Raw genomic sequence first — 56559 nt, 5'->3', positions numbered from 1 at the left:
CCTGGCTGGCCGAGGTCGAGACGGCAGCGCCCGCCATCCGCGCCGAACTGGACGCGGTCCTGGCTGAGCCCGCCCTGTTCGCCCCCTATGTCGAGGATCGCGCTAATCGACCGAAGAACGACCAGGCCGGGATGCTGGACAACGCCGCCTGGAGCGCGGTCTTCCTGTGGAAGGACGGGGCCGAGGTTCCCGAGGTCGCCGCCCGCTGTCCCGAGACGATGAAGGCGCTGGCGGCGGCGCCCCTTTGCCGCATCCCCGGCCGCTCGCCGTCCATCCTGTTCTCGAAGCTGCAGGCGGGCGCGAAGATCCCGCCGCATCACGGCCTGATCAATACGCGCCTGATCTGCCATCTGCCGTTGATCGCCCCGCCCGGATCGCATTTCCGTGTCGGCGGCGAGGAACGGGAATGGCGCGAGGGTCAGGCCTGGGCTTTCGACGACACCATCGAGCACGAGGCCTGGAACGCCAGCGGCCAGGACCGCACCATCCTGATCTTCGATGTGTGGAAGCCCGAGATCACCGCGGAGGAACAGGACCTGATCCGGGCCCTGTTCGCCGTCATCGACGCAAGCGGGGGCGGTGCGCCGAAGCTCGGGGTTTAGGCCGCGGCGTAGATGCTCTGGAACAGGGTGGCGCCGTCGGCGCTGCCGAGCTCGGCTTCGAAGGCGCGGTCGGGGTGGGGCATCATGCCCAGCACATTGCCGCGCGCGTTCTGGATGCCGGCGATGTCGGCGACCGAGCCGTTGGGGTTGTCGAAGTAGCGGAAGACCACCTGGCCCTCGCCCTCGAGACGGGCCAGGGTTTCGGCGTCGGCGAAGTAGTTACCGTCGCCATTGCCCTGGGTCATGACCACCTCGCGCTGGCCTTCATAACCGGCGGTGAAGCGGGTCTGGCCGTTGGCGACGGTCAGACTGATGGGCTTGCAGACGTATTTCAGACCCGCGTTCTTCAGCAGGGCGCCCGGCAGCATGCCGGCTTCGCACAGGACCTGGAACCCGTTGCAGATGCCCAGGACGGCGACGCCATCGTCGGCGGCCTTCTTGACGGCCTGCATGATCGGAGCCTGGGCCGCCATCGCGCCGCAGCGCAGATAGTCGCCGTAGGAGAAGCCGCCCGGCAGGACGATCAGATCGAGGCCTTTCGGCAGCTCGGTCTCGGCGTGCCAGACCATTTCGACCTGCTCGCCAGTGGAGCGTTCGATGGCGACCTTGCAGTCGCGATCACAGTTGGATCCGGGGAAGACGATGACGGCTGCGCTCATGGGCGGGCCTCCTAGCATCAATTGTTCAGGATGTCAGGCGTGGCTTTGACCCGTCTTGCCTCCGGTCAGCCAGGCGACGATCCAGACCGCAAAACCGCCCAGCGACAGGCCGACCCCGACCCAGCCGGTCGAGGTCCAGCCCCAGCCCGCCGCCACGGCCATGCCGCCCAGCAGGGGGCCGATGGCGTTGGCGGTGTTGAAGGCCGAATGGTTCAGGGCGGCGGCCAATGTCTGCGCGTCGCCGGCCACGTCCATCAGCCGGGTTTGCAGCACCGAGCCCAGACCCCCGCCGCCGCCGATCAGGAAGACCACGATCAGCATGGCCCACAGGTGCGGGGCCGCGAAGGGATAGAGGGCCAGAGCCGCGACGCTCCACAGCAGCAGTCCGCCCGCCGCCTTCATGCCGTAACGGTCGGCGGCCCAGGCCCCCAGCAGGTTGCCGCTCATCATGCCCAGACCGAACATGGCGAAGACCCAGGGCAGGACCTCGGGCCCGACGCCTGTCACGGCGGTCAGGGTCGAGGCCAGATAGGCATAGACCGAGAACATGCCGCCAAAGCCGACGGCCCCGACGCCCAGCGTCAGCCAGACCTGTCCGCGCTTCAGGGCGCCCAGCTCCCGCAGGGGGCTGGCGTCGGCATGGGCCGGGTCGCGCGGCGCGAACAGGGCGACCAGAGCCATGGCGACGACCGCCAGGACGCTGACGATGGCGAAGGTCCAGCGCCAGCCGAAACTGTGGCTGACGGCGGTGGCGACCGGCACGCCGATGACGGTGGCCACGGTCAGGCCCAGCAAGATGGTCGAGACGGCGCGGGTGCGCAGGCGCAGCGGCACCAGCGACGCCGCCACCAGGGCCGCCACGCCGAAATAGGCCCCGTGAGGAATGCCGCTGAGGAAGCGGAAGGCCAGCATCCACTCATAGTTGGGGGCGATGGCGCTCAGCGCATTGCCGACCGCGAACAGGGCCATGAAGCCGATCAGCAGCAGCCAGCGCGGCAGCCGCGCTCCCAGCACCGCCAGGATCGGCGCCCCGACCACCACGCCGGCGGCATAGGCGCTGATGACATGGCCGGCTGTGGGTTCATCGACGCCCAGACCCGCTGCGAAGTCGGGCAGGACGCTCATGGCCGCGAACTCGGTCACGCCGATGGCGAAGCCGCCCATGGCCAGGGCCAGCAGCACCAGAGCCACCTTGCCGGGGGCGACGAGCGTCTGCGTGGCGGACGACGGCGCGGGGATGCGGTCGTCGATACAGGCGGCGGCGTCGGTGGGGGCCATGAACGATCGCAATGCAACAAACTTTACTGCGTCGCAAAATAGGAGCCGGGGCCGGGGGCGCAACCGTGGCTGGACGATCGCGCGATCACGCTTTGTACGTGAGGGGGCTCAGGCTTCGACCAGTTGGGCCCGCACCTTGGGATGCGACACCGACACGCCCAGGGTCTGAGCGGCGTAGAGCTCCAGCAGCAGGCGATCGCGATCATCGGTCAGGGGCAGCCAGCGCGCCTCGATCGGCTTGCGATGACCGGGGCGGGGCGCAGGCTCGCTGATGCTGACCCTGGGGACGCCGCCGCCGCCCGGCTCTTCCACACGGGCGGCCAGCGAAACCCGAAGCGAGGGGGCCAGCATCCGCCGCTCTTCCAGATAGGGCGGACTGCCGACATGAACCGGCTCGTCCTCCTGATAGAAGACATAGACCGCCCCTGCCGCGGGCAGGCGCGCCCGCGTCAGCGGACGCAGAGGTTGGGCCATCAGGCGGCGGTAGAGGTCAGGCACCGCCGCCAGTCTCTGGTCGTGATCCAGCGTCGCTGTCGTCACCCGCCGGTGTTCTCATAGACGGCCGTGATCGAGGCCTTGGCCAGGGTGTGGAAATGCAGGTTGAAGCCGAAGACGGCGCCCGAGTTGTCCGGCGTCACGTCCAGTCGGTCCGTATCCACGGCGAAGACGGTGAAGATGTAGCGGTGCGGGCCGTGGCCGGGGGGCGGGGCGGCGCCGCCGAAGCCCGGCGCGCCGAAGTCGGTGCGTCCCTCGACCGCGCCGGGCGGCAGGGCGCCGCCGGCCGCCAGCTCGGTCACGTCGGCGGGGATGTTGGCCACCGTCCAGTGCCAGAAGCCCGAGCCGGTCGGGGCGTCGGGGTCATAGCAGGTGATGGCGAAGCTCTTCGTGCCCTCGGGCGCGCCGGTCCAGGACAACTGCGGCGCGGTGTTGCCCTTCGCATAGACCTGAGCGTCGGGCAGGGCGTCCCCGTCGCGAAAATCGGCGGAGGTCAGGGTAAAGGTCATGGCGGCGCTCCCTTTGCTTCATTTGGCCGTGAACGGAACGGTCAGGGTTTGACACCGTTGCGCTGCGACAGTCTGTTCCTAGCCAAGCTTGGTCGTCGTTCAAAGCGCGGAGAGCCGGATGCTGCAATCCCTTCTCGACCGGACCTTCGTGACGCGGGCCGTTCGGGTGCGTCTGCCGGACGGGCGTGAACTGACGGCGGGGCCGGGCGCCCCGGAACTGACGGTGGTGATCGAAGACACGAAGACGGCTCTGGCCATCGCCGCCAACCCTGACCTGGCCTTGGGCGAGGCATTCATGGACGGGCGTTTCCGCGTCGAGGGCGGCGACATCTACGCCTTCCTGCAATTGACCACGTCGCAACTGGCGATCCGTCCACGCGGCGGAAAACTGACCCTGCTGCAACGCATCCGGCGCAGCGCCGAGCAGGCCAACGACCGGCTGCACGCCCGCAGCAACGTCCACCACCACTATGACCTGACGGTCGACTTCTATCGCCTCTTCCTCGACGAGGACCTGCAATATTCCTGCGCCTTCTTCGAAACGCCGGACGCCACCCTGGATCAGGCCCAGGCCGCCAAGAAGCGGCGACTGATCGACAAGCTGCTGCTGACGCCGGGGCAGAGCGCGCTGGACATCGGCTGCGGCTGGGGCGGACTTGGCCTGTCGATGGCCGAGCGCGGCGCGCGCGTCACCGGCGTCACCCTGTCGACGGAACAGCACCGCACCGCCAACGAACGCGCGGCGGCGCGGGGCCTGGCCGACCGGGCCGAGTTCCGGCTGCAAGACTATCGCGACCTGAACCAGACCTTCGACCGCATCATCTCGGTGGGGATGTTCGAACACGTCGGGGCCCCGAACTATCAGGAATATTTCGACGGCGTGGCGCGTCTGCTGGCGGACGACGGGGTGGCGGTGATCCATTCCATCGGGCGCAAGACCCCGCCCAGCCGCACCCAGCCCTTCATCCGCAAATACATCTTCCCCGGCGGCTATATCCCGGCCCTGTCCGAGGTCATGCCGGCCATCGAGCGCGCGGGCCTGTGGGTCACGGACATGGAGGTTCTGCGCCTGCACTACGCCGAGACGCTGAGGATCTGGCGGACGCGGTTCCTGGCTCGGCGTGAGGAAGCCCTGACCCTTTACGACGAGCGCTTCTGCCGGATGTGGGAATTCTACCTCGCCGCCAGCGAGGTCGCCTTCCGCGAACTGGGCCACATGGTCTTCCAGCTACAGCTGACCAAGCAGCAGACCGCCGTGCCGTTAAGTCGGGATTACCTGTGCGAGTAGCCCGTAGTCCTCCCCTGCGAAGCGGGGGAGGGGGACCATGCGGAGCATGGTGGAGGGGGCGAGTTGGGGCGCTACAGCATGAATTCTGACGTTGCTGGGCATGAGGCACTTGGCAGGGCCGCGCTTGCTTCCGCCCCCTCCACCGCTTCGCGGTTCCCCTCCCCCGTGAACGGGGGAGGATTGAAGAGGGATAGCCTCAGCCGAAGGCGGGGTGGTAGCGCACCTCGCCTGATCCCTCGATAGCCCCAAAGGCCAGGGCCATGAAATAGTCCGGCGGCGGGCCGGGATAGGTCAGGCGCGGGTCTTGGACAAAGCCGAAGCGACCATAATAGGCCGGCTCGCCCATGACGACGCAGCCGCGCGCGCCGCGTCGGCGCAGGTCGTCCAGTCCCGCTTCAATGAGTTGGCGGCCTATGCCCTGGTTCTGGCTGTCCGGCGCGACGGACACCGGGCCGAGGCCGAACCAGTCGCCTTGGCCGGGCCATTCAACGGGGGAAAAGGCGGCGTGGCCGACGACCTGTCCATCGACCTCGGCCACCAGCGACAAGGTCAGGGCGCCGGCGTCGCGCAGGGCCTCGATGATGCGCGGCTCAGAGCCGTCGCTGTGCGGATGGCCGTCAAAGGCCGCCGCCGTCAGAGCCTGGATTGCGGCCCGATCCGTTTCCGTTTCGGGCCGCAGGATCATGTCAGGCGACTTCGATCCGGTAGCTTTCGATGACCGTGTTGGCCAGCAGGGTGTCGCACATTCGCTTCACCTCGGCTTCCTTGTCGGACACGCTGTCGTCGAGATCGAACTCGATCATCTTGCCGACGCGGGCGTTGGCGACGCCGGCCCAGCCCAGACCCTGCAGGGCGCCTTCAACGGCCTTGCCCTGCACGTCCAGAACGCCGGGCTTGAGGAAGACGTGAACCTTCACCTTGGCCATTAGTGCAGTCCCCCTTGGATCACGGTCGGCATATCCTTCATGATGCCGAGGCGGCGGGCCACCTCGGTGTAGCTTTCGATCACATCGCCCATGTCGCGACGGAAGCGGTCCTTGTCCAGCTTCTCGCCGGTGGCGGTGTCCCACAGACGGCAGCTGTCCGGGCTGATCTCATCAGCCAGGATGACGCGGGCGAAGTCGTTTTCCCACACCCGGCCGAACTCGATCTTGAAGTCCACCAGGGTGATGCCGACGGCGCCGAACATGCCGCACAGGTAGTCGTTGACGCGGACCGTCATGGCCAGGATGTCGTCCAGCTCCTGGGTCGTGGCCCAGTTGAAGGCCGTGATGTGCTCTTCCGTCACCATCGGGTCGTTCAACTCATCCTTCTTGTAGTAGAATTCGATGATCGAACGGGGCAGGGCGGTGCCCTCTTCCTGGCCCAGGCGCGTCGCCAGGCTGCCGGCGACGATGTTGCGGCAGACGACTTCCAGCGGAATGATCTCGACTTCGCGGATCAGTTGCTCGCGCAGGTTCAGACGCTTGATGAAGTGGTTGGTCACGCCGATGCCGTTCAGGCGCGACATGATGAACTCGCTGATGCGGTTGTTGATCACGCCCTTGCCTTCCAGCGTCGCCTTTTTCTGGGCGTTGAAGGCGGTCGCGTCGTCCTTGAAATACTGGATCAGCGTGCCCGGCTCGGGACCCTCGTAAAGGATCTTGGCCTTGCCTTCGTAGATCTTCTTGCGCTTGGAATTCATGGTCGTGTCCCGAAAGGGAAGAAAACAGACTGTCTTAAAACGAAAAACGCGCGGCCCGGCGTCTGTGGGCGCGCGATCCTGAATCGACGACGGCTATATAAGATCGCACGCCCTTTAGCCGAAGGGCGTCTGTGACACAAATATCCTCCAGCAGGGCGGCGTTCGGAACCGCGACGGCGAGTCCAGTTGCGTTCGCAGGCGAGGGGGCTATAGACGGCGATGCGGACCCAAATTCTGTCCGCCACTGGAGTGACGACGCGCATGACGACCTTTGACGATCGGGAAAAGGGCTACGAGTCCAAATACGCCCTCGATCAGGAACAAGAGTTCAAGGCCATCGCGCGTCGCAACAAGATGCTGGGCCTGTGGGCGGCTGAGAAGATGGGCCTGTCGGCCGACAGCGCCGAGCAATACGCCGCCGCCGTGGTGCGCGCCGACTTCGAGCAACCGGGCGAAGAAGACGTCTTCCGCAAGGTCGCCGGCGACTTCAAGGGCTCGGGCCTGACCGTGTCCGAGGGCGAACTGCGCTCCAAGATGGATGAACTGGCCTCTATCGCCCGCGAACAGATCCGCGCCGGCGAATAGGTCTCGGTTCCAACCGACCGAATTCAGAAGGGCCGCTGCCGGCGACGGCAGCGGCCCTTCTTCTATTTCAGGCGATCGCCGTCGTTATTTCGGCATCAGCACCGTGTCGATGACGTGGACCACGCCGTTCGACTGGCCGACATCGGCCTGGGTGATGGTCGAGGTGCCGCCCTTGGCGTCGGTGATGGTCCACTTGCCGCCGCCAGCGTCCTTGACCATCAACTTCTCGCCCTGAACCGCGGTCAGGGTGGCGGTGCCGCCGCCCTTCTGGGCCTCGGCGGCGATGTCGGCGGCGGTCAGGCGGCCGGGCACGACATGATAGGTGAGGATCTTGGTCAGGGCGGCCTTTTCAGCCGGCTTCATCAGGCCTTCGCGCGTGGCGGCCGGAATCTTCTCGAAGGCGGCGTTGTCAGGGGCGAAGACGGTAAAGGGGCCGGGACCTTGCAGGGTGGCGGCCAGGCCAGCCGCCTGAACCGCGGCGACCAGGGTGGTCAGGTTCGGAGCCTTGGCGGCGTTGGTGACGATGTTGTCGGCCGGGTTCATGGCCACGCCGCCGACCATGGGCTCGGTGGTCGCGGGCGCCATGGCGGCCGGTTCGGCGGGCATGGCGTCAGCCGGCGCCTTCTCCACCTTGGTTTCATTGTTGCCGCAGGCGGCCAGCGTCAGCAGGGCGGCGGCGGATACGGTGGCGAAGCTGGCGGTACGGATCATCTTCATGTCGTCTCTCCATCGACGGCCGCTCGAAGGGGCGGCGGCATCGGGGAGAACTACGGGCGAGCAAGGCAAATGGTTCAAATTATCCGGCGCGGGGCGTGATCACGATTGGTCCTAGTCGGCGAAGACCACGGTCTTGCCGTCGTGCATCAGGATGCGGTCGTGCAGATGGTGCGACACCGCTCGCGCCAGGACGCGGCGTTCGATGTCCCGGCCCTTGCGGATCAGGTCGGCGGGGGTGTCGCGGTGGCTGATGCGCTCCACGTCCTGTTCGATGATGGGGCCTTCGTCCAGGTCGGCGGTGACATAGTGGGCCGTGGCGCCGATCACCTTCACCCCGCGCGCATGGGCCTGATGATAGGGCTTGGCCCCCTTGAAGCCTGGCAGGAAGGAGTGGTGGATGTTGATGCAGCGCCCCGCCAGCCGCGCCGTCAGGTCGTCCGACAGGATCTGCATATAGCGCGCCAGCACCACCAGCTCCGTGCCCGTCGCCTCGATCAGGGCCAGAAGCTGGGCCTCCTGCGCCGCCTTGTCGCCGCTCATGGGCAGGTGGTGGAAGGGCAGGTCGCCCAGATCGACGTGGCCGATCATGTCGCGCGCGTGGTTGGAGACGATGGCCGTCACCTGCATCGGCAGTTCGTCGATGCGCCAGCGATACAAGAGGTCCGCCAGACAGTGATCAAACCGCGAGGTCAGGATCATCACCTTGCGCGGCTCCGATCCGCGCAGGGTCCAGTCCATGTCGAACCGCTGGGCCAGCGGCGTGAAGGCGGCGCGGATGGCGGCCTCGGCGTCGCCTTCCAGCGGCTCGAACACCACGCGCATGAAGAAGTAGCCGCTCAGCGCGTCGCCGAACTGCTGGGCGTCGGAAATATTGGCGTCGCGTTCCAGCAGAAAGGCGGAGACGGCCGCCACGATGCCGTGGCGGTCGGGACAGGACAGGGTCAGAATCATCGAGCGGCCGACTTATTCGGGAAGAAAGTCGCTCAGTATGGCCCAGCTTTCCGCCTTTGCCGACAAGGATATTGCGTGCGCCGGGCTGGAGGACGGCAGGTCGATCAGGGCGATCCGGTCCGGATCAGGCAGATCGGCCAGAATGCGCCGCCCCAGCTTCGCCGCCAGCCCGCCGTTGAAGGCGACAGCGCGCAGTTCCGGGAGACTTGCCGCCAGACCCCGCAGGTCGGCGGCCTCGGGCGAGCGGATGGCGGCGTCCAGACTGCCCGAACGCTGCGCCGAGGCGATCACGTCCCATAGTCCGACGCCGCGCGCCTTCAGGCGATCCAGCCGCGCGTCATAGGCAAGGGCGGGCAGGTCCTCGCCCAGCAGGCCCCCGATCAGCGGCCAGAAGCCGTTGCGCGGATGGGCGTAATACTGGGCCGCCTTCAGCGAGGCGTCGCCCGGTAGGCTGCCCAGGATCAGGACGCGGGTGCGGGCGTCGACGACAGGGGCGAAACCGACGGACCGCCCAATCGCAGACAAGGAACTCAACCCTCGCCGAAAACCCGCTTGAACACCACGTCGACGTTCTTGGTGTGGTAGCCGAGGTCGAACAGGGCTTCCAACTGGTCGTGGGGCAGGGTGACGCGGGCGTCGGCCTTGAGGAAGTCGAGGAAGGCGCCTTCACCGCGCCAGACCTTCATGGCGTTCTCCTGAACCGCCGCATAGGCGTCTTCGCGCGACACGCCGGCCTGGGTCAGGGCCAGCATGACCCGTTGCGAGTGCACCAGGCCGCCCAGGCGGTCGATGTTCTTCTGCATGTTCTCAGGATAGACGTTCAGGCGCTCGATCACGCCCGCCAGACGGTGCAGGGCGAAGTCCAGGTGGACCGTCGCATCAGGGCCGATGCCGCGCTCGACCGAGGAGTGGCTGATGTCGCGCTCGTGCCACAGGGCGACGTTCTCCATCGCCGGCGTCACGGCCGAGCGGACCAGGCGGGCCAGGCCGGTCAGGTTCTCGGTCAGGATCGGGTTGCGCTTGTGCGGCATGGCCGACGAGCCCTTCTGGCCCTTGTCGAAGAACTCCTCGGCTTCGAGGACTTCGGTGCGCTGCAGGTGGCGGATTTCCACGGCCAGACGCTCGATCGACGAGGCGACCACGCCCAGGGCGGCGAAGTAGGCGGCGTGACGGTCGCGCGGGATGACCTGGGTCGAGACGGGTTCGACGGCCAGACCCATCTGGTCGGCGACGTATTGCTCAACCGCCGGATCGACGTTGGCGAAGGTGCCGACGGCGCCCGAGATGGCGCAGGTGGCGATCTCTTCACGGGCGGCGATCAGGCGGCGCTTGGCGCGTTGGAACTCGGCATGATAGCCGGCCAGCTTCAGGCCGAAGGTCACCGGCTCGGCGTGGATGCCGTGCGAGCGACCGACGGTCGGGGTGTATTTGTGTTCCTTGGCGCGGACTTCCAGCGCGGCCAGGACGCGGTCGACGCCGCCTAGCAGCAGGTCGGTCGAGCGCGCCAGTTGCACCGCGAAACAGGTGTCCAGCACGTCCGACGAGGTCATGCCCTGGTGCAGGAAGCGGGCTTCCTCGCCGACGATTTCCGACACATGGGTCAGGAAGGCGATGACGTCGTGCTTGGTGGTGCGCTCGATCTCGTCGATGCGGTCGGCATCGAAGGTCACGTCCTTGCCCTTGGCCCAGATGGCCTCGGCGGACTCCTTCGGAATCACGCCCAGTTCCGCCATCTTGGTGGCGGCGTGGGCCTCGATCTCGAACCAGATCTTGTACTTGGTCTCTTGCGACCAGATGGCGACGGCTTCGGGGCGGGTATAGCGCGTGATCATGGACCGGTCGTGTCGTGCGGGAAGGGCGGGGAGTCAAGGTTCGCCGGGCAAACTTGCGTCTTTCCTCCCTGTCGCGCAGCGATGGGGAGGTGGCGCGGCGCCGAAGGCGACGTGACGGAGGGGGCGACTCGACGGGCGACGTTTGCGCCGCCCCCTCCACCACTTCGTGGTCCCCCTCCCCATGGAATGGGGAGGAAAGAGCAGCCATTGACTTCGATCCCTCTTGTCCCAGATAGGGGCCTCAGAGGACGACCTCTCCCTTCACTGGGCATGACCGCCGGGACGACCCGGTTCGCCATGCAAGGGAGACTGTCATGGCCTGGATTCTTCTTCTTTTCGCCGGTCTGTTCGAGATCGTCTGGGCCTTCCTGATGAAGGCGTCGGACGGGTTTTCGAAGCCGTGGCAGACGGTCGGCGCCATCGTCTTCATGATCGTCAGCTTCGGCTTGTTGTCGATGGCGATGAAGACCCTGCCGCTGGGCACGGCCTATGTGATCTGGACCGGCATCGGCGCGGTCGGCGCCTTCGTCGTCGGCATCGCGGTGCTGGGCGAACCCATCACCCCCATGCGGATCGCGGGCGCGGTCCTGATCCTCGCGGGTCTAGTTGTGCTGAAGCTGTCCTCAAGCCATTGATGGTGAAAGCCTCTGGAGCCTCGCCATGGAACTGATCATCGGACCGCGTCTCTATTCCACCTGGTCGTTGAGGCCCGGGCTGGTGCTGAAACGGGCGGGGGCCGTGTTCACGACCCGCGAGGTCTCCTATCGCACCGAGGCGCAGCAGGCCGAGCTGCGCCGCCTCTCGCCCTCGGGCTTCGTGCCCCTGCTCAAGGTCGACGGCGAGACGATCTGGGACAGCCTGTCGATCAGCGAATGGGCGGCGGAGCGTTATCCCGAGGCGCATCTGTGGCCGGTCGATCCCGCCGCGCGGGCCCTGGCCCGTTCGGCGACGGCGGAGATGCACTCCGGCTTTCAGGCTTTGCGGACCCTGTGCGGGACCGGGCCGGATCATCCGATGGCGGGCGAGGCGCGGTCGCCAGCGCTGTCCGATCCGGCGCTGGATCGCGACCTGGCGCGGCTGGTCGATCTGTGGCGTCAGATGCGCGCCCGCTTCGGCGCGGGCGGCGCCTGGCTGTTCGGCGACTGGTCGATCGCTGACGCCTTCTTCAGCCCGGTCGCGGCGCGGGTGCGGCACTATCAGATCGATCTGGCGGCGCAGGGCGACACGGACGGCGTGGCGCGCGCCTATGTCGAGGCCCTGCTGAAACAACCTGATTTTCAGGAATGGGAGCGTCAGGCCCTGGCTAACGCCGCTTAACCTCAGCCGAAAACCGGCGATTAACGACTGATGTTACACTCTGCCCTCACGGCGTCGGGCCGTGGGGGACGGGCCATGAGGACGATCAGCCGGAACACCAACTGGGGTCGGACTGCGCGCGGCTATGTCCTGGCCGGCCTGGCCTTCGCCTTCGTCTGGGCCATGCTGCTGTCCAGCGTCGTCTGACGCGACTCTCGCTCTAGCGGGTTCCCGCGAGCGGGGCGGCCTCGGCCACCTGCATCGGCGCGACCGGCGGCGGGGCCACATAGTCCAGTCGGATCGGCACGGCCCTGGCGCCTGAGGCCACCGCGTCCAGCGTCTTCAACGGCGCGCCCAGCATCCGCTGATAGATCCAGTAGGCCGCCACGACCTTTTCCACGTATTCGCGGGCCTGCGGCACGTCGATGGTCTCGATCAGCAGCAGGGGATCGGCGTCCGGCCCCAGCTTGCGCACCGCCGCCAGCATCGGGCCCGGCCCGGCGTTGTAGGAGGCCACGGCCTTCAGCAGATCGCCCTGGAAGGACTCGATCTGGAACAGGCGGTTCACATAGTCCTGACCCAGCTTCAGATTGACGGCCGGAACGAATAGCCGCTCGGGGCTGCGCACATAGGACTGGTCGCCGGTCATATAGGCGGCGGTCGCCGGCATGACCTGCATCATGCCATAGGCGCCGGCCCCGGAACGGGCGTTGGCGTTGAAGTCGGTTTCCTTGCGCGCGATCGCATAGACCAGCGCCTTTTCGATAGTGAAGCCGCCCTCGGGCTCCAGAACCGGCATGGGATAGCGCGCGGCGTCGATACGGGCGGCGTCCGACTGGGCCGCGCGGTTCGGAGCCACGGTGCGATAGAGGCCGGCCCACAGGCGCCGCGCGCCGTCGTCGCCGGCTGAGCGCATGCCGGTGCGGGCGGCTTCCTCGGCTTCGTTGCGACGGCCGACCTCATAGAGGGCCACCGTGCGGCGCGCCGTCTCGTCCGAGCGGATGAAGGCGTTCAGTTCGCGGGCGTCCACGCCGGCCGGCTCGGGCGTAAAGCTGGCGCGTTGCAGCGTCGCCGCGCCATAGGCGCGCGGGCCCAGATTCTCGATCACCGGCTCCTCGCCCAGTTGGCGCAGGGCGACCTGGCCATAGAAGGTGGCGGGCCAGCGCGCGGCCAGGCGCAGGTTTTCGGCCACCTTGTCCTGACGGCCCGACTGGGCGGCGGCGCGGGCGGTCCAGAAGGCGGCGCCGGCGCGGACCCAGGGGTCTTCGGTCGGGTCCTGAGCCACGCGCTCGAAGGCGCGATAGGCGTTGGAGAATTCGTTCAGCCGCCAGGCGGCCAGGCCTGCGCTCCACCAGTCGCCGATCTCGGCCCCGGTGCGATAGGCGCCGGTCAGATCATCATTGTTCAGCGCTACGCGGGCGGCCTTGGCTGGATCGGTGACGCCGCCGTCGCTCGCGGTCGCGCCGGTGACGCTGGCCCAGGTGCGTTCCAGCAGATTGCCCGGTCGTTTCGGCTCCGGCGCGCCGTCGGGGATGCGGCGCATGGCCAGGGTATAGACGCGCGGCGCCATCGGCAGGTCGGAATAGGACTCCAGCCAGGCCGCCAACTCGTCATAGGCCGCAACATGGGTGGGGTGGAACAGGCGCTCGAACTCGACCTGACCCAGCAGGACGCGATCCTGGGCCTGACGCGCCGAGGCGCGGGCCAACTCCAGATCGCCGCGGCGCAGGGCGTCAAAGGCGGTGGTGTAGCTGAGCCGATCGGAACTGCTCAGGGCCGTGGGCGTTCGATCAGTGTCATTCGCGACATAGGCCGTCCCGCCTCCGCCTGCTGCGCCCTCGCCCGCCGCGTCAGCCGCCCGCGCGGCGGGCGCAAGCGTGGCGCAGAGCGCAGCGGCAAGGAGAGGCGCGAGAGCCGCGCGGCGGAAAAGGTACATACGCGGCGGCCCCCTTCGTCGGCGCGGTTCCCTTCTCGACGTCGGGATTGTCAGCGCTCTGTGGACTGGTCGTCAGCGGCCTAGCATGCCTGAATCAGGCGCGCGGCTCAACCTGGGCCGTATCCAGACGCGCCGCCAGCGTCAGCATGTCGGCCCAGGCGACCCGCTTGGCCTGCGGCTGACGCAGCAGGAAGGCAGGGTGGAGAGTGACAATCACAGGGGCCGCAGCCGCCCCGTCGTCCAGCCGCCAGTCGCGCCACTGACCCCGAATTTTCATCAGGCCTTCCTCGGTGTTCAGCACCGATTTCGCCGCCGCCGCCCCGACCAGGAGCACGGCCCTGGGCTGCATCAGCGCAAAGGCGCGTTCCAGGAAGGGGGCGCAGACGGCCTGCTCCTGCGGCGTCGGCAGGCGGTTGCCGGGCGGCTTCCAGAAGACGGTGTTGGTCATGAAGGCCTGATCGGCCAGACCCGCCGCCGCCAGCATCCGGTCCAGCAGTTGCCCCGCCTGGCCGACGAAGGGTTCGCCGCGCAGGTCCTCGGTCTCGCCAGGCGATTCGCCGATCAGCAGGATGGAGCCCTTGGGATTGCCGCGCGCGAACACGGCCTGTTTGGCCCCCATGGCCCGCAGCGGGCAGCCCTCGAATGCGGCCACGGCTGCGGCCAGGTCGTCCATGGTCGCGGCGGCGGCGGCCAGACGGCGCGCCTCGGCGACCGCGTCGGCGCCGGACATTCCACCATGCTGGCCGCCATGCAGGGCCGTGACCGTGGCCGAGGCCTTTTGCAGCATCTGGGGGGCGGGCGGGGCGACGAAGACGGTGCGGTCGACCGGCGCGTCCAGATAGCAGGCGTCCACCCCCGCATCACGCCAGAAGGCGAGCAGGGCTTCGGTTGCGGCGATATCAAGGGGCTGGGGCGTCATTCGGGAACAGGGATAAGCCTTGACCGCCGCTGCGTCACCTCACGATAAGACGGATAACCACGACGATAGCGAGGATTCAGGGGATCATGGGCGAGCAAGCGATCGAAGGCGGCGCAATCAATGCGTGGCAGGAAGCCGTCATCGACAAGCTGCCGCCGGCGGAAGCGCTGGAAGGCGTCGAACGCGAAGTCATGGAATATGACGTCGTCATCGTCGGCGGCGGCCCGGCCGGCCTGTCCGCCGCCATCCGCCTGAAACAGCGCGCCGAGAAGGACGGAAAAGAGATTTCCGTCGCCGTGCTGGAGAAATCCGCCGAGATCGGCGGCCATATCCTGTCGGGCGCCGTGATTGATCCCAAGGCGCTGAACGAGCTTTTCCCCGACTGGAAGGAACGCGGCGCCCCGCTGGAGACCCCGGTCACGACCGACAAGTTCCTGGTGCTGGGCCCGGCGGGGCAGGCTTCGCTGCCGATGTTCGCCCTGCCGCCCTTCATGCACAACCACGGCTGCTACATCGCCTCCCTGGGCAATGTGGCGCGCTGGCTGGGCGAGCAGGCCGAGGCCCTGGGCGTCGAGGTCTATCCCGGCATGGCCGCCAGCCATGTGGTCTGGGATGAACCGTCCGGCCGGGTGAAGGGCGTCGTAGCCGGCGTCTTCGGCATCGACCGCGAAGGCAAGCCGACCGGCGACTTCCAGCCCGGACTGGAATTGCACGGCAAGTATGTCTTCATCGCCGAGGGCGTGCGCGGCTCGCTGGCCAAGACCATCATGGCCCGCCACGATCTGACCGCCAACTCGGACCCGCAGAAGTTCGGCATCGGCCTGAAGGAGCTGTGGCAGATCCCGGCTGAAAAGCACCAGCCGGGCCTGGTCCAGCACACGACCGGCTGGCCGCTGGACGACAAGACCGGCGGCGGGTCCTTCCTGTATCACTTCGGCGACCGCTACGTGTCGGTCGGCTTCGTGGTGCACCTGAACTATCAGAACCCCTATCTGTCGCCGTTCGACGAGTTCCAGCAGTTCAAGCACCACCCGGCCATCGCCGAGCATCTGGAGGGCGGCACGCGCATCTCCTACGGCGCCCGCGCCATCACCGAGGGTGGTTTCCAGTCGGTGCCCAAGCTGGCCTTCCCCGGCGGCGCCCTGATCGGCTGCTCGGCGGGCTTCGTGAACGTGCCGCGCATCAAGGGCAGCCACAACGCCATGAAGACCGGCATGCTGGCCGCCGACGCCGCCTATGAGGCCGTCATCGCGGGCCGCGCGGGCGACGTGCTGGACGCCTATGAAGAGGCCTACAAGACCTCGTGGGTCTACAAGGAACTGAAGGTCGTCCGTAACGCCAAGCCCATGCTGTCCAAGCTGGGCACCATGATGGGCGGGGCGGTCAGCATGTTCGACATGTGGGTCAACCACCTGACCGGCGGCTTCTCGGTCTTTGGCACCTTGCGGCACACCAAGACGGACGCGGCCTCGACCGGTCTGGCCAAGGACTTCAAGCCGATCACCTATCCCAAGCCGGACGGCAAGCTGTCGTTCGACAAGCTGTCGTCGGTCTTCATTTCGAACACCAACCACGCCGAGGATCAGCCGGCCCACCTGAAGCTGCTGGATCCCAGCGTGCCGATCAACATCAACCTGCCCAAGTATGGCGAACCGGCGCGGCTCTACTGCCCGGCGGGCGTCTATGAGGTGCTGACCGACGAGCAGGGCCAGAACCCGCGCTTCCAGATCAACGCCCAGAACTGCGTCCACTGCAAAACCTGCGACATCAAGGACCCGTCGCAGAACATCGTCTGGACCACGCCCGAAGGCGGCGGCGGCCCCAACTATCCGAACATGTAAGGCCCAGAGGTTTCAGCCTCTTGCGGGCGGAAGGGAAAGCGTGAAGGGTCCGCCCATGCGCTTCGCCTTCCGCCGCTCCGCCCTGTTCGCCGCCGCCTCGCTGATCGCGTTGGGCCTGGCCGCGCCGTCCCTGGCGCAAGACGCCCCGCAGACGCCGCCCGTTCAGGATGCGCCTGTTCAAGCCGAGCCGGATGTTGAGCCGTCGTCCGAGCCGGACGCGGCGACCCCGATGGACGCTCAGGACCCCGAGGCCGTCGAGGTCGACGTTCCCGCCACGCCGGAAACGGCGCCCATTCCCGCCGTCTGGTCCCCGATCCCGACCGATGCCGAGGGCCGCAGCGCCTACGGCTACTATCTGGCGGGCCGCAACGCTCTGACCAGCGGCGAGAGCGAGGCGGGCGCCGACTATCTGGCGCGCGTCGAGGCCCTGACCCCCGAACAGCCCCGCGTGCGCGAACAGGCCTTCACCGCCTCGCTGCTGGCGGGCGATCTCGACATCGCCGCCCGCATCGCCCCGGAAGGCGAGGGCGTTTCGCCCGTCATCGTCCAGGCCGGTCGTCTGGTTGCGGCGGTGCAGACCTTTGTCCACGGCGACGCGCGCAAGGCCGACGCCATGCTCAAGGCCGCCCCGATCGGCGAGCCCCACGCCCGCGCCGGCCTCTATGTCCAGCCGTGGATCGCGGCGGCCGCCGGCGACTGGGATCGCGCCCTGGCTCTGCCGCCGACCGATCTGGACCCGATCAGCACCCTGGTGGCCCGCGCCAATCGCGCCCGTCTGCTGGAGCTGCGCCGCCGCTATGACGAGGCCGACGCCGAATGGCGCGACCTGACCAGCCACGCCCTGGCCTCGCGCCTGTTCCGCCTGCCCTACGGCGAGTTCCTGGAACGGCGCGGCAAGCGGGATCTGGCCCTGGCCCAGTATGACGCCGCCGTGGCCGCCGGCTCCACCGACCGCGCCACGATGACAGCCCGTGCTCGCGTCCTGGCCAAGGGCCGCCCGCCATCCGCGCCCAGCTATCGCAAGGGCGCGGCCCTGGCGCTGAAGACCGCTGCGGATCAGATCATCGCCCAGCGCGCGCTGGAGTTCGCCGTCGTCTATTTGCGCCTGGCCCTGAACCTTGAGCCCTCCGACGAGAACCGCTTCTTCATTGGCCAGACCCTGCAACAGGCGGAGTTGGAGCCGGCGGCCCGCGCGGTCTTCGCCCAGGTGGGTCGTCACGATGCCGAGCTTTACGCCGCCGCCCGCGTGCAGAGCGCGCTCAGCCTCGAAAAGGACGGCCAGGCCGACGCCGCTCTGGTCGAACTCCGCCGCGCCGCCGAAGCCCGCCCTGAAGAGGCCAGCATCGCCTATCTGCTGGCCGGGCAACTGGTGCAGATGAAGCGGTTCGACGAAGGGCTGGCCGTACTGAACGGCCCGCTGCTGGCCACCGCCGACCAGGGATTCGAGGTCAACTTCCTGCGCGGCGCCGCCTATGAGGCGCTAGGGCGCAAGGCGGAGGCCGAGGCCGAGCTTTGGGCCGCCCTGCAAAAGCAGCCGAACAATCCGACTGTGCTCAACTACCTCGGCTATCTGTGGGTCGACACCGGCACGCGGGTCGAGCAGGGGGCGGAAATGATCGCCCGCGCCTTCGCCGCCGATCCGTCGGACGGCAATATCCAGGACTCGCTCGGCTGGGCCCAGTATCGCCGAGGCTTGTTCGACCAGGCGGTCGAGAACCTGGAACAGGCCGTGGCCAAGGAGCCTGCCAACGCCGAGATCAACGACCATCTGGGCGACGCCTACTGGGCCGTGGGCCGCCAGCGCGAGGCGGGTTTCCAGTGGAACCGCGTCCTGACCCTGGAGGTCGAGCCCGAGCGCAAGGCCGAGGTGGAAGCCAAGCTGCGCGACAAGCTGGGCCAGGAACCGACCGACGACACCGGCGCGGGCGTCGCGGACTGATCTGGTGACGCTGCACGGCCTGGCCCCGGCCAAGATCAACCTCTTCCTGCACGTCGGGCCGGTGGCGGACGACGGCTATCACCCCCTGGCCAGTCTGGTGGCCTTCGCCGATGTGGGCGACGGGGTGAGCGTGACCCGCGCCGACGCCCTGTCCCTGACCGTCACCGGCCCGTTCGGGGGCGCTCTGGCGGGCGAGGGCGACAATCTGATCCTGCGCGGCCTGCGGGCGCTGGGCGAGGCCGCCGGGATCGGCGCGCCGTCGGTCGCCGTGACGCTGGACAAGCAACTGCCCATCGCCGCCGGTCTGGGCGGCGGATCGGCGGACGCGGGCACGGCCATCCGGTTGGCGGCGCAACTGCTGGACCTCGATCTGGACGAGGCGGCGCTGGAAGCGGTCGCGGGCGTGGTCGGCGCCGACGGCCCCATGTGCCTGCGCGCCCGCCCGGCCTGGGCGACGGGCAGGGGCGACGACCTGCGCGACGAGCCACGCCTGCCTGCGCTGCACGCCGTCCTGCTCAACCCCGGCCTGCCGTCGCCGACGGGGGCGGTCTATCGCGCCTATGACGAGGCGCCCGCCGGCGGATCCGACCGCCCGGAAGTCCCCGCCGACTGGTCGCCGGCCGCCGTGATCGACTGGCTGAAGGGCCAGCGCAATGATCTGGAAGCCCCCGCCCTGCGCGTCACGCCGGGCATAGGCGAGGCCTTGGCAGCCATGAACGAAGCGCCCGGCTGCCGCCTGACGCGCATGTCGGGCTCGGGCGCGACGGTCTTCGGTCTGTTCGAAGATGCAGCGGCGGCTCAGGCGGCGGCGGTGGCCCTGCAACGCCCGGGCTGGTGGGTGCGGCCCTGCGTGCTGGCCGGAGCCCGCTAACCTCTGCCGTCATCCCGGAAGGCGCGAAGCGCTTAGCCGGGACCCAGGCGTCTGATCCAAGCTGTCCGACCATCCGTCTGGACTCCCCGTCTGGGTCCCGCGTTCGGCGGCGCCGCCCCGGGATGACGGAAAGGAAGACGGGCCGCCTCCGGTTGAGTTTCCGGCTCGCGCGCCCTAGGGTCCGCGCTCAAATTTTGCGCTGCGAAAACGAGCCGACGTGACCACCGAACCTCTCGCCTTCCAGGACCTGATCCTGACCCTGCACAAATACTGGGGCGACCAGGGCTGCGCTATTCTGCAGCCCTACGACATCGAGGTCGGCGCCGGCACCCTTCACCCCGCCACGGTGCTGCGCGCGCTCGGTCCCAAGCCGTGGAAGGCCGCCTATGTTCAGCCCTCGCGCCGTCCCGGCGACGGCCGCTACGGCGAGAATCCCAACCGGCTGCAGCACTATTACCAGTATCAGGTCATCCTGAAGCCGAACCCGGACAACCTGCAGGAGCTCTATCTCGGCTCGCTGGCCGCCATCGGCATCGACCCCAAGCTGCACGACATCCGCTTCGTCGAGGACGACTGGGAAAACCCGACCGTCGGCGCCTGGGGCCTGGGCTGGGAGGTCTGGTGCGACGGCATGGAGGTGACGCAGTTCACCTATTTCCAGGGCGTCGGCGGCATCGAGGTCGATGTGGTTTCGGGCGAGCTGACCTACGGGCTGGAGCGTCTGGCCATGTATGTTCAGGGCGTCGACAACGTCTATGACCTGAAGTTCAACAAGGAAGGCCTGACCTACGGCGAGGTCTTCCTCGAGAACGAGCGCCAGCAGTCTGAAGCCAACTTCCACGGCTATGACGTCGCCGCGCTGAAGCGCCGTTTCGAGGACATGGAGCGCGAGGCCGCTCACTTCCTGACCATGAAGGGGCCGCAGGGCCAGCCTCTGGTCCTGCCCGCCTATGACCAGGTGCTGAAGGCCTCGCACCTGTTCAACCTGATGGACGCCCGCGGCGCCATCGCCGTCGCCGAACGCCAGAGCTACATCGGCCGCATCCGCGACCTGTGCAAAGCCTGCGCGCTCGCACAAGTCGAACATGAGAAGGCGTCGTCGTGAGCAGCATCTCTGGAATTCTCTCCTTCGATCTGGCCGACACCAATCTGGAGCAGACGCTTGGCGAGCCGATCTCGCTGTTTTCCAGCGGTCGCGTGGAAATCGAAGGCCAGGAATCGTGGGCCGAGGTCCGCATCCTCCGCCACGCCAATGACCAGGGCAGCCACCTGACGTCGCAACCCGGCGGCTGGCGCGGCGTGGTCGTGGTCGGCGAAGAGTGGTTCGGCATCTTGCAGACCGCCTTCCTGGCCCCCCAGTCCTTCCTGCTGAACATCGCCTTCAGCGCCGAGCCCGGCGCGGCTGACGCGCCGCTGACCCTGCGCGACGTCGCCCTCACCCTGATGCGGTCTGCCGCCACGACCGAAGAGTCCGCCGCCTGATGCCCCAGCTTCTTCTCGAAATCTTCTCCGAAGAAATCCCCGCCCGCATGCAGCAGGGCGCCGCGCGCGACCTGGAACGCATGGTCTCCGAGCGTCTGAAGGCGGCGGGCCTGACCTGGGAGGCGCTGAACGTCTTCGCCGGTCCGCGTCGCCTGACCCTGGTGATCGACGGCCTGCCGACCGCAGCCGAAGACCGCAACGAAGAGGTCAAGGGTCCCAAGACCTCGGCCCCGGCTCAGGCGCTGGAGGGCTTCCTGCGCAAGACCGGCCTGACCCAGGACCAACTGGTCGAGCGCGACGGCGTCTGGTTCGCCGAGATCAGCAGCAAGGGCCGTCAGACGACCGAGGTCTTCGCCGAGGCCGTCGATCAGATCGTCCGCAGCTTCCCCTGGCCCAAGTCGATGCGCTGGGGCACGGGAACCCTGCGCTGGGTGCGCCCGATCAAGCGCATCATCGCCCTGTTCGACGGGGCGGTGGTGCCGTTCGAGATCGACGGCGTCCACTCAGGCGACGTGACCGAGGGCCATCGTTTCATGGGCTCGGGCAAGCCGTTCGCGGTCAAGGACTTCGCTGACTACCGCGCCAAGCTGGAACGCGACTTCGTCCTGATCGACGTGGCCGACCGCAAGCTGCGTATTCTGGACGGGGCCAAGGCCGCCTGCGCCGCGCGCGGTCTGGCTCTGGTCGATGACGACGGCCTGCTGGACGAGGTCGCCGGTCTGGCCGAATGGCCGACGCCGATCCTGGGCGACATGGACCCGCAGTTCCTGTCCCTGCCGCCCGAAGTGGTCCGCCTGTCGATGAAGGTGCACCAGAAGTATTTCGCCGTGCGCGATCCCTCCAAGGATGGTCTTGCCCCCAACTTCCTCGTCGTCGCCAACGTCGAGGCGACGGACGGCGGCAAGGCTCTGGCCGCCGGCAACAGCCGCGTCCTGTCGGCCCGCCTGAACGACGCCCGCTTCTTCTGGGACGAGGATCAGAAGGTCGGCTTCGACGCCTGGAACGACAAGCTGAAGGGCGTCACCTTCCACGCCAAGCTGGGCACCCTGGCCGAGCGCGTCGATCGCATCGCGGCGCTTGCCCGTGAAATCGCCCCTCTGGTGGGCGCCGACGCCGATCAGGCCGAACAGGCGGCGCGCCTGTCCAAGGCCGATCTGGCCTCGGGCATGGTCAGCGAGTTCCCGGAACTGCAGGGGATCATGGGCGGCTATTACGCCCGTCTGGCGGGCTACCCCGACGCCGTCGCCGACGCCGTGCGCGACCACTACAAGCCGCAAGGTCCGGGCGACAGCGTCCCGACCGCCCCGGTCACAGTCGCCGTCGCCATCGCCGAGAAGCTGGACACCCTGGTCGGCTTCTTCGCCATCGACGAAAAGCCCACCGGCTCACGCGACCCCTACGCCCTGCGCCGCGCCGCTCTGGGCGTGATCCGGCTGGTGCTGGAGAATGGGGTGCGCGCACCGCTGAGCAAGGTCATTCACCCGGCGGGCGTGATGATTGTCGCTGGTCAGAAGCTCTCAGGGGAAACCCAGTATACGGCAGACCTGCTGACCTTCTTCGCCGACCGCCTGACGGTCCTGCTGCGCGACCAAGGCCAGCGTCACGACCTCGTGGCCGCCGTCTTCGCTCTGGGCGACGACGATCTGGTGCGGATCGTGCGTCGGGTGGAGGCGCTGGCCGCCTTCCTCGCCACGGACGACGGGGCCAACCTGCTGGCCGGCTACAAGCGGGCGTCCAACATCCTCAAGGCCGAGGAAAAGAAAAGCCCGCTGCCCGAGGGCGCCGTCGCCACCGGACTGGCCAACCAGCCGGCGGAAGAAACCGCCCTGGCCTTCGCCGCCGCCGCCGCCGCGACCGCCGTGGACGCGGCGCTGGAGACGGAAGACTTCGCCGCCGCCATGACGGCCCTGGCGCGCTTGCGCGGTCCGGTGGACGCCTTCTTCACCGGCGTCATGGTCAACTCCGAGGTGCCTGCGGAGCGTGAAAACCGCCTGAAGCTGCTGGGCCAGGTGCGCGGCGTCATGGGCCGGGTGGCGGACTTCGGCCAGATCGCGGGCTGATTTCCTGACCCTTCTCCCCTCGGGGGAGAAGGTGGGCGGCGGAGCCGCTCGGATGAGGGGGACGTGTCCGCAGACGCGACGCCTTCACCCGGCCTCCGCCCGCCCCCTCATCCGTCTCGCTGGCGCGAGCCACCTTCTCCCCCGAGGGGAGAAGGAAAACGGTGAACTGACACATCCTCACACGGATTGTTACACCCACGGCCTCGCCTTCGCGCTTGCAGCACGCTAGTCAGGGCCACCGTGCGCGGGACTCGATCCCTCGGCGGCTAGACCACGGCTCAGGGACGGCAAGATGACCAAGTGGGTGTACGGCTTCGGCGGCGGATCGGCTGACGGCGACGCGTCGATGAAGAACCTTCTCGGCGGCAAGGGCGCGAACCTGGCCGAGATGTCCTCTCTCGGCCTTCCGGTGCCGCCCGGCTTTACGATTACGACGGAAGCCTGCGTCCACTATTATTCCAACGGCGAGACCTATCCGGCCGAGCTGGCCGCACAGGCCGCCGCCGGTCTGAAGACCGTCGAGGGCATTGTCGGCAAGACCTTTGGCGATGCCGCCAACCCCCTGCTGGTCTCGGTGCGCTCGGGCGCGCGGGCCTCGATGCCGGGCATGATGGACACGGTGCTGAACCTGGGCCTGAACGACCAGACGGTCGAGGGTCTGGCTGCTCTGTCCGGCGACCGCCGTTTCGCCTTCGACAGCTATCGTCGTTTCATCACCATGTATTCCAATGTGGTGCTGGGCATCGGCCACGATCAGTTCGAAGAGGTTCTGGACGACCACAAGGATCGTCTGGGCGTCTCGATCGACACCGACCTGACCGCCGAGAACTGGGAAAAGGTGGTCGCCGACTACAAGGTCCTGGTCGAGCGCGAACTGGGCCAGCCCTTCCCGCAGGACCCGCATGACCAGCTGTGGGGCGCCGTCTCGGCCGTCTTCGCCAGCTGGATGAACGACCGCGCGAAATTCTATCGCCGCATGCACGACATCCCTGAAAGCTGGGGCACCGCCGTCAACATCCAGTCGATGGTGTTCGGCAACATGGGCGAGACCAGCGCCACGGGCGTCGCCTTCACCCGCAACCCCTCGACCGGCGAAGCCCGCCTCTACGGCGAGTTCCTGATCAACGCGCAAGGCGAGGACGTGGTCGCGGGCATCCGCACGCCGCAGTCCCTGACCAAGGCCGGGCGCGAGGAGATGGGCGAGACCGCGCTCTCGATGGAAGAGGCCATGCCGGTCGTCTTCGCCGAGTTCGTCGACGTGGTCGGGCGGCTGGAAAGCCACTACCGCGACATGCAGGACATCGAGTTCACGGTCGAGCAGGGCCGTCTGTGGATGCTGCAGACCCGCAACGGCAAGCGCACCGCCAAGTCGGCGCTGAAGATCGCCGTCGATCTGGCCTCTGAGGGCGTGATCTCGCAGGAAGAGGCTGTGTCGCGGGTCGAGCCCGCCGCGCTCGACCAACTGCTGCACCCGACCCTGGACCCCAACGCCGCCCGCACCGTTATCGCGGCGGGCCTGCCGGCCTCGCCCGGCGCGGCCACCGGCAAGATCGTCTTCGACGCCGACGAGGCCGAGCGCCTGTCGCAGGTCGGTGACGCCGTCATCCTGGTGCGTGAAGAAACCAGCCCCGAAGACATCCACGGCATGCACGCGGCGCGCGGCATCGTCACGGCGCGCGGCGGCATGACCAGCCACGCGGCGGTTGTGGCGCGCGGCATGGGGCGGCCTTGCGTCTCCGGCGCGGGTGAAATCTCGATCAATGAGAAGGCCGGGACCTTCACCGCGCGCGGCCGCACCTTCAAAGCCGGCGAAGTCATCACCATCGACGGCGGCAAGGGCGAGGTGCTGGACGGCGCCGTGGCCATGATCGAGCCGGAACTGACGGGCGACTTCCAGACCCTGATGGCCTGGGCCGACGGCGTGCGCCGCCTGAAGGTCCGCGCCAACGCCGAGACCCCGCTGGACGCCAAGACTGCGCGCGGCTTCGGCGCAGAGGGTATCGGCCTGTCGCGCACCGAGCACATGTTCTTCGACGAGGCCCGCATCGCCGCCGTGCGCGAGATGATCCTGGCCGACGACGAGCAGGGCCGCCGCGTCGCCCTGGCCAAGATCGCCCCCTTCCAGAAGGCCGACTTCGCCGACCTGTTCACCATCATGGCCGGCCTGCCGGTGACGATCCGCCTGCTGGACCCGCCGCTGCACGAGTTCATCCCGCACACCGACGCCGACATCGACGCCCTGGCCGCGGGTTCGGGTCTGGACGCCGCCAAGCTGAAGCGTCGCGCGCGTGAACTGCACGAGACCAACCCCATGCTCGGCCACCGCGGTTGCCGCCTGGGCGTCGCCTATCCCGAGATCTACGAGATGCAGGTCCGCGCCATCCTCGAGGCGGCGCTGGAGGTGAAGAAGACGTCGGGCGTCGCCCCGATCCCCGAGATCATGCACCCGCTGGTCGCCCTGGGTCTGGAAATGAAGTTCCTGCGCGAACTGACCGACCGCACCGCCAAGGCCGTGTTCGCGGATGCGGGCGACAGCGTCGAATACCTGGTCGGCACCATGATCGAACTGCCGCGCGCCGCCCTGCGCGCCGCCGATCTGGCCGAATACGCCGAGTTCTTCAGCTTCGGCACCAACGACCTGACCCAGACGACCTTCGGCATCAGCCGCGACGACTCGGGCCACTTCCTGCAGGCCTATCTGGACAAGGGCATCTTCGAGACCGATCCCTTTGTCCGTCTGGACCAGGACGGCGTGGGCGACCTGATCCGCATCGCCGCCGAGCGCGGTCGCGGCGTCAAGCCGGACATGAAGATGGGCATCTGCGGCGAACACGGCGGCGACCCGTCGTCCATCGCCTTCTGCGAGAGCGTGGGCCTCGACTACGTCTCCTGCTCGCCCTACCGCGTGCCGATCGCCCGTCTGGCGGCGGCCCAGGCGGCGCTGGCCGCCCGCTCGGGCGAGGAGCGCGAAAAGGACCGCTAGAGCTTGGTTCAGGCTTGAGCGTGCAAAGGCGGTCCCTCGGGGCCGCCTTTTTCGTGCCGGAATAAGGTCGCTATCGACGTAACGCTGTATGTGTCTAGCAGCGCACGGTCTAGCCTATGTATTCACCTGGCTATGGAACGGCTCGGCTGCGTACCCATTTAACTCCTCGCTGGAGGGGGCCGGTGACCGCAGAAGTCACCGCATCTAGGATTACTAGGAGTTAAAGAAACAATGCGTAACATTCTTCTCGCTGCTGCCGCCATTTCTGCAATCGCTGCTCCGGCCTTTGCTCAGTCTGATCCTGATGCCCGTGGTTACGGCTCGCTGGGCTATACTCATGTTGAAGGCGATAACGCCACGACCGGCGCCGTGACAGGCCGCCTGGGCGTCAACCTGAACCGCTACCTGGCCGTCGAGACCGAGGCTTCGGTGGGCGTCAAGGACGACGACTTCACCGTCGCCGGCGTCGACGGCTCGATCAAGCACGAGTGGGACGCCGCCGGTTACGTGGTCGGCAAATACCCGGTCAGCGACAAGCTGGAGCTGTTCGCGCGTGGCGGTTACGGCCACACCGAGCTGAAGCAGGAAATCGCCGGCGGCAAGACCGACATCGGCGGCGACAGCTGGAATTACGGCGTTGGCGCCAACTACTACCTCGACGGCGTCAACGGCGTCCGCGCCGACTGGACCCGTCGCGACTTCCGCGACAACGCCGGCGAAGCTGATGCCTATTCGGTCAGCTACATCCGTCGCTTCTAAGCGTCATTCGCTTAAGTCTGGCGCCTGATACGACGAAGGCCCGCTCCGAGAGGAGCGGGCCTTTTTGCTTGGCTGAAGGGCTGAGGTCTAGGCTACGCCCGGCGCCAGGGCCCACCGCAGCGAGTTCTCACCGAAGGGCTTGATGAAGAAGTCGCGGTAGCGTTCGAACACTTCCACGATCTTGGCCTTCAGGTCCTGGGTTACGGACTCGCCGCGCTGGCGTTTCAGCGCCGCCACGCAGTTGACCACAATGTCCTGATGGGCCGAGCCGCCCATGTGTTTCAGCACCGTGGCCACGTCGTGGGCCAACGGATCGCTGAGTTTTTCCGCCCACGGTGAAGCAGTCTGAGTCATTCGGGCGCCATCCCCCTCGTTCTCAATACGTGTAACGGTTTGCAAAAATTTCCGAACAGTGCAAGCGCCGCCGGAAATATTGATTCCCGTTATCTGGCGTCAGGGGCGCTTTTGCACAAAAACCGTGCCCGCCGAGTAGCCGGCGCCGAAGCTGCAGATCAGCCCGACATCGCCAGGCGCGAAGCCGTCGTGCTTCAGATGGAAGGCGATGATCGATCCGGCCGAGGAGGTGTTGGCGTAGTCGTCCAGGATGATGACGTTCTCTTCCGGCTCCGGCTCGCGGCCCAGCACCTTCTTGCCGATCAGGGTGTTCATGTTGATGTTGGCCTGGTGCAGCCACATCCGCTTCAGGCCGTGGGGGTCCAGGTTCAGCTCGGCGGCGTGGTCCAGGATCATCTGCGAGACCATGGGCACCACCTCCTTGAACACCTTGCGGCCCTGTTGAACGAACATCTTGTCGCTCAGGCCGTCGGAGGAGATCGGCTCGCTCGCGCCCGTCGGCAGGGCGGCGCGGTTCAGGAAGCCGAAATTGTTGCGGATATTGTTCGAGAAGCTGGTCTTCAGCTTGGTTCCAACAATGTCCCAGCCGCCGGGTCCAGCCTGATCCTCGGTCTCGACGATGACGGCGGTGGCCACGTCGCCAAAGATGAAGTGGCTGTCGCGATCCTTGAAGTTCAGGTGGGCCGAGCAGATCTCCGGGTTGACCATCAGCACGGCCTTGACCGAGCCCGAAGCCACGAAGTCCGCCGCCGTCTTGATGCCGAAGGTGGCCGAGGAACAGGCCACGTTCATGTCGAAGGCGAAGCCCTCGATGCCCAGGGCCTGCTGCACCTCGATGGCCATGGCGGGGTAGGGGCGCTGCATGTTGGACGCGGCGCATATGACGGCGCCGATCTCGCTGACCGGCTTGCCCCAGGCTCTGATGGCGTCCTCGGCGGCCTTCACGGCCATTTCGGCCATGATCGACAGCTCGTCGTCGCCGCGGGCGGGCAGGTGGGGCAACATCCGCTCAGGATCGATGATGCCCGACTTGTCCATGACGAAGCGCGCCTTGATGCCCGAGGCCTTCTCGATGAACGCCTCTGATGACGGCGTCTTCATCTCTCGTTCGCCGGCGGCGATGGCCTCGGCGTTTTCGGCGTTCCAGCCTTCCGCCCAGGCGTTGTAGGCGGCGACCAGTTCGGCGTTCGAGATCGACTGCTCCGGCGTGAACAGGCCAGTGGCGGAGATGACGGCTTTTTGCACAGTGTAGTTCCCTAACGCTCGGCGCGCGGCGCCTCGCTGCATGAGGGAACATGGAGTCCCCGGCGCTCGACAAGTCTTATGTCGGCGCCTCGCGGCGAAGTTCGGGCGCCTCGCGGGCCGGACTCAGTCCGTTGCGATGACGAACCTTCTCAATAGGCCGGTGGAAGGCTCCGGTCGAGACTGGCCTTTATGCCTCTCCACCATCTGTTGACTCGACCACGCGGCGGGGCGGGCAGGGGGTGATCCCGCGCCGCGATCAGCGCCTCGACCAGGTCCTCGGCCTCGCACGGCCAGCCGTCCGGCGTGACATAGACCGGATAGCCGATCAGGGCGGCGTGGATGACGCTTTCCATCGAGGCGCGACGTGTCCGGCGCTCAAAGGCCAGCTTGTCGTCGGTCAGGCCCCATCCGGCATAGAAGGGCCGGCCATAGACGCTGACCGGCTTGCCCCGCATCAGGGCCTCGAACCCGGTCAGCGACGTCAGCGTCGCCAGCCGGTCGCAGGCGTTCAGGCAGTCGATGATGTCCAGATCATCCGCCGAGGCGTCGACCTCTTCCATCGCCGCATGATCCAGCAGGCCGGGCCGGTTGCCCGCCGTCACGTCCGGGTGGTTGCGATAGATCAGGAAGGCGTCAGGGTGATCCGCCCGCGCCGCCTTCACCAGGCCGGAGTTGGTGCGCAGGTCCGGGCCGCAGCCCATCATGATCGAGCGGTCGTTCTCGACCTGACCCACGACCAGCAGGATCGGCCTGTCTTTCGGCCAATGCGCCGGGACGCCCGCGCCCTTCAGATTGTATTTCGACAGGCCCGCATCGACCACGCGGGCCCGCAAGGTTTCGGCCCGCGCCGCCTGATCCGGCGACGGCTCGCCCGCCTCGATCAGGCTCTCCAGCCGGCTGGGCCGGGTCGGGTCGTAATAGACGCCCTGATCGTCCAGGGCGACCGACAGGGCGCCGAAGAAGTCAGAGCCCAGCCCGCGCGAGCGGATGAAGCCGTCCTCCATGCGCACGACCGGCCCCTCGAAAGCGTCGGCGGCGGCGCGGATCGACGGCGTCTCCTTGCCGGCCCACCAGATCAGCCTGCCGCCCGTGGCCCGCGCATGGGCGACAGCGGCGGATGACCGCCAGAAATAGCGGACGCGGCCCTTGGGCGAGTTCAACAGGCGGCGCACCGGCGGGCGCTTGGCCGGGGCGAAGCCGACGGCGGCCCAGTCGCCCGCCAGCCGGTCGGCCCGGTCGCGCAGGGCGATCAATCGCTCCAAGGCCTGCTCGGCCTCGCAGCGTTGGCCGGTGACGGGATCGACATAGCGGGTGTAGGCGATCAGGGCCGCCGCCGCGACCTGGTCCAGATCCCGCGCCACGCCGCGCCGCCCGGTCGAAACCGTATCCGTCGTCAGGCCCCAGCCCGAATAGAAGGGGGCGCCGAAACACCTCACCGGCAGGCCGCGCAGCAGGGCCTCGAACCCCAGGGCCGAGGTCACGACATAGACCGCGTCCACCGCCGCCAGCAGGTCGGCGGGCCGCACATCGGTGTCGATCAGGGTGACGCCCTCAAGCTGATCCTCCGGGATGCAGCCCGACTTGCGCCCCGCCGCCACTGCCGGGTGACGCTTGACGATCAACTGGGCGTCCGGCTCGTCGCGCCGCGCCGTCGCCAGCATCTCCAAGAAGCTGGCTTCGCTCGCCAGCCCATAGCCTATCGAGGCGTCGCCGAAGGTCTGATCCACGATCAGCACCCGCCGGCCGGGCTTCAGCAGGCTCGTATCCAGCGGCCCGCCCATGTTGGTCTTCGACACGCCCGAAGCGATAATCCGCTCGATCAGGCCGCGCGCCCGGACCCCCATCGCTGCGTCGCACCAGTCGGGCGCCGTCTGGATCAGTTGCTCTAAGCGGCTGGGCCGCGTCGCATCGTAATAGACGCCCAGATCATCGACGATCAGGCTGAGGCTGGTCGCCCCGCTCTCGCCGATCCCGACCGAGCGCAGAAAGCCGTCCTCCAGCGCCACATAGGGCTTGCCCTGCTTTGCCGCCCAGCGCCGCCCCGCCGCCGCCGTCGGCTTCATGCCCCAGCCCAGCACCGCCTCAGTCTGCGTGCCCGGCAGGGCGGACAGGTCATAGTCGGACAGGAAGGCCGACAGGAAAGGCGCCTTCAACACCCCCGGCGCACAGACCCAGGCGCGGGTTTTCAAAGGCGTCGGAAGCGGTGCGGTCATGGGGTTTGTCTACGGTTTGTAGAGTCGACGCGCCAGCCCACGCTTTCCTTCTCCCGCAAGGGGAGAAGGGTTCTAGAGGCTCGCCAGCAAATCCTGCGCCTGCTCCAGATGCAGCCGCTCCACCATCTCCCCCTCGACGCGGATGACACCCAGCCCCTCGGCCTCCGGCGCGGCGAAGGCGGCGACCACAGTCCGCGCCCACTCCACTTCTTCGACCGAAGCCCCGAAGGCCGCATTGGCCTCTTCGATCTGCGACGGATGGATCAGGCTCTTGCCGTCAAAGCCATAGAGCCTGCCTTGCGCGCACTCGGCGGCGAACCCCGCCTCGTCCTTGATCCGGTTGAACACTCCGTCGATGGCCAGCAGCCCGTTGGCCCGCGCATGGGCCACGACCGCCGCCAGCCAGGACTTCAGCGGCTCCCGATCCGCCGAGGCGCCCGTCCTCAAATCCTTGGCCAGATCATTGACGCCCAGCATCAGCCCGCTCAGCGCCCCGCCGGCCTCGGCGATGGCGCGCAGATCCACCAGGGCGCGCGGCGTCTCGATCATGGCCCACAGTTTGACGCCGGGGCGGATCCCGTCCGACAGAGCGCGCACCGTCGCCGCGCGCTCGACCTTGGGCGCGACAAGCAGATCGACCGGCGCGTCCCGCAGCGCCGCCAGGTCGTCGGCGCCCCAGGGCGTGTCCAGCCCATTGATCCGCACGCCCAGGCGGGGGCCGAAGCCGCCTTCGCGCGCCGCCGCGACGGCCGCCGCCCTCGCCTCCAGCTTCATCTCGGGCGCGACCGCATCCTCCAGATCCAGCACCGCCACGTCGCAGGTCAGGCTGCGCGCCTTGTCCACCGCGCGCGCGTTGGAGGCGGGCAGGTAGAGGACGCTGCGCGCTCGGCTCATGCAGCGAAGACCTTGGCCATCAGACGCTCCAGCGCCTTGGCGTCCACGGCGTCAAAGGCGGCGATTTCCGTCGCGTCCACATCCAGCACCGCGATCAACTCGCCCGCCGCATCCACCACAGGCACGACGATCTCGCTGGCCGAGCGGCTGTCGCAGGCGATGTGGCCGGGGAAGGCGTGGACGTCCTCGACCACCTGGGTCTGGCGATCCCGCGCCGCCGCGCCGCAGACGCCGCGCCCGAACGGAATACGCAGGCAGCCCAGCGTGCCCTGATAGGGGCCGACCACCAGCTCGCCCGGCTTCATGGCGTCCACGACGTAGAAGCCGGTCCAGAAGAAGACCGGAAAGGCGTCGGCCAGCATGGCCGCCACGGTCGCCATCCGCGCCGTCCGGTTCGGCTCGCCGTCCAGCACCGCCAGAATCTCGGCCTCGACCTCGGCATAGCGTTCGGCCTTGTCGGCGGGGCGGTCGTCGCGGGCGACATAGGACATGGCGGCTCTCCTTGTTGAGACCGCCATATAGGCTCACGCCGCGTCGCACAAAGGGGCGAGCGATCTCGGGCGAAAAATAGAACAAAGAGCGAACAATTCACTTGAGGCTCCGGTTCACGGCGCGCTAGCATCGCCATCAACCAGCAGGAGAAGGCGGGATGACGGGCGCATCACAGGCAGACGAGAACTTCGCGCGGCAAATGGCGTGGCTGGATCGCGAACTGGCCCTCAGGGTCGAAGAGGCCCGCGCCGGCGATCCCGGCAATCGGGCCCTGGCCGTGGGCCTGCTGATCGGGCTGGTCGCGGGCATGACGCGGGGCGGGGCGCCGTCGTCGTCGTGAGCGCGACGCGCGAGGTGACGCCAGGTTTGGACCGCCTGCTGGATGACGTCGACTGGACGCGCTGTTCGGGTCGCGACCTGCACCGGCTGGCCGAAGGCGCGGCCCAGACGGCGCTGCGACAGGAAATTGTCGGGACCACTTAAGAGTGGCTCAACCCACGCCTGAAAAGCCGCGCGATTTTTCTGACCACCACTTAGCCGACCACCTAAGGGTGCCTCAATCGCATCCTGCACCTTTGCGCGGGGCTCGGGCGGGTTAGCGCCACAACTTTCGGCACCATGAGACGGGCGTCCTCGCCAATCACCCTCAGGCGCGCAACGTAGACTCCGTCGCGCGGCTATCGACGCGAACGCTTCCGCCTCGCAGACTGCACTCCTAAGTGGGCGATCAGGGATCCACAGCGATCCGTATGAATGGGGAAGCGGCACAATGGCGCTCAAGGGTATGATCACACGCGCGCTGATGAAAGGTGCCGAGCCCACGAGCCCACGAGCGAACGGGCGGCCCGGTCCGAGCACAGCGGACCGAATGCGAGGGCGGTTTCGGCGGTTGAGGCCTTTCTTAAGGCCGAGAGCTCATCGCGACACGCTCTTCTGATCGAAGGCCCCTGGGGTGTCGGAAAGACCTATTTCCACAACGCCCTTCGGACTCGGCTCGGGGGCGGGCAGGTATGGCTATACGTCAGCTTGTATGGCGTGAGCAGCAAAGCGGACATCGACAACGCGGTTTTCGCCGCCGCCTATCCGCTCCTATCTGGCAAGGGCGCGGCCGTGGCTGGAGCGGTATCCGGTGCCTTCCTCAAACACCTGAAGGTCGACACAAAGCTCTCGCCAAAGGACTTTCTGACGCTGGATGCAGTCGGCGTGATCGTTTTCGACGATCTGGAGCGAACGCATCTGCCGCCAAACGAACTTCTGGGATACCTGAACAGCTATGTGGAGCACGGGCCGGACGCCCTGAAAGTCCTTCTGATCGCCAACTTGGACGAGATGGCGGACAAGACTGAGTTCGCCCGCACGCGTGAGAAGGTCATCGGGCGTTCGCTGAAGCTGGTTCCGGATTTCCGAGCCGCCTTCCCCTATTTTGCAGCCCGTCTCGCCTCACCGTCGCGGGAAGTAGTGCAGGGTGCGGCCGACCAGATCTATGCCCTGTTCCAACAAAGCGGCCTCGGCAATCTCCGTCTGCTCGACCAGGCGATCCAAGATCTGGGCAGCCTCGTCGCCGTGATGGACGATCGGCACAAGCAGAATCCCGGCCTCGTGAAGGCCCTGACGGATCTGGTCGTTATCTTCGCCCTTGAACTGCGCTCCGGCGGAGCCAACCTCGGCGACTTGGAGGGGCGCCAAACCGCCTGGCTCCACGGCGTCGTCGGCAAGGGCGAGCCGAGCGCGGTCCGGCGGCTGTCCGAAAAATATTCAGGCGCCACCCTAGTTGATGAACCGGTCTCCGATGTCGTGCTGAAGGCCCTGTTCGTGGACGGTGCGTTCGAGGCGGAACAGGCGCGAGGCGATCTAGACCGGTCACGCTGGTTCGTGACCGCTTCGGAACCGGCTTGGCGGCTCGCCTGGCGGGCCCATGAACTTTCCGATGAGCTGGTCGAGCCGGCCATCGAAGAGATGAATCGACTCTGGGATGCTCAGGCCTATTCCGCCGCCGGTGAGCTCCTACATGTGTTCGGCATTCGCCTCTGGCAGGCAGATATCGGACGCCTTGCGCTTGATCGTAAGGCGGTACTCGCCGACGGCCTGGCTGGCATCGATGCCCTCTTCGAACAGGATCGGCTGGAAACGACAGCCTCCGATCCCTACGGCCGGGGCTCCGGTCATGACGGCCTTGGCTATATGGAGATCAAGAGCGACGAATTCGGACTATTCGCTGCCCACCTTACATCGCGGCGCCAGGAAACCCTCCTGCGCCGCTTGCCCGCACAGGCGACGGAACTGTTCGGGGAGCTACGACAGGACCCCGAATTGTTCAGCCGGCGTATCCTGCAGAACGGCGGCGCAGACACCTGATCGTCGCCCACGAGGTGATCATGACCGGCTCGGACCGGCAGCAACTGGCGAACATGGCCAGCCGAGCCAAGGACGCCATGGGCGTGGAGAGGCTCGATGTGCTGGCCGACCGGGGCTACTTCTCCGGCGAGGAAATCCTGGCCTGCGAGGCCTTGGGCGTGACGCCCTTCGTGCCGAAAACGCTGACGTCAGGTGCCAAGGCGACCGGCCGTTTCGGCAAGCAGGACTTCGTCTATCTGCCCGACCAGGACGTCTACCGATGCCCAGCCGGCTCCCTGCTTCCGTATCACATGACCGTCGTCGAGAAGGGCATGACGCTGCATCGATACTGGGACCGGACCAGTTGCACCGGCTGCAGCATCAAGCTCCAGTGCACGCCTGCGGTCGAACGAAAGGTCACGCGCTGGGAGCATGAAGCGGTGATCGACGCCTTACAGGCCCGTATGGACCTGAGGCCCAGAGCCATGCGCGAACGGCGAAGCCTGGTCGAACACCCGTTCGGCACGATCAAGGCCTGGATGGGCCACACCCACTTCCTCACGAAGCGCCTTCCCAACGTGAAGACCGAGATCAGCCTCCACATCCTGGCCTACAACATGAAGCGGGTGATGGCGGTGTTGGGAGCGAAACCGTTGATGGAAGCGATCAGGGCTTGAGGCCATCGCGCCTCGTCGTCACCTCTGCCTCAGCGTGGCTCAGCGTTTTTACACGGCCTCAGTCAGAGGCCGACACTTCAAGGCGAGCTCGATTGGGTGTAATCGGCGCTTGAGCCACTCTTAACTGGTTTTGAGCCAGTTCTAAGTGGTCTCGACAGAAATTGGTAGGCCCGGAGGGACTCGAACCCCCAACCAGACCGTTATGAGCGGTCGGCTCTAACCATTGAGCTACAGGCCCCCGAAGCAGGGAGGATGTGCCTAGCAGGGGTTGCGGCTGCTGCAAAGACGCCGCTGACCTGTCATGCTTTTCACGCCGATGAACGGAACCTGCACTGGGGGCTTGTGCGTTCGTTCAGCTTGAAACGGCCAAGGTAGGGTCGTGGCTGGCGAACACGCCGGGCCGATGGATTTCGACGGAGATGATGATGACCCGCACCGCACGCGCCCTGATGCTGGGCACGGCCCTGATGACCCTGGCGGTTCCGGCCGTCGCCTCCGCCCAATCCCAGCCGGGCGGGTCCGCCCCGATGCAGGTGCACGCCATGGCGCAACAACCCGCCCTCAACCTGTCCGCCTATGGCGAAGTCAAGGTGGCTCCCGATCAGGCGACGATCAACTTCGGCGTCGTCACCGAGGCGGCGACCGCCCAGGAGGCCATGGCCCAGAACGCCCAGCAGATGACCCGCGTCATCGCCGCCCTGCGCCGCGCCGGGATCAATGAGCGCGACATCCAGACTTCGGGCCTGAACCTGTCGGCGCAGTACGACTATCAGCAGAACATGCCGCCCAAGCTGCGCGGTTATCAGGCCCAGAACCGCGTCACCGTGGTCATCAACGACCTGACCAAGGTCGGCACGACCGCCGACGCCGTGGTCACGGCGGGCGTCAACCAGATCGACGGCATCGCCTTCGGCCTGAAGAACCCCAAAGCGGCCGAGGATCAGGCGCGTCAGCTGGCCGTCCGCGCCCTGCAGGACAAGGCCCAGCTCTATGCCCAGGCCCTGAACGTGCCCCTGGGCGGCGTGCGCTCCCTGACCGAGGGCGGCGGCTATGCGCCTCAGCCGCAGCCCATGTACGCTCGCGCCATGGCCATGGATTCGGGCAGCGCCTCCACCCCGGTGTCGGCGGGCGAACTGACGATCCGCATCGACATCAGCGGGACCTACGACATCGGCCGCTGATCGGCTGACGTGAAGACGAGGGGAGGGCCTGCCGGCGACGGGGGCCCTTTCTCTTTTTCATTACCGCGCCTTCATTTGACGCCAACCGTCTGCGCCCTATGCTCGCGGCAGGCCGCGCGTGGCCACTGACGGGACGGCCGCCTTTTTCATGAAACAGTTCTTCCTGACCATGCTCGGCGTCTTCGCCGGGCTCGTGGCCTTCTTCATCGTCTTGCCGATCGTGGCGCTTCTGTTCTTCGCCGCCGCCGCCGGCGCGTCCAAGCCGACCACCCCCGCCAACACGGTGCTGGAGCTGGACCTGCGCGAGGGTCTGACCGATCAGGCGCCGACCAATCCCTTCGCCGCCTTCAGCGGTTCGGGCCTGTCGGTGGTCCACATCGTCGACACCCTGGCCCAGGCCGAGAAGGACGCCAGCGTCAAGGTTCTGCTGGTGCGCGCGCCGGAAGGCGGCATGAACCCGGCCGCCGCCGACGAGGTGCGTCAGGCGATCAACCGCTTCCGCGCCTCGGGCAAGACGGTCATCGCGCACAGCCAGGGCTTCATGCCCGTCGGCGCCGTGGTCTCCAGCTATATGGTCGCAGCAAGCGCCGACCAGCTGTGGATGCAGAACACCGCCAGCTTCCAGGCCGTGGGCCTGTCCAGCGACAGCCTGTTCCTGGGCCGCGCCTTCCAGAAATACGGCGTCAAGCCCGAGTTCGAACAGCGCTACGAGTATAAAAACGCCGTCAATGAATACACGCAGAGCGACTACACCGGCCCGCACCGCGAGGCGATGACCGCCTGGATGACCTCCATCTACGACAGCGCCCTGGCCAATGTCGCGCGCGACCGCAAGACCGCGCCCGAGGCCTTGAAGGCGACCATCGAGGCGGGCCCCTATTCGGCCGAACAGGCCCTGTCGCTGAAGCTGGTCGACAAGATCGGCCAGGTCGAGGAAGCTGAAGCCGCCGCCAAGGCCAAGGCGGGCAAGGACGCCAGGATCATGCCGTTCGGCGACTACGCCTCGATGCAAGGCGCGCGCAACGGCTCTGGCAAGTCGGCCATCGCCATCGTCGGCGGCGAGGGCGCGATTACGACGGGACGCGGCCAGAGCGCCTCGCCCTTCGGCTCGGGCTCGGACATCCGTTCGGACGACACGGCGAAGGCTATCTATGACGCCATCGAGGACAAGGCCGTGAAGGCCATCGTCTTCCGCGTCTCCTCGCCGGGCGGTTCGCCGGAGGCCTCGGAGCAGATCCTGGGCGCCGTGCGCGCGGCCAAGGCGGCGGGCAAGCCGGTGGTCGTGTCCATGGGCGCCTATGCGGCCTCGGGCGGCTACTGGATCAGTTCGGAGGCGGACTGGATCGTGGCCCAGCCCTCGACCCTGACCGGCTCCATCGGCGTCTTCGGCGGCAAGTTCGTTCTGGCCGACGCCCTGGGCCGTTTCGGCGTCGACATGCGGGGCCTCAAGGTCGGCGGCGATTACGCCGACGCCTTCTCGCCGGTGCAGGGCTTTGACCAAGGGCAACGCGCCGCCTTCGCCGCCTCGATGGACCGCGTTTACGAAGACTTCGTCGCCCGCGTCTCGACGGGCCGCAAGCTGCCGGTCGAGCGCGTGCGTGAAATCGCCAAGGGCCGGGTCTGGACCGGGGCTCAGGGCAAGGAGTTGGGTCTGGTCGACGAGCTGGGCGGCTTGAACGAAGCCATCATCAAGGCCCGCAAGCTGGCCAATATCCCGACCAGCGAATCGGTGCGCTTCAAGCGCTTCCCGACGCCGCAGTCGCCGTGGGAGGCCCTGGCCTCGGCCTTCGGCGCCTCCGGTCAGGCGGCGGAAGCCATGGTCGCGGTCGGCCAGATCATGGGCGATCCGGCGGCTCAGGCCATGTTGAACCGCGTCGAGGCCGACCGGATGCGCAGCCGCGGCGCGGTGGTCCTCGCCGACCAGCCGGCTTTTTGAAGGCCAACACCCTGACTGAGCCGTGATGTCGCAGTCCATTGACCGTTCAGGTCGATGGACCGACATTGAGGTTCGGGCGTTCCTTCATCGGTGCGCCATGAAAGGCAGTTCCATGATTCAGTCCGACCCCTTCGCCCAGATCGGCTTCAACGCCCGGCGCCGCACCGGCGGTGGTCTGCTGGCGCCCTTCGTCTGGCTCGGCGGCCTGATCGCCACGGCTCTGGCTCTGACGGTAGGGGCGGTGCTGGCCGTGCTGACCGCCGCCGCTGTGGCCGTGATCGCCCTGATCGCCGGGGTGGTCGTCTTCTTCGCCGGCTTCGCCTTTCGCGCCCGTCGCGCCCGCAGCGCTCGCGCCCGCCAGGACGAAGGCGTGATCGACGCCCAGAAGGTCGGCGACACCTGGGTCGCCTACGGCTGGGAACGCGAAGGGCGCTGATCGAGCGCCATGCTGAGCTTCATCGACGCCCCGTCACCCAACTTCAACGCCCGGCGCGGCCCGCCGGACATGCTGGTGTTGCACTACACCGGCATGAAGTCGGCGGATGAGGCGGTCGCCCGTCTGCGCGATCCCGCCGCCGAGGTCTCGGCCCACTATGTCGTGAATGAAAACGGCGTGATCCTGCGTCTGGTGCCGGAAGAGCGCCGCGCCTGGCACGCCGGTCGCGGCGCCTGGCAGGGCGAGACAGACATCAACGCCGCCTCCATCGGCATAGAGATCGTCAATCCGGGCCACGAGTTCGGCTATCGCGCCTTTCCCGAAGCCCAGATCGAGGCCGTCATCGCCCTGATCGCCGACATCCGCGCGCGCTGGACGATTTCCGACGCCCGCATCATCGGCCATTCCGACACCGCCCCCGACCGCAAGCAGGATCCGGGCGAGCTTTTCCCGTGGAAGCGCCTGGCCGAGGCCGGGCATGGCCTGTGGTTCGATCCCGCCCCCGAGCGCGTCGCCGCCCTCGGCGCCGACCTGTCGCCGGGCGACGAGGGGCTGGGCGTCATCGTCCTGCGCTCGGGCCTGCACCGGCTGGGCTATGGGTTGAAGCCGGGCGGCGACTACGACGACGAAACCCGCCTGACCGTCGAGGCCTTCCAGCGTCACTGGCGGCCCGACCGCATCGACGGCGTCGCCGACGGCGAGACCCGCGCCCGCCTGGTCGGCCTGCTCCAGTTGGCCTCAGTCGAGAGCGTCACCGGCGTTCTGGATTGACGCGCGCGTCGTTCGCGCGCACTTAGCCCCCGCCAGACGGCCGGGCGGTCGCGGCGAGAGCTTGCTCTTGTCGAGGAAAGTCCGGGCTCCACGGTGAAGAGGCGGCGGGTAACTCCCGCCCGGGGTGACCCGAGGGATAGCGCCACAGAAAGCAAACCGCCTGGGCTTCGGCCCGGGGAAGGGTGAAAGGGTGGGGTAAGAGCCCACCGCGTCGGCGGCAACGTCGGCGGCATGGCAAGCCCCGCCTGGAGCAAGACCGAATAGGGACGTCGCGCGGTTTCGGCCGCAGGGTTCACCGCCCGAGGCGTCCGGGTAGGTCGCGAGAACCGCTCAGCAATGGGCGGTCCAGAGGAATGATCGTCGCCGCCTTTCGGGGCGGAACAGAACCCGGCTTACAGGCCGTCTGGCGTTTTTTTGAGGGCCTACCGCGTTTTGCGCTGCTTGAGGCCGTTTTCAGCATCTTTCTGACGCCGTCATCCTCGGGCTTGACCCGAGGATCGAGCCGTCCGTCTGCGCGACGCGCGCCCATTAACCCCTGCGTTGAAAACATGGCGGAAAAAGCCGTCCACAGGCTGTGAATACTCTTGTTGTTGCTTGTATGTTCTCATTCTTGACTGCTTAAGCCGTTCGCCGAACTGCAAATTTGGTTAAAGGGTGTCAACTAATCCCATTGAGGCCCATCTGATCCCATGCTATCCCACAGCCTCATGAGTAGGGGCGGTCGCCCGGCGCGTGGTGTCATCAACGGACTTTCAGGGGCGGGCCGCAGGGCTCGATTGGGCAAAGCGTGTTTCTCTCGACCTACGAGAAGCAGCTGGACGGCAAGCGCCGTCTCTTGATCCCCCAGGAATTCCGCACGGCTGAAAACGGCGCTGAGCATGGCGTCTTCTGCTTCCCCTCCATCGAAGCCGACTGCCTGGAAGCGGGCGGCGACAAGCTGTTCGCCGAATACCGCGCCGTCATCGAAAGCCTGCCCTTCGGCGACCCTTACCGCTCGGCGCTGGAAGCTTCGATCTTCGGCGAGCAAAAGCCGCTGGCCTACGACTCGGGCGGCCGCATCACTCTGCCGGAGCACCTGTGCGCCGAGGTCGACCTGTCCGACACGGTCGTCATCTACGGCGTCGGCGAGCGCTTCCAGATCTGGAACAAGGACAAGTGGGCCGCGCACCGCGCCGAGCAGCGCCGCATGGCGCGCGAGGGCCTGAAGCAGTTCGGTGAAATGCGCCGTCAGGCGGCGGTCGCCAAGACCGGGGGCGCGGCATGACCTCTCCGCACGCCCCCGTCCTTCTGGCAGAAGTCCTCGAAGCCCTGAACCCGCAGCCGGGCGACGTCGTCATCGACGCCACCTTCGGCGCCGGCGGCTATACTCGCGCCATTCTGGATCGCGGCGCCCAGGTCATCGGTCTGGACCGCGACCCGACCGTCCAGCCGCACGCCGACGCGGTGGCCACCGCCTATCCGGGCCAGTTCCAGCTGATCCGCACCCCCTTCTCGGATCTGTCCGAGGCCTTCGCCGAGAGCGGCAAGGCCCAGCTGGACGGCGCTGTCTTCGACATCGGCGTCTCGTCGATGCAGCTGGATCAGGCCGAGCGCGGCTTCTCCTTCATGCGCGACGGGCCGCTGGACATGCGTATGGGCGATGCGGGGCCGACCGCCGCCGACATCGTCAACACCTGGGATCACGGGCCGATGGCCCATATCTTCAAGCAGTATGGCGACGAGCGTCAGTCGGGCCGCGTCGCCACCGCCATCCTGCGCCGTCGCGTCGAACAGCCCTTTAGCCGCACCCTGGACCTGGCCGAGGTGGTCGAAAAGGCGCTGGGCGGTCGTCGGGGCGCGCCGATCCATCCCGCGACCCGCGTCTTCCAGGCCCTGCGCATCGCCGTCAACGACGAGCTGGGCGAGCTGGAGCGCGGTCTGGAAGCCGCCGAGGCGACGCTGGCCCCCGGCGGGCGTCTGGTCGTCGTCACCTTCCACTCGCTGGAAGACCGCATCGTCAAGGCCTTCATGACCGAGCGCACCGGCAATGCGCCGGGCGGTTCGCGCCATGCCCCCGTCGCGGTGGAACTGCGCAAGCCCAGCTTCGATCTGATGTTCAAGGGCGCGCGCGAGGCGGGCGAGGCCGAGCTGGCCGCCAACCCCCGCGCCCGTTCGGCCAAGCTGCGCGCCGCCGTCCGCACCGAGGCTCCGGCCTGGGGTGCGATCGAGGGCCGCGCCGGCAAGGGCAAGCGCGCATGATCGCCGTGCCCGCTCCGGTCAAGCGCCTGTTCGACTGGAAGGTCCGCGGCGTGCGCTGCGTCGAGATCATCGGCGTGGTCTGCGTCGGCGCCCTGATCTTCTCGGTCTATATCGCCAAGGCCGCCGCCGCCCGCGAGAGCGCCGAGATCACCCGCATCGAAGGCGACATTCTGGAAAACCGCCAGCGGGTCCGCCTGCTGCGCGCCGAGGCGACCCGTCTTGAGCAGCCCGCCCGGCTGGAGGCTCTGTCGCGTGAAATCGGCCTGGGCCCGGTCGATGTCCGGCGTCAGGCGGTCGAGGCCGGTCTGACCGCCATCGCGCCGCCCGCCGCCCCTGCCGGCGCGCCCGCGCCCGCGCCTGCGCCTGTGGCCCCCGCGCCCGTCGCCCCGTCTGTCGCGGAACCCCTTGCCGGGGAGAGCCTGCATTGAGCGTGCATGATCACCACGGCATGGACTATCGCCGTCCCGCGCCGGGCCGTCCGCAGCCGCGTCCGCAAGGTCCGTCGGTCGGTGGTCTGTTCGCCGCCTGGGGCCGCTGGGTCGCCTCCTGCGTCTGGTGGATGGAGCACTCGTTCGAGCGCGCCCGCGCCGATGGCCGTCCGGAAGAAGACACCCGGGTTCGCATCTTCCTGATCATGGCGGTGTTTTCCGCCGTCTTCGCCTGTCTGGCCCTGGGCGCGGCCCATGCCGCCCTGTTCGCGCCGCGCGGCGGGGCGGGCTCGGGCTTCAATGCGAACGCCCTGACGCGGGCCGATCTGGTCGATCGCAACGGTCAGTTGCTGGCCACCAACATCACCCACTACGGCCTCTACATCGACCCGCGCGAGATCTGGGATCCGGCGACCGCCAGGGTTCAGCTGCGTCGCGCCTTGCCGCGCATCTCGGCCAAGCGTCTGGACCGGGTGCTGCGCGGCGAGCGCCGTCTGCTGGTCCTGAACGGCCTGACCCCGTCCGAGCGTCGCGCGGTCCACGCCCTGGCCCTCGGCGGCATTTCCTTCGAGCCCGAAGATCGCCGTGTCTATCCTCTGGGCAGTTCGGCGGTCCATCTGATCGGCCGCGCTGATACGGGCGGCGAGGGCGTGTCCGGCGCCGAGCTGGCCTTCGACAAGGAAATTCGCGCGGCGGGCGCAGCCGGCGAGGACTTCCAGCTGTCGATCGACCTGCGGGTCCAGGGCGTGGTCGAGAACGAACTGGCCGCCGCCGCCGAGGCCGCCGGAGCCAAGGGCGCGGTCGCCGTCGTGACCGATGTCCAGACCGGCGAGGTTCTGGCCATGGCCAGCTGGCCGACCTACGACGGCAACCGCCGCAACGCCGCCGCCGAAGACGCCCTGCTGAACCGCGTCACCTCGGCCCACTATGAAATGGGCTCGGTGTTCAAGAGCTTCACCGTCGCCGCCGGCATCGACACCGGCCGCGCCGACATGAACACCCTGTTCGACGCCTCACAGGCCCTGCAGATCGGCAAGCGCCGCATCAAGGACTTCCACGCCACCAACAAGGTGCTGACGCTGGAAGAAGTCTATCTGCACTCGTCCAATATCGGCACCTCGCGTCTGGCCGTCGAAATGGGCGGCGATGTGATGCGCGACTACTTCCAGCGGCTGGGCCTGCTGGACGCCGCCCCGATCGAGCTGAAGGAATCGGCCCGCCCGTCGCACATCCGCAAGTGGGATGACTCGACCCTGGCCTCGCTGTCCTTTGGCTACGGCGTCATGGTGACGCCGATCCAGTATGTCGCCGCCTATGCCTCCCTGGCCAATGGCGGGCGCTATGTGCCCCTGAGCCTACGCAAGGGCGGTCTGCCCCACGCCCGCACCCGTCAGGTCGTCTCGCCCGAGACCTCGGCCACCATGCTGGACCTGATGCGTCGCAACGTGACGCGCGGCTCAGGCGGTTTCGCCAACGCTCCCGGCCTGCGGGTCGGCGGCAAGACCGGCTCGGCCAACAAGCTGGTCAACGGCCGTTATGATCCGACCCACGCCGTCGGCTCCTTCGCCGCCGTCTTCCCCTCGGACGGCCCGGTGACGGCCAAGCGCTATACCATCTTCGTCCTGGTGGACGAGCCGTCCTCCTATCCGCGCACCGGCGGCTATGTCGCCGCGCCCGCCGTCGGCAAGATCGCCGACCGCATCGCGCCCTTCCTGGGCGTCGAGCGCAAGGCCGATCGCTGGTCCACCGCCCTGGGCGAGAAGATCCCCGAGTTCCAGGACGTCGAGGGCGACGGCCGATGAGCGCCCTTCGTCTGTCAGAACTGCTGCGTCGCGACGTCTCCTCGGACCCCGAGATCACCTCGGTCACATCCGACAGCCGCAAGGTCGCGCCCGGCGCCCTGTTCGTGGCCCTGCCGGGTTCGGCGGCGGACGGTCGCGCCTTCATCCCGCAGGCTCTGGCGCGCGGCGCCGCCGCCATCCTGGCCCCGTCCGACACCCCCGCCGGGGCTGCGCCGCTTCTGGTGACTTCGGGCGACGTGCACCGCGCCTATGCCCTGGCCGCGCGCAGCTTCTACGGCGCCCAGCCCAGGACCTGCGTGGCTGTCACCGGCACCAACGGCAAGACCTCGGTCGCCAACTTCTGCCGCCAGATCTGGGCCGGTCTCGGCCTCAAGTCGGCCAGCATGGGCACGCTGGGCGTGGTCGGTCAGAAGGGCGACAAGACCTACGCCCTGACCGGCCCCGGCCTGACCAGCCCCGACGCCGCCGACGCCGCCCGCCTGCTGGCCGAGCTGGCCGCCAAGGAGGTGACGCACCTGGCGCTCGAGGCCTCGTCGCACGGCATCGAGCAGCGTCGTCTGGACGGGGTGGCCATCCGCGCGGCCGGCTTCACCAACCTGACCCAGGACCACCTCGATTATCACGGGGACATGGAGAGCTATCGCGCCGCCAAGCTGCGCCTGTTCGAGGCCCTGCTGCCGCGCGGCCGCACCGCCGTCCTGAACGCCGATTCCGACGCCTATTCCGCCTTCGCCTCGGCCTCGATCATGGCCGGTCTGGGCGTCATGGGCGTGGGCGAGCGCGGGCGCGATCTGTCGCTGATCGCGCGCCGGGCGACGCCGGAAGGCCAGCGCCTGACCATCGACGCGCGCGGCCGCATCCACGACGTCCTGCTGCCTCTGGCCGGCGGCTTCCAGGCCTCGAACGCCCTGGTCGCGGCGGGCCTGTGCATCGCGGGCGGTGAAGACCCGGACCGGGTCATCCCGGCGATGGAGTTCATTCGCGGGGCGCAAGGCCGTCTGCAACGCATCCCCGGCGAAGGCTCGCGCGGCGGCGAGGTCTATGTCGACTACGCCCACACGCCCGACGGTCTGGAGACGGTGCTGAACGCCCTGCGTCCCCACGCGACGGGCAAGCTGATCGTCGTCTTCGGCGCCGGCGGCGACCGGGACCGCGCCAAGCGGCCGATGATGGGCGAGATCGCCGGTCGTCTGGCCGACGTGGCCATCGTCACCGACGACAATCCGCGCTCGGAAGACCCCGCCGCCATCCGCGCCCAGGTCCGCGCCGGCTGCCCCGACGCGCTCGAGATCGGCGACCGCCGCGAGGCCATCCGCCACGCCGTATCGCTGATGCGCGAAGGAGATGTGGTCGTGATCGCCGGAAAAGGGCATGAACAGGGACAGATCGTCGCGGGGGTCATTCATCCCTTCGACGACGCCACCGAAGCGACTGAAGCCCTGCGCGATCATGCCTGACACCCAAACGCCGCTCTGGACCGCCGAAGCCATCGCCTCGGCGACCGGAGGCCAGCTTCACGGACCCGACGCTCGCGTGTCCGGGATGACCTACAACAGCCGCGAGATCGCGCCCGGCGACCTCTTCCTGGCCCTGCACGGCACGCGGGACGGGCATGAGTTCGCCGCCGCCGCCTTCGCCGCCGGGGCCACCGTGGCCCTCGTCGACCGACCCGTCGAGGGCGGACCCTATGTTCTGGTCCCCGACACCCTGAAGGGGCTGGAGGCGCTGGGCGTCGCCGCCCGCGACCGCGCCCGTCTGCGCGGCGCCGTCACCGGCAGCGTCGGCAAGACCAGCGTGACCCAGGCCATCAAGGCGGGTCTGGACCTGGCCGGTTCCGCCCACGCCTCGATCAAGAGCTACAACAACCACATCGGCGTGCCGCTGACGCTGGCGCGGATGCCGCAGGGCACCGACCGCGCCGTGTTCGAGATCGGCATGAACGCGCCGGGCGAGATCGGGCCGCTGTCCAAATTCGTCCGCCCGCACGCCGCCTGCGTCACTACGGTCGGCCCGGTCCACATCGAAGCCTTCGCCGACGGCGAGGCCGGCGTGGCCCGTGAAAAGGCCACCATCTTCGAGGGCCTCGTCCCCGGCGGCGTGGCCGTGATCAACGCCGACAACGCCTATGCCGATCTGGTGCGTCAGGCCGCAGTGGATGTCGGCGCGGTCGTTCAGACCTTCGGCTCTGGCGCGGGTTGCGACGCGCGCCTGCTGGGCTTCAAGCCTGACGCCGAGGGCGCGCGCGTCACCGCCGAGATCGACGGGCACCGGATCGACTACCGCCTGGCACAGTCCGGCGTGCACTGGGGGCTGAACAGCCTCTGCGTCATCCTGATGCTGCGGGCGCTCGACGTGTCGCTGGACATTGCGCTTCAGGCTCTGGCGGGGTTCCAGCCTCTGGCGGGGCGCGGCCAGTTGAAGACGGTCGTCCTCCCCGGCGGCGCCTTCACCCTGATCGACGAGAGCTACAACGCCAATCCGCTGTCAATGAAGGCGGGCTTCCTCAGCCTGGGGGCGAAGCCTGTGGCTGAGGGCGGACGTCGCATCGTGGTCCTGACCGACATGCTGGAACTGGGCGAGCACTCGCGCGCCCTGCACGAAGGCCTGATCCAGCCCATCGCCGCCGCCGGTCTGGACCTGGTCCACGCTGCGGGCATGGAGATGCGCCGTCTGCACGACGCCCTGCCGCCCTCGCGGCGCGGCCTGTGGCGCGCCACTGCCGCCGAGCTGGCCGCCGAGGCGAACAAGCTGGTCGGGCCGGGCGACATCGTCATGGTCAAGGGCTCGAACGGGTCAAAGGCTTCGCTCATTGCGGCAGCGCTTGCAAATCTCGGCGTCGCCGATCAAGGCAACAACCCCTCAGACAGCGGCGCGCCGCGCGCGACGCGATAGGGTCTAAAGAATGTTCTACCTGCTCTATCTCTACTATGCGGACATCGCGCAGGAATATCCGCTGCTGCACCTGATCCAGTATCAGACGGTGCGCGTCGCCCTGGCCATGGCCACGGCCATGATTGTCGCCGTCGCCATGGGCAGCCGCTTCATCAACTGGATTCGCGCCAAGCAGGGCCGGGGTCAGCCGATCCGCGAGGACGGCCCGGTGTCGCACCTGTCCAAGGTCGGCACCCCGACCATGGGCGGGCTGATGATCCTGGCGGGCATCGGCGTGGCGGTCTTCCTCTGGGGCGACCTGACCAACCCCTATATCTGGATCGTTTCCGGCGTGACGGCGGCCTTTGGCGTCCTGGGCTTCATCGACGATTACGCCAAGGTGACCAAGCAGACCTCGGCGGGCCTGACCTCGAAACAGAAGCTGGCGGCCCAGGCGGTCGTGGCCGTGATCGCGGGCATCCTGACCGTGGTCTGGATGACCTATTCCCCGACCTCGCCGGGTCTGGAAACCTCGATCGCCTTCCCCTTCCTGAAGGCCATCCTGCTCAACATCGGCTGGTTCTATGTGGCCTTCGCCGCCTTCACCATCATCGGCTTCTCCAACGCCGTGAACCTGACCGACGGTCTGGACGGTCTGGCCATCGTGCCGGTGATGATGGCGGCCGGCGCCTTCGGCATCATCTCCTATCTGGTCGGCAACTTCCTGTTCGCCGACTATCTGCAGGTCCACCACGTGCCCGGCGCGGGCGAGCTGGCCATCTTCTGCGCCGCCATGATCGGCGGCGGCATGGGCTTCCTCTGGTACAACGCCCCGCCCGCCAAGATCTTCATGGGCGACACCGGTTCGCTGGCCCTGGGCGGCGCGCTCGGCTCCATCGCCGTGGCCACGAAGCACGAGCTGGTGCTGGGCATCGTCGGCGGCCTGTTCGTGGTCGAGGCCGCCTCGGTCATGATCCAGGTCGGCTACTTCAAGCTGACTGGCAAGCGCATCTTCCTGATGGCGCCCATCCACCACCATTTCGAGAAGATGGGCTGGCCGGAATCGACCGTGGTCATCCGTTTCTGGATCGTCGCCGCCATGCTGGCGCTGCTCGGTCTGGCCACGCTGAAGCTGCGCTGATCCCATGATCCCGGTTCCCGGTTTCGAAGGCAGACGGGTCGCGGTCTTCGGCCTGGGCCGGTCCGGGATCACGGCGGCGCGCGCGCTTCAGGCCGGCGGCGCCGTCCCCGTCCTGTGGGACGACGGCGTCTCGGGCCGGATGCAGGCCGAGGCGGAAGGGTTCCTCGTCGAGGACCTGACCCGCGCCGACTGGTCGGGCTTCGCCGCTCTGGTCCTGTCGCCCGGCGCGCCCTTGACCCATCCCAAACCGCACTGGACCGTCGAGCGCGCCCATCAGGCAGGTGTCCCGGTCATCGGCGACGTTGAACTGTTCGCCCGCGCTTTGGACGCCCTGCCGCAAGGCCAGCGCCCCCGCGTCGTCGCCATCACCGGCACCAACGGCAAGTCCACCACCACGGCCCTGATCGGCTGGGTGCTGAAGTCGGCGGGCCTGACCGTCCACATCGGCGGCAACATCGGCATCGGCGTCCTGGCCCTGCCGGCGCCGACGCCCGACGCCGTCTATGTCATCGAGGTCTCGTCCTATCAGCTGGACCTGACCACCCGCTTCGCCCCCGACGTGGCCATCCTGACCAACATCAGCCCCGACCACCTGGACCGCCACGGCGGCATGGAAGGCTATGTCGCCGCCAAGCGCCGCATCTTCCAGGCGCAGGGGCCAGAGGCGCTGGCCCTGGTCGGCGTGGACGAAGCCTGGGGGCAGGGGATCGCCACGGACCTGCGGGCGCGCGGGCGACGCATCTGTACGGTTTCTACTTCCGCTCATCCCCGCGGAGGCGGGGACCCAGTGAGAGCCGTGTCCACAACGCTGGCCGAATCTCAGCAGCCAAAGAACTGGGTCCCCGCCTCCGCGGGGATGAGCGGGATTGAGGCTGCGCCCGGCGTACTGACGGCGGACGGCGATGTGCTGGCCGACCTCTCCGCCGCCCGCTCACTCCCCGGCCGTCACAACGCCCAGAACGCCGCCTTCGCCTACGCCGCCGCCCGCGCCCTGGGCGTGCCGCACGAGGCGGCGGTCGAAGGCCTGCTGACCTTCCCCGGTCTGGCGCACCGCATGGAGGCCGTAGGTCGTCTGGGTTCCATCCGCTTCATCAACGACTCCAAGGGCACCAACGCCGACGCCGCGCGTCAGGCCCTGGCCTCCTACCCCTCCGTCTTCTGGATCGCGGGCGGCAAGGCCAAGGAGGGCGGCATCGACGCCTTGCGCGACCTCTTCCCCCACGTCGCCAAGGCCTATCTGATCGGCGAGGCCGCCGACGCCTTCTCCGTCACCCTGGCCGACACCCCGCACGTGGTCGCCCAGACTATGGAACGCGCCGTGGAGCTGGCCGCCGCCGACGCCGCGAAAGCCGGCGGCGAGCAGGTCGTCCTGCTGTCCCCCGCATGCGCCAGCTTCGACCAGTTCCCCGATTTCGAGGTGCGGGGCGAAGCCTTCCGCGCCGCCGTGCTGGCGCTGGGCGCCAAGCCTGAGCCCGCCGCATGAGCCAGAGCTACAGCCACCCCTTTTCGCGCAATGATCAGAGCCTGATCGCGCGCTGGTTCTGGACCGTGGATCGCGGCCTGCTGGGCGCGGCCCTGACGCTGGTGGCGCTGGGCGTCTCGCTCAGCTTCGCCTCCAGCCCCGCCGCCATTCTGGCCGACGAGTCGATCACCGATCCCTTCCACTATTCCTGGCGGATGATCGTCTGGGCCTCGATGGGCACAGGCCTGATGCTGACCACCTCCCTGCTGTCGCCGCGCGGCGTGCGGCGGATCGCGGTCCTGGCCCTGTTCGGGGCCATTGTGGTCATGGCGGCCCTGCCGTTTATCGGCGACACGGTGAAGGGCGCCGCGCGCTGGGTGAACCTCGGCCCGTTCAGTCTGCAGCCGTCCGAGTTCGCCAAGCCCGGCCTGATCGTCTTCGCCGCCTGGATGTTCGCGGAGGCCCAGAAGGGGCAGGGGGTGCCCGGCGTCAGCATCGCCTTCGGCCTCTGGGCCCTGACGGTCGGCCTGCTGCTGATCCAGCCCGACATCGGCCAGACCCTGCTGATCACCACCACCTTCATGGCTGTCTTCTTCATGGCCGGCGTGCCGCTGAAGTGGGTGGCCGTCATCGCCGCCATGGGGGCGGGCGGGGTGGTGTCGCTGTATTTCACCTTCAGCCACATGCGCGACCGCCTCAGCCGCTTCCTGTCGCCCGAGACGACCGACACCCACCAGATCGACAAGGCGTCCGAGGCCATCCGCGCCGGCGGCCTGGTCGGGCGCGGCATCGGCGAAGGCGTGATGAAGCGCTCGGTTCCCGACCTGCACACCGACTTCATCTATTCGGTCGGCGCCGAGGAGTTCGGCCTGGTCCTCAGCCTGATCCTGATCGGCCTCTACGCCTTCATCGTCATTCGCGGGATGAAGAAGGCGATGAAGCTGAACGACCCGTTCGAGCAGACGGCGGCGGCGGGCCTCTTCATGCTGATCGGGCTGCAGGCCTGCATCAATGTGGCGGTGAACCTGAACCTGATCCCGACCAAGGGCATGACGCTGCCCTTCATCAGCTATGGCGGCTCGTCGATGATGGCCATGGGCCTGACCATGGGGTTTGCGCTGGCCCTGACGCGCCGCCGTCCGGGCGCCTATGAGCCGGGCTCCAACATCTCCCCGCCGCGTCGTCGCCTGCTGCCGTAAGAGAGTATCGCCTATGAGCAAGGTCTGCGTCGTCGCCGCCGGGGGCACTGGCGGCCATATGTTCCCCGCCGAGGCCCTGGCCCGCGAACTGGCCTCGCGCGGCTGGCGCGTGGTGCTGGCCACCGACGCGCGCGGCGAGCAATACGCCCACGCCTTTCCCGCCGAGGAGCGTCTGGCGCTGGACGCGGCGACCGGCTCTGGCCCGATCGGTCTGCTGAAGGCGGGTCTGGCCATCCTCAAGGGGGTGGGGCAGGCGCAGTCGGCCTTCGCCCGCATCGGCGCGGACGTGGTCGTCGGCTTCGGCGGCTATCCGTCGGCCCCGGCCCTGGTCGCCGCCGTGGCGACGCGCCGTCCGACCCTGATCCATGAACAGAACGCGGTGCTGGGCCGCACCAACCGGATGCTGGCTCCGGCGGTCGGCACGGTGGCCTCGGCCTTCCCGACCCTGGGCCGCGCCCCGGCCAAGGTGAAGGCCCGCGCCCGGCTTGTCGGCAACCCGGTCCGGCCCGACATCCGCGCCCTGTTCGACCGCGCCTATGTCGCCCCCGCCGGCGACGGCCCGATCCATGTCCTCGTCACCGGCGGCAGCCAGGGCGCCCGCATCCTGTCCGAGACCGCGCCCCGCGCGCTCGCCGCCCTGCCCGAGGCCATCCGCAGCCGCCTCAAGGTCCAGCAGCAGTCGCGACCCGAGACCCTGGAAAGCGCGCGTCAGATCTATCTGGAGGCCGGCATCGCCGCCGAGGTCGCCCCCTTCTTCCGCGACATGGCCGACCGCCTGTCCCAGGCGCATCTGGTCATCGGCCGCGCCGGGGCCTCAACCTGTTCGGAACTGGCCGTGGCGGCCCTGCCGTCCGTCCTGATCCCGCTGAAGATCGCCATGGACGACCACCAGACCCTGAACGCCCGCGCCCTGTCCGACGCCGGCGCCGCCCGCGTCATCGCCGAGGACGAGGTGACGATCGACAGCCTGGCCGCCGCCCTGGCCGAGGTCCTGTCCGATCCCGCGCGCCTGACCGCCATGTCCGCCGCCGCCCGCTCGGTCGCCATCCCCGACGCGGCGGCGCGCCTGGCTGATCTGGTCGAAGCGGCGGTCTGAGTAGTACCTTTCCTCCCTGTTCGCGGAGCGAATGGGGAGGTGGATCGGACGCGCAGCGGATGAGACGGAGGGGGCGACGCCGCCCTTTCCGCTCTGCGTCTCAAGAGTGATCGTCGCGCCGCCCCCTCCACCGCTCCGCGGTCCCCCTCCCCACAGGTGGGGAGGAAAGAGGGCGTGGCCGTGCGCGTCGAAGCTGGCTAGGCTGACCCCATGCCCCAGTTCGTGACCAATCTGACCCACACCATCTTCACCCTGTGGGCCCAGTTCCACTGGCTGCCGGAATGGGCGGTGATCTCGATCATCACCGCCGTCTTCGTCTTCATCGGCTGGGCGGCCAACCAGGTCGTCTTCGCCCTGCTGAAGCTGGCCGTGCGCAACCGCGATGTCTTCTGGAAGGGGATGCTGGGCCGCGCCCGGCTCAAGGTTCGCATCGCCGTGATGATCATCGCCCTGGCGCTGGCGGTCACGGTCTCGCCGCTGGACCCGGAACCTTCGCTCTTCATTCGCCGGACCCTGTTGTTCGCCTTCATCCTGGTGTGCGGATGGATGCTGGCGGGTGCGGTCGACATGGGGGCGGTCGTCCATCTGAAGAAGTTCAACATGGACACAGAGGACAACCTCCTGGCCCGCAAGCACGTCACTCAGACGCGCATTCTGCAAAGGGTGGCCGCCATCCTGATCGGTCTGATCACCCTGGGTCTGGCGCTTCTGACCATTCCGGGGGTCAGGCAATGGGGGCTGTCGCTGCTGGCCTCGGCGGGGGTGGTCGGCATTGTCGCCGGTCTGGCGCTGCAACCCTTCCTGACCAATCTTCTGGCGGGCATCCAGATCGCCACGGCGCAGCCGATCCGGCTTGACGACGCTGTCATCGTCGAGGGCGAGTGGGGCCGCGTCGAGGAGATCACCTCGACCTATGTGGTGGTCAAGCTGTGGGACTGGCGGCGGATGATCCTGCCGCTGACCTATTTCATCCAGAAGCCCTTCCAGAACTGGACCCGCGAGGATTCGCGCCTGATCGGGGTCGCCTTTCTCTATGTGGACTATGAGGCGCCGATCGACCGCCTGCGGGTCAAGCTGGAATCCATCGCCCACGCCTCGCCCCTGTGGGACGGCGACGTGGTCTCCCTGCAGGTCACCGACATCACCGAGCGCGTGGCCCAGGTTCGCTGCCTGACTAGCGCCCGCAACGCCTCCCTGGCCTTCGACCTGCGCTGCGAAGTGCGCGAGAAGATGCTGGCCTTCATGCGCGATGAATGCCCCCAGGCCCTGCCGAGGGATCGCGTGGATCTGGATCGGAACAACGGCGGCCATCTCCCTCCCCTTCATGGGGAGGGTGGCTGACGCGCAGCGTCAGACGGGTGGGGGCGCTTCGGCAAGTCAGACGCCGCGCCCGCATCGCCACGTACTCCCCACCCGGTCGCTACGCGACCACCCTCCCCATGAAGGGGAGGGAGACCCTCAGTCCTTCATCCGCTCGCGCCCGAGCCGCACCGCCTCCGCCGTACTGACCGCATCCGCCGCCCGCGCCACCGTCCCACAGGCCACAGCGGCCAGTTCGGCTGCATCCCCGCCGGGGGCGATGGCGTAGGGCGACGACCTGGTCGCCGTGATCGGCCCCTCGGTTCCGTCCGCCTTCAGCGAGGCGAAGTCCAGCCGATCCGCCGTCTGCGCCGCGCAATCAAACCGCCACCACGACCAGCCGCCGGAATAGGCCACGGCGCCGATGACCATGTCCTCTTCGCTGACCTGCAGCGACCGCATTCGCACGCCGTCGCCATCGGGCGTGATCGAGGCGGCGTCGGCGAAGACCGCGAAACGCCCGACGCCGGTCAGAACCAGGGCATGATCCTGCGCCACGGCGCGCGTCGCCAGCAGGGCGGCGGCGATCGTCAGAACAGCAAGAACTCGCGTCATCAGGGCATCCCGTTCATTAACCGCATCCGCAAACCACGTGTTGAGACGCCGCGTCTATAGTGAAGCCATGTATCAGGAGCCCCTCGGTCTCGATCTCGCCACCGCCCCGCCCGACCGGCGGGCCCGCGACCGTCGCCCGTTCCGTCAGAAACGCCGCCCCGAAGAGCGCGTCCGCATCCTCGGCGAGACCGTCGACCTGATGAGGCCTGAAGAGGTGCTGCTGCACGTCGAACGCTGCATTGAGGCGGGCCGGCGCAGCATCATCGCCAACCACAACCTGCACAGCCTCTATCTGCTGCCGCGCACGCCGGGGATGCGGCGGCTCTACGACATGGCCGACGTGGTCGAGCTGGATTCCACCCCGCTGATCCATTTCACCCGGACGCTGGGCCTGCACAGCCGCCCCTTCCACCGCTGCACCTATCTGGACTGGCGCGACCAATTCTGGAGCATGGCTGACCGCAAGGGCTGGCGCGTCCTCTATGTCGGCGGCGCGGACGGGGTGGCGGCGACGGCGGCGGAACGGCTGCGCGCCCGCTATCCGGGGGCGGTGATCGAGGGCCTGTCCGGCTATTTCGACGCCAAGCCGGGATCGCTGGGCAATACCGCCGTCCTGACGGCCATCGCCGACTTCAAGCCGAATGTCCTGTTCGTCGGCATGGGCATGCCGCGTCAGGAGCTGTGGATCGCCGACAACATCGACGCCCTGCCCGAGGCCGTCATCCTGCCGGTCGGCGCCGCCTTCGACTATGAGGCCGGCGTGCAGAAGGCGGCGCCCCGCTGGATGGGGCGGCTGGGCGTCGAATGGCTGTTCCGCCTGTTCGCCGATCCCAAACGCCTGTTCGCCCGCTACTGCGTCGAGCCTTGGTTCCTGATCGGACCGGCTCTGGGCGACGTGCGCGAAGCGATGCGGCGCAAGAAGAAGCGCTGACCCTTTTCCTCCCCACGAAGTGGGGAGGGGGACCGCGTAGCGGTGGAGGGGGCGACTCCACGTCTGAAATCTGGGCCGCATCTGACAGGCTGACCGCAGCGCCGCCCCCTCCGTCACGGCCGCTATCGCGTCCGCGCCACCTCCCCATGAAATGGGGAGGAAAGGCGGGGATCAGGCCGCCACGATCTGCTCGGCCTGGTTCAGGTTGACGCTGACCAGCTGGCTCATGCCGCGCTCCGGCATGGTGACGCCGTACAGGCGGTCCATCCGGCTCATGGTCACCGGGTTGTGGGTGATGACGATGAAGCGGGTGTCGGTGCGCGACCGCATTTCGTGCAGCATCCGGCAGAAGCGGTCGACATTGGCGTCGTCCAGCGGCGCGTCCACCTCGTCCAGCACGCAGACGGGCGCCGGGTTGGCCAGGAAGACGCCGAAGATCAGCGCCGCCGCCGTCAGGGCCTGCTCGCCGCCGGACATCAGGCTCATCACCGACAGACGCTTGCCGGGCGGGCAGGCGTAGATCTCCAGGCCCGCCTCCAGCGGATCGTCGCTCTCGACCAGCTTCAGCTCGGCCTGACCGCCGCCGAACAGGGCCTCGAACAGGGCCTTGAAATTGGCGTTGATCACATCAAACGCCGCCACCAGCCGCTCGCGGCCCTCGGCGTTCAGCTCGTCGATGCCATCGCGCAGCTTGGCGATGGCCTGGGTCAGGTCGATGCGTTCCGACTTCATGGCGCCCAGACGTTCGCCGTATTCGGCGGCCTCTTCCTCGGCGCGCAGGTTGACCGCGCCCAGGGCCTCGCGCTCGCGCTCCAGCCCGGACAGCAGGCTCTCGGCGCCGGCGGTGTCGCGCGGGCGGGCGATGGCGTCGTCGAGCAGCTTCTGGCCCAGTTCGTCCGGCGACATCTGCGCCGTCTCGCGCAGGACGGCCTCGGCCTCGACCAGACGCTCAGAGGCGGCCTCGGCGCGGGCGGCCAGACCGGCGCGGGCCTCGCGCGCGGTCCCGGCGGCGGCCTCGGCGGCGCGGCTGGCGCGGTCGCTGTCGCCCGCCGTGCTCTCGGCCAGGGACAGAGCCTCGGCGGCGGCGCTCTTACGCGTCTCGGCGGCGATCAGGCTGTCCATCAGCGTGCTGCGTTGTTCGGCGAAGCCTTGCGGCGCGATCTCGGCCTGTTTCAATAGGGCGGCGGTCTTGTCGGCGTCCTTGCCCAGGGCGGCGACGCGTGCGGCGCTCTCTTTCGACCGACCGGCCCAACCCTCGTGGGCGCGGCCCAGACTGCCCAGACGCTGTTCGCGTCCGGCGCGGTCTCTGGCCTCCTCGTCGCGGGTCGAGCGCGCGGTCTGGGCCGCCTGACGCGCCGCGTCGGCGGCCACGCGAGCCGCGGCCAGTTCGTCGCGCAGGCCGGCGATGGTTTCCGACGGCGCCTCGACGCTCTGCGCGGCCTCCAGCGCCGCCTTGGCCTCGGCCACCTCGCCGTCGAGCCGGGCGACGGTCTCGTCCAGAGCCTGGGCGCGCGCCTCGCGCCGGGTCTGGTCGCGCATCAGGCTCTCGACCCGGTCGCGACCGGCGGTCACGGCCTTGTCGGCGACGAAGGGTTTGAGGCGGGCGGTCTTCACCGCCTCCTCGGCGGCGCGGAAGGCCTCGGTCGCCGTCTTCTGAGCCGTCTGCGCGGCCTCCAGCGCGGGCTTACCGGTATCGATCTCGGCTTCCAGCTCGGCCAGTCGCGTGCGCTGGGCCAGTCGCACGGCGGCGGGGCGCGGGGCCTCGGCGCGGCTGACGAAACCGTCCCAGCGATAGAGGTCGCCCTCGACCGTCACCAGGCGGGCGCCGGTCGGCAGGGTCTTGGCCAGACGCGGGGCCTCGGCCTGGCTGGCGACGACGCACAGGGCCAGGCGCGCGGCCAGTTCGGCGGGCGCGCTCACATGTGCGGCCAGCGGGGCGACGCCTTGGGGCCAGACGGGGGAAGGTGCATCGGCGCCCGCCCAGTGGGCGGCGGCGCGGGCGTCCAGCGCGGCGTCCAGATCGTCGCCGAGAGCCGCGGCCAGCGCGGCCTCATAACCCTTGGCCGCCGACACCTTGTCCAGGGCGGGCGGATGGTCGCGCTTGCCCGTGACCAGCAACTGCGCCAGTCCGCGCGCCTCGGTCTGCAGACGGCCCAGCCGGTCCTCAGCGGCGCGAGCCGCCGTGCGGGCCTCGGCCTCGGCGCGGGCCAGATCGCCGCGCGCGGCCTCGGCGGCCTCGACGGCTTCGCGCGCCGCCG

General features: G+C 68.2%; 52 protein-coding genes, 1 tRNA gene, 1 other RNA gene and 1 pseudogene (2 of these 55 cut by a window edge). 34 read left to right on the top strand and 21 right to left on the bottom strand.

All coding sequences use genetic code 11. From position 1 onward, the window contains the following. On the top strand, window positions 1-602 hold the 3' portion of the coding sequence (locus P0Y52_10900; protein WEK57046.1) for an aspartyl/asparaginyl beta-hydroxylase domain-containing protein. 481 nt of this gene lie to the left of the window's left edge; 602 of the gene's 1083 nt are visible here — the last part of the coding sequence; its start codon lies beyond the left edge, outside the window; its stop codon occupies window positions 600-602. Here the strand turns inward: P0Y52_10900 and purQ are convergent. The 4 genes from purQ to P0Y52_10880 all read right to left on the bottom strand — a co-directional run bounded on the left by purQ (window position 599) and on the right by P0Y52_10880 (window position 3543). Next, window positions 599-1261, bottom strand: a complete 663-nt coding sequence (purQ, locus tag P0Y52_10895) for a phosphoribosylformylglycinamidine synthase subunit PurQ (protein WEK57045.1) — start codon at window positions 1259-1261, stop codon at window positions 599-601. The genes P0Y52_10900 and purQ overlap by 4 nt on opposite strands. A gap of 33 nt (window positions 1262-1294) precedes the next feature. Next, on the bottom strand, window positions 1295-2539 hold the full coding sequence (locus P0Y52_10890; GenBank protein WEK57044.1) for an MFS transporter: 1245 nt from the start codon (window positions 2537-2539) through the stop codon (window positions 1295-1297). Between the two features lie 108 nt (window positions 2540-2647). Continuing rightward, window positions 2648-3079 carry a hypothetical protein gene (locus tag P0Y52_10885; GenBank protein ID WEK57043.1) on the bottom strand — a complete coding sequence of 144 codons (432 nt, stop codon included), beginning with the start codon at window positions 3077-3079 and terminating at the stop codon, window positions 2648-2650. Continuing rightward, window positions 3076-3543, bottom strand: coding sequence for a YbhB/YbcL family Raf kinase inhibitor-like protein (locus P0Y52_10880; GenBank protein WEK57042.1), 468 nt, complete (start codon window positions 3541-3543; stop codon window positions 3076-3078). The genes P0Y52_10885 and P0Y52_10880 overlap by 4 nt, the downstream gene beginning before the upstream one ends. Window positions 3544-3661: 118 nt before the next feature. Here P0Y52_10880 and P0Y52_10875 point away from each other — a divergent pair, with 118 nt between their 5' ends. Then, window positions 3662-4831, top strand: a complete 1170-nt coding sequence (locus tag P0Y52_10875; GenBank protein WEK57041.1) for a cyclopropane-fatty-acyl-phospholipid synthase — start codon at window positions 3662-3664, stop codon at window positions 4829-4831. 196 nt (window positions 4832-5027) lie between these two features. Here the strand turns inward: P0Y52_10875 and P0Y52_10870 are convergent, their stop codons facing one another. Genes P0Y52_10870 through P0Y52_10860 form a run of 3 tightly spaced genes read right to left on the bottom strand, consistent with a single transcriptional unit; the run spans window position 5028 to window position 6515 of the window. Then, the gene (locus tag P0Y52_10870) at window positions 5028-5516 is read right to left on the bottom strand and encodes an N-acetyltransferase (protein WEK57040.1); all 489 of its coding nucleotides are present in this window, start codon (window positions 5514-5516) and stop codon (window positions 5028-5030) included. Window position 5517: 1 nt separating this feature from the next. After that, window positions 5518-5757 carry a phosphoribosylformylglycinamidine synthase subunit PurS gene (gene purS / locus P0Y52_10865; protein WEK57039.1) on the bottom strand — a complete coding sequence of 80 codons (240 nt, stop codon included), beginning with the start codon at window positions 5755-5757 and terminating at the stop codon, window positions 5518-5520. After that, window positions 5757-6515, bottom strand: coding sequence for a phosphoribosylaminoimidazolesuccinocarboxamide synthase (locus P0Y52_10860; GenBank protein WEK57038.1), 759 nt, complete (start codon window positions 6513-6515; stop codon window positions 5757-5759). The genes purS and P0Y52_10860 overlap by 1 nt, the downstream gene beginning before the upstream one ends. A gap of 261 nt (window positions 6516-6776) precedes the next feature. Here P0Y52_10860 and P0Y52_10855 point away from each other — a divergent pair, with 261 nt between their 5' ends. After that, window positions 6777-7100: a DUF1476 domain-containing protein gene (locus tag P0Y52_10855; protein WEK57037.1), complete on the top strand. Its 324-nt coding sequence runs from the start codon at window positions 6777-6779 to the stop codon at window positions 7098-7100. An 84-nt stretch (window positions 7101-7184) separates the two neighbouring features. On the opposite strand, the gene P0Y52_10850 is transcribed toward P0Y52_10855, so the two are convergent. The 4 genes from P0Y52_10850 to purB form a co-directional block, all read right to left on the bottom strand. Further along, window positions 7185-7817, bottom strand: coding sequence for a fasciclin domain-containing protein (locus P0Y52_10850; GenBank protein ID WEK57036.1), 633 nt, complete (start codon window positions 7815-7817; stop codon window positions 7185-7187). Between the two features lie 111 nt (window positions 7818-7928). Continuing rightward, the gene (purU, locus tag P0Y52_10845; GenBank protein ID WEK57035.1) at window positions 7929-8768 is read right to left on the bottom strand and encodes a formyltetrahydrofolate deformylase; all 840 of its coding nucleotides are present in this window, start codon (window positions 8766-8768) and stop codon (window positions 7929-7931) included. Between the two features lie 12 nt (window positions 8769-8780). After that, window positions 8781-9284 (bottom strand): DNA-deoxyinosine glycosylase, encoded by a 504-nt coding sequence (locus tag P0Y52_10840; GenBank protein ID WEK59484.1) that lies wholly within the window; start codon window positions 9282-9284, stop codon window positions 8781-8783. Window positions 9285-9298: 14 nt separating this feature from the next. Continuing rightward, window positions 9299-10600 carry an adenylosuccinate lyase gene (gene purB / locus P0Y52_10835; GenBank protein WEK57034.1) on the bottom strand — a complete coding sequence of 434 codons (1302 nt, stop codon included), beginning with the start codon at window positions 10598-10600 and terminating at the stop codon, window positions 9299-9301. A gap of 314 nt (window positions 10601-10914) precedes the next feature. Here purB and P0Y52_10830 point away from each other — a divergent pair, with 314 nt between their 5' ends. Further along, complete coding sequence (locus tag P0Y52_10830) at window positions 10915-11235, top strand: multidrug efflux SMR transporter (GenBank protein ID WEK57033.1); 321 nt, start codon at window positions 10915-10917, stop codon at window positions 11233-11235. 25 nt (window positions 11236-11260) lie between these two features. Then, complete coding sequence (locus tag P0Y52_10825) at window positions 11261-11917, top strand: glutathione S-transferase (protein WEK57032.1); 657 nt, start codon at window positions 11261-11263, stop codon at window positions 11915-11917. A 199-nt stretch (window positions 11918-12116) separates the two neighbouring features. Here the strand turns inward: P0Y52_10825 and P0Y52_10820 are convergent, their stop codons facing one another. Beyond that, complete coding sequence (locus P0Y52_10820) at window positions 12117-13832, bottom strand: lytic transglycosylase domain-containing protein (protein ID WEK57031.1); 1716 nt, start codon at window positions 13830-13832, stop codon at window positions 12117-12119. Between the two features lie 94 nt (window positions 13833-13926). Continuing rightward, a complete protein-coding gene (locus tag P0Y52_10815) occupies window positions 13927-14751 on the bottom strand; it encodes a uracil-DNA glycosylase (protein ID WEK57030.1) in 825 nt (274 codons plus the stop codon). A 191-nt stretch (window positions 14752-14942) separates the two neighbouring features. Here P0Y52_10815 and P0Y52_10810 point away from each other — a divergent pair, with 191 nt between their 5' ends. The 8 genes from P0Y52_10810 to P0Y52_10775 all read left to right on the top strand — a co-directional run bounded on the left by P0Y52_10810 (window position 14943) and on the right by P0Y52_10775 (window position 26686). Further along, entirely contained in the window at window positions 14943-16592 is a 1650-nt protein-coding gene (locus P0Y52_10810) for an electron transfer flavoprotein-ubiquinone oxidoreductase (protein WEK59483.1), read from the top strand. 55 nt (window positions 16593-16647) lie between these two features. Further along, window positions 16648-18531, top strand: coding sequence for a tetratricopeptide repeat protein (locus P0Y52_10805; GenBank protein WEK57029.1), 1884 nt, complete (start codon window positions 16648-16650; stop codon window positions 18529-18531). Between the two features lie 4 nt (window positions 18532-18535). Then, on the top strand, window positions 18536-19402 hold the full coding sequence (locus P0Y52_10800; protein WEK57028.1) for a 4-(cytidine 5'-diphospho)-2-C-methyl-D-erythritol kinase: 867 nt from the start codon (window positions 18536-18538) through the stop codon (window positions 19400-19402). Window positions 19403-19619: 217 nt separating this feature from the next. After that, a complete protein-coding gene (locus tag P0Y52_10795) occupies window positions 19620-20507 on the top strand; it encodes a glycine--tRNA ligase subunit alpha (GenBank protein WEK57027.1) in 888 nt (295 codons plus the stop codon). Beyond that, window positions 20504-20884 carry a hypothetical protein gene (locus P0Y52_10790; protein ID WEK57026.1) on the top strand — a complete coding sequence of 127 codons (381 nt, stop codon included), beginning with the start codon at window positions 20504-20506 and terminating at the stop codon, window positions 20882-20884. Before P0Y52_10795 ends, P0Y52_10790 begins: the two co-directional genes overlap by 4 nt. Next, window positions 20884-22944 (top strand): glycine--tRNA ligase subunit beta, encoded by a 2061-nt coding sequence (glyS, locus tag P0Y52_10785; GenBank protein WEK57025.1) that lies wholly within the window; start codon window positions 20884-20886, stop codon window positions 22942-22944. Before P0Y52_10790 ends, glyS begins: the two co-directional genes overlap by 1 nt. A gap of 292 nt (window positions 22945-23236) precedes the next feature. Next, window positions 23237-25927 carry a pyruvate, phosphate dikinase gene (ppdK, locus tag P0Y52_10780; GenBank protein WEK57024.1) on the top strand — a complete coding sequence of 897 codons (2691 nt, stop codon included), beginning with the start codon at window positions 23237-23239 and terminating at the stop codon, window positions 25925-25927. Window positions 25928-26158: 231 nt separating this feature from the next. Continuing rightward, complete coding sequence (locus tag P0Y52_10775) at window positions 26159-26686, top strand: porin family protein (GenBank protein WEK57023.1); 528 nt, start codon at window positions 26159-26161, stop codon at window positions 26684-26686. Between the two features lie 87 nt (window positions 26687-26773). On the opposite strand, the gene P0Y52_10770 is transcribed toward P0Y52_10775, so the two are convergent. The 5 genes from P0Y52_10770 to P0Y52_10750 form a co-directional block, all read right to left on the bottom strand. Then, entirely contained in the window at window positions 26774-27040 is a 267-nt protein-coding gene (locus P0Y52_10770) for a hypothetical protein (protein WEK57022.1), read from the bottom strand. A gap of 99 nt (window positions 27041-27139) precedes the next feature. Continuing rightward, window positions 27140-28285, bottom strand: coding sequence for a beta-ketoacyl-ACP synthase III (locus tag P0Y52_10765; GenBank protein ID WEK57021.1), 1146 nt, complete (start codon window positions 28283-28285; stop codon window positions 27140-27142). Window positions 28286-28434: 149 nt separating this feature from the next. Beyond that, complete coding sequence (locus tag P0Y52_10760) at window positions 28435-30498, bottom strand: capsular polysaccharide biosynthesis protein (protein WEK57020.1); 2064 nt, start codon at window positions 30496-30498, stop codon at window positions 28435-28437. Between the two features lie 72 nt (window positions 30499-30570). Then, window positions 30571-31392: a CoA ester lyase gene (locus P0Y52_10755; GenBank protein WEK57019.1), complete on the bottom strand. Its 822-nt coding sequence runs from the start codon at window positions 31390-31392 to the stop codon at window positions 30571-30573. Then, window positions 31389-31883 carry a GAF domain-containing protein gene (locus P0Y52_10750; GenBank protein WEK57018.1) on the bottom strand — a complete coding sequence of 165 codons (495 nt, stop codon included), beginning with the start codon at window positions 31881-31883 and terminating at the stop codon, window positions 31389-31391. Before P0Y52_10750 ends, P0Y52_10755 begins: the two co-directional genes overlap by 4 nt. A gap of 158 nt (window positions 31884-32041) precedes the next feature. On the opposite strand from P0Y52_10750, the gene P0Y52_10745 reads away from it, so the two are divergent. The 4 genes and pseudogenes from P0Y52_10745 (at window position 32042) to P0Y52_10730 (ending at window position 34895) form a co-directional block, all read left to right on the top strand. Further along, the gene (locus P0Y52_10745; GenBank protein ID WEK57017.1) at window positions 32042-32224 is read left to right on the top strand and encodes a hypothetical protein; all 183 of its coding nucleotides are present in this window, start codon (window positions 32042-32044) and stop codon (window positions 32222-32224) included. Then, window positions 32221-32367, top strand: coding sequence for a hypothetical protein (locus P0Y52_10740; GenBank protein ID WEK57016.1), 147 nt, complete (start codon window positions 32221-32223; stop codon window positions 32365-32367). Before P0Y52_10745 ends, P0Y52_10740 begins: the two co-directional genes overlap by 4 nt. Before the next feature lie 552 nt (window positions 32368-32919). Next, on the top strand, window positions 32920-34239 hold the full coding sequence (locus tag P0Y52_10735; GenBank protein WEK57015.1) for a hypothetical protein: 1320 nt from the start codon (window positions 32920-32922) through the stop codon (window positions 34237-34239). Next, window positions 34233-34895 (top strand): annotated as a pseudogene (locus P0Y52_10730) (transposase). Before P0Y52_10735 ends, P0Y52_10730 begins: the two are co-directional and overlap by 7 nt. A gap of 162 nt (window positions 34896-35057) precedes the next feature. On the opposite strand, the gene P0Y52_10725 reads toward P0Y52_10730, so the two are convergent. After that, window positions 35058-35133: transfer RNA gene (locus P0Y52_10725), tRNA-Ile, on the bottom strand. Window positions 35134-35320: 187 nt separating this feature from the next. Here P0Y52_10725 and P0Y52_10720 point away from each other — a divergent pair. From P0Y52_10720 to P0Y52_10645, 16 genes are all read left to right on the top strand, one after another. Continuing rightward, window positions 35321-36076: an SIMPL domain-containing protein gene (locus P0Y52_10720; protein WEK57014.1), complete on the top strand. Its 756-nt coding sequence runs from the start codon at window positions 35321-35323 to the stop codon at window positions 36074-36076. 148 nt (window positions 36077-36224) lie between these two features. Beyond that, on the top strand, window positions 36225-38012 hold the full coding sequence (sppA, locus tag P0Y52_10715; GenBank protein ID WEK57013.1) for a signal peptide peptidase SppA: 1788 nt from the start codon (window positions 36225-36227) through the stop codon (window positions 38010-38012). 112 nt (window positions 38013-38124) lie between these two features. Beyond that, the gene (locus P0Y52_10710) at window positions 38125-38448 is read left to right on the top strand and encodes a hypothetical protein (protein WEK57012.1); all 324 of its coding nucleotides are present in this window, start codon (window positions 38125-38127) and stop codon (window positions 38446-38448) included. A 9-nt stretch (window positions 38449-38457) separates the two neighbouring features. Continuing rightward, a complete protein-coding gene (locus P0Y52_10705) occupies window positions 38458-39219 on the top strand; it encodes an N-acetylmuramoyl-L-alanine amidase (protein ID WEK57011.1) in 762 nt (253 codons plus the stop codon). Between the two features lie 32 nt (window positions 39220-39251). Next, window positions 39252-39630, top strand: an RNA gene (gene rnpB / locus P0Y52_10700) — RNase P RNA component class A. A 376-nt stretch (window positions 39631-40006) separates the two neighbouring features. Further along, window positions 40007-40483 (top strand): division/cell wall cluster transcriptional repressor MraZ, encoded by a 477-nt coding sequence (locus P0Y52_10695; protein ID WEK57010.1) that lies wholly within the window; start codon window positions 40007-40009, stop codon window positions 40481-40483. Continuing rightward, window positions 40480-41457 (top strand): 16S rRNA (cytosine(1402)-N(4))-methyltransferase RsmH, encoded by a 978-nt coding sequence (rsmH, locus tag P0Y52_10690; GenBank protein WEK57009.1) that lies wholly within the window; start codon window positions 40480-40482, stop codon window positions 41455-41457. The genes P0Y52_10695 and rsmH overlap by 4 nt, the downstream gene beginning before the upstream one ends. After that, a complete protein-coding gene (locus P0Y52_10685) occupies window positions 41454-41885 on the top strand; it encodes a cell division protein (GenBank protein ID WEK57008.1) in 432 nt (143 codons plus the stop codon). Before rsmH ends, P0Y52_10685 begins: the two co-directional genes overlap by 4 nt. Window positions 41886-41905: 20 nt before the next feature. Further along, a complete protein-coding gene (locus tag P0Y52_10680) occupies window positions 41906-43687 on the top strand; it encodes a penicillin-binding protein 2 (protein WEK59482.1) in 1782 nt (593 codons plus the stop codon). Then, window positions 43684-45144, top strand: coding sequence for a UDP-N-acetylmuramoyl-L-alanyl-D-glutamate--2,6-diaminopimelate ligase (locus tag P0Y52_10675; protein WEK57007.1), 1461 nt, complete (start codon window positions 43684-43686; stop codon window positions 45142-45144). The genes P0Y52_10680 and P0Y52_10675 overlap by 4 nt, the downstream gene beginning before the upstream one ends. Continuing rightward, a complete protein-coding gene (gene murF, locus P0Y52_10670) occupies window positions 45137-46579 on the top strand; it encodes a UDP-N-acetylmuramoyl-tripeptide--D-alanyl-D-alanine ligase (GenBank protein WEK57006.1) in 1443 nt (480 codons plus the stop codon). Before P0Y52_10675 ends, murF begins: the two co-directional genes overlap by 8 nt. Before the next feature lie 10 nt (window positions 46580-46589). Next, a complete protein-coding gene (gene mraY / locus P0Y52_10665; protein ID WEK57005.1) occupies window positions 46590-47699 on the top strand; it encodes a phospho-N-acetylmuramoyl-pentapeptide-transferase in 1110 nt (369 codons plus the stop codon). A 4-nt stretch (window positions 47700-47703) separates the two neighbouring features. After that, window positions 47704-49182: a UDP-N-acetylmuramoyl-L-alanine--D-glutamate ligase gene (gene murD, locus P0Y52_10660; protein WEK57004.1), complete on the top strand. Its 1479-nt coding sequence runs from the start codon at window positions 47704-47706 to the stop codon at window positions 49180-49182. Beyond that, window positions 49179-50360, top strand: a complete 1182-nt coding sequence (locus P0Y52_10655) for a putative peptidoglycan glycosyltransferase FtsW (protein ID WEK57003.1) — start codon at window positions 49179-49181, stop codon at window positions 50358-50360. The genes murD and P0Y52_10655 overlap by 4 nt, the downstream gene beginning before the upstream one ends. Window positions 50361-50373: 13 nt before the next feature. Then, a complete protein-coding gene (gene murG / locus P0Y52_10650) occupies window positions 50374-51456 on the top strand; it encodes an undecaprenyldiphospho-muramoylpentapeptide beta-N-acetylglucosaminyltransferase (GenBank protein WEK57002.1) in 1083 nt (360 codons plus the stop codon). Window positions 51457-51666: 210 nt separating this feature from the next. Further along, window positions 51667-52797, top strand: coding sequence for a mechanosensitive ion channel family protein (locus P0Y52_10645; GenBank protein ID WEK57001.1), 1131 nt, complete (start codon window positions 51667-51669; stop codon window positions 52795-52797). Window positions 52798-52914: 117 nt separating this feature from the next. Here P0Y52_10645 and P0Y52_10640 read toward each other — a convergent pair whose 3' ends face one another. Beyond that, window positions 52915-53370 (bottom strand): hypothetical protein, encoded by a 456-nt coding sequence (locus P0Y52_10640; GenBank protein WEK57000.1) that lies wholly within the window; start codon window positions 53368-53370, stop codon window positions 52915-52917. A 37-nt stretch (window positions 53371-53407) separates the two neighbouring features. On the opposite strand from P0Y52_10640, the gene P0Y52_10635 reads away from it, so the two are divergent. Further along, on the top strand, window positions 53408-54301 hold the full coding sequence (locus P0Y52_10635; GenBank protein WEK56999.1) for a WecB/TagA/CpsF family glycosyltransferase: 894 nt from the start codon (window positions 53408-53410) through the stop codon (window positions 54299-54301). 171 nt (window positions 54302-54472) lie between these two features. Here P0Y52_10635 and smc read toward each other — a convergent pair whose 3' ends face one another. After that, window positions 54473-56559, bottom strand: partial view of a chromosome segregation protein SMC gene (gene smc, locus P0Y52_10630; GenBank protein WEK56998.1) — the 3' portion only. 1354 nt of this gene lie beyond the right edge of the window; 2087 of the gene's 3441 nt are visible here — the last part of the coding sequence; the start codon falls outside the window, past its right edge; its stop codon occupies window positions 54473-54475.

The organism is Candidatus Brevundimonas phytovorans (assembly GCA_029203145.1).
Taxonomy (GTDB): domain Bacteria; phylum Pseudomonadota; class Alphaproteobacteria; order Caulobacterales; family Caulobacteraceae; genus Brevundimonas; species Brevundimonas phytovorans.
The sequence above is the reverse complement of the archived record's forward strand: the minus strand, read 5'-3'. Positions and strand labels throughout refer to the sequence as shown.

Coding starts and splice junctions, on each gene's coding strand:
- purQ (WEK57045.1), bottom strand. CDS start 1,261: ATGAGCGCAGCCGTCATCGTCTTCCCCGGATCCAACTGTGATCGCGAC.
- P0Y52_10890 (WEK57044.1), bottom strand. CDS start 2,539: ATGGCCCCCACCGACGCCGCCGCCTGTATCGACGACCGCATCCCCGCG.
- P0Y52_10880 (WEK57042.1), bottom strand. CDS start 3,543: ATGACCTTTACCCTGACCTCCGCCGATTTTCGCGACGGGGACGCCCTG.
- P0Y52_10875 (WEK57041.1), top strand. CDS start 3,662: ATGCTGCAATCCCTTCTCGACCGGACCTTCGTGACGCGGGCCGTTCGG.
- P0Y52_10870 (WEK57040.1), bottom strand. CDS start 5,516: ATGATCCTGCGGCCCGAAACGGAAACGGATCGGGCCGCAATCCAGGCT.
- purS (WEK57039.1), bottom strand. CDS start 5,757: ATGGCCAAGGTGAAGGTTCACGTCTTCCTCAAGCCCGGCGTTCTGGAC.
- P0Y52_10860 (WEK57038.1), bottom strand. CDS start 6,515: ATGAATTCCAAGCGCAAGAAGATCTACGAAGGCAAGGCCAAGATCCTT.
- P0Y52_10855 (WEK57037.1), top strand. CDS start 6,777: ATGACGACCTTTGACGATCGGGAAAAGGGCTACGAGTCCAAATACGCC.
- P0Y52_10850 (WEK57036.1), bottom strand. CDS start 7,817: ATGAAGATGATCCGTACCGCCAGCTTCGCCACCGTATCCGCCGCCGCC.
- purU (WEK57035.1), bottom strand. CDS start 8,768: ATGATTCTGACCCTGTCCTGTCCCGACCGCCACGGCATCGTGGCGGCC.
- purB (WEK57034.1), bottom strand. CDS start 10,600: ATGATCACGCGCTATACCCGCCCCGAAGCCGTCGCCATCTGGTCGCAA.
- P0Y52_10830 (WEK57033.1), top strand. CDS start 10,915: ATGGCCTGGATTCTTCTTCTTTTCGCCGGTCTGTTCGAGATCGTCTGG.
- P0Y52_10825 (WEK57032.1), top strand. CDS start 11,261: ATGGAACTGATCATCGGACCGCGTCTCTATTCCACCTGGTCGTTGAGG.
- P0Y52_10820 (WEK57031.1), bottom strand. CDS start 13,832: ATGTACCTTTTCCGCCGCGCGGCTCTCGCGCCTCTCCTTGCCGCTGCG.
- P0Y52_10815 (WEK57030.1), bottom strand. CDS start 14,751: ATGACGCCCCAGCCCCTTGATATCGCCGCAACCGAAGCCCTGCTCGCC.
- P0Y52_10810 (WEK59483.1), top strand. CDS start 14,943: ATGGAATATGACGTCGTCATCGTCGGCGGCGGCCCGGCCGGCCTGTCC.
- P0Y52_10805 (WEK57029.1), top strand. CDS start 16,648: ATGCGCTTCGCCTTCCGCCGCTCCGCCCTGTTCGCCGCCGCCTCGCTG.
- glyS (WEK57025.1), top strand. CDS start 20,884: ATGCCCCAGCTTCTTCTCGAAATCTTCTCCGAAGAAATCCCCGCCCGC.
- ppdK (WEK57024.1), top strand. CDS start 23,237: ATGACCAAGTGGGTGTACGGCTTCGGCGGCGGATCGGCTGACGGCGAC.
- P0Y52_10775 (WEK57023.1), top strand. CDS start 26,159: ATGCGTAACATTCTTCTCGCTGCTGCCGCCATTTCTGCAATCGCTGCT.
- P0Y52_10770 (WEK57022.1), bottom strand. CDS start 27,040: ATGACTCAGACTGCTTCACCGTGGGCGGAAAAACTCAGCGATCCGTTG.
- P0Y52_10760 (WEK57020.1), bottom strand. CDS start 30,498: ATGACCGCACCGCTTCCGACGCCTTTGAAAACCCGCGCCTGGGTCTGT.
- P0Y52_10755 (WEK57019.1), bottom strand. CDS start 31,392: ATGAGCCGAGCGCGCAGCGTCCTCTACCTGCCCGCCTCCAACGCGCGC.
- P0Y52_10750 (WEK57018.1), bottom strand. CDS start 31,883: ATGTCCTATGTCGCCCGCGACGACCGCCCCGCCGACAAGGCCGAACGC.
- P0Y52_10745 (WEK57017.1), top strand. CDS start 32,042: ATGACGGGCGCATCACAGGCAGACGAGAACTTCGCGCGGCAAATGGCG.
- P0Y52_10720 (WEK57014.1), top strand. CDS start 35,321: ATGACCCGCACCGCACGCGCCCTGATGCTGGGCACGGCCCTGATGACC.
- sppA (WEK57013.1), top strand. CDS start 36,225: ATGAAACAGTTCTTCCTGACCATGCTCGGCGTCTTCGCCGGGCTCGTG.
- P0Y52_10710 (WEK57012.1), top strand. CDS start 38,125: ATGATTCAGTCCGACCCCTTCGCCCAGATCGGCTTCAACGCCCGGCGC.
- P0Y52_10705 (WEK57011.1), top strand. CDS start 38,458: ATGCTGAGCTTCATCGACGCCCCGTCACCCAACTTCAACGCCCGGCGC.
- rsmH (WEK57009.1), top strand. CDS start 40,480: ATGACCTCTCCGCACGCCCCCGTCCTTCTGGCAGAAGTCCTCGAAGCC.
- P0Y52_10685 (WEK57008.1), top strand. CDS start 41,454: ATGATCGCCGTGCCCGCTCCGGTCAAGCGCCTGTTCGACTGGAAGGTC.
- P0Y52_10680 (WEK59482.1), top strand. CDS start 41,906: ATGGACTATCGCCGTCCCGCGCCGGGCCGTCCGCAGCCGCGTCCGCAA.
- P0Y52_10675 (WEK57007.1), top strand. CDS start 43,684: ATGAGCGCCCTTCGTCTGTCAGAACTGCTGCGTCGCGACGTCTCCTCG.
- murF (WEK57006.1), top strand. CDS start 45,137: ATGCCTGACACCCAAACGCCGCTCTGGACCGCCGAAGCCATCGCCTCG.
- mraY (WEK57005.1), top strand. CDS start 46,590: ATGTTCTACCTGCTCTATCTCTACTATGCGGACATCGCGCAGGAATAT.
- murD (WEK57004.1), top strand. CDS start 47,704: ATGATCCCGGTTCCCGGTTTCGAAGGCAGACGGGTCGCGGTCTTCGGC.
- P0Y52_10655 (WEK57003.1), top strand. CDS start 49,179: ATGAGCCAGAGCTACAGCCACCCCTTTTCGCGCAATGATCAGAGCCTG.
- murG (WEK57002.1), top strand. CDS start 50,374: ATGAGCAAGGTCTGCGTCGTCGCCGCCGGGGGCACTGGCGGCCATATG.
- P0Y52_10645 (WEK57001.1), top strand. CDS start 51,667: ATGCCCCAGTTCGTGACCAATCTGACCCACACCATCTTCACCCTGTGG.
- P0Y52_10640 (WEK57000.1), bottom strand. CDS start 53,370: ATGACGCGAGTTCTTGCTGTTCTGACGATCGCCGCCGCCCTGCTGGCG.